The organism is Mycoplana rhizolycopersici (assembly GCF_013378445.1).
Lineage (GTDB): Bacteria > Pseudomonadota > Alphaproteobacteria > Rhizobiales > Rhizobiaceae > Mycoplana > Mycoplana rhizolycopersici.
Genome location: NZ_JABXYK010000004.1, coordinates 1 through 57,190, shown reverse-complemented (window position 1 = coordinate 57,190; position 57,190 = coordinate 1). Strand labels below are relative to the sequence as shown.

The window sequence follows — 57,190 nt, the reverse complement described above, 5'->3', positions numbered from 1 at the left end:
AACAGCAATATCCGGCCGTCTCGCGGAGACGGGAGCTCGGTGATGAGCTCCTCACAGACCAAAGCCGCGATTGCATCCGCATCCCGAAACGCGATCCGCGACCGGCCCGGCTCGCCATGAATGCCGACCCCCAGCTCCATCTCGTCCGGCCCGAGCGAAAAGGTCTGGCGGGCGGTTTCCGGCACCGTTGCCCCCCGGAGCGCGACCCCCATGCTGCGCGTCGCAGCGACCGTCCGTGTACCGAGCGCCTTCAGTTCCTCAAGCGAGTGACCGGCCTCGGCCGCTGCCCCCACCGTCTTCTCGACGATCAGCGTGCCTGCGACGCCGCGCCGTCCCGAACTGCGCGCGGCATCATAGGCCGCGATGTCGTCGTTGACGATGACCGTCTCGATGCGGTGGCCGGCTTCGATCGCCATTTCGGCCGCCATGTCGAAATTCATCACGTCGCCGTCGTAGTTCTTGACGATCAGCAGCACGCCCGCGCCGGTATCGCATTCCGCGATCGCGTCAAGGATCTGGTTCGGCGTCGGCGAGGTGAAGACATGGCCGACACAGGCCGCATCGAGCATGCCGTGCCCTACCAACCCCGCATGCATCGGCTCATGGCCAGCACCGCCTCCGGAAATGACGGCAACCTTCCCGGGTTTCAGCTGGCGACGGCGGACATTGCGGCTGCCGTTGCCGAACGTCAGCACGTCGTCGTGCGCCCGCACGAAACCCTCTAGGCTCTCGACAACGATCCGCTCCGCCCGGTTCATGAACTTCTTCATGCTCCTCCTCCGCCCCGGCACGATCCTAGATCAAGCCCGCCCTCCACCTCAAGCGGTAGCCATACGCCGGCCAGCGCTCGCCTAAAGCAGGCTGCCAAGCCTTGCGATGAACTCCGACACCGCCTCGTCGAATTGCCTGTTCTTCCGTTCGTCCCCCAGATCCGGCACCATCAGCGACAATGTTCGCAGGCCGTCGGTGGCGGCGACCTCGGGCAGCTTGCCGGGGTGCGCCTGCTCGTAGGCGGTCAGAAACCGTTCCTGCTCCGGCGGGCTCATGTGGCAAACCCGGAAGATTGTCGCCAGGTGGCGGGCGGGCAGGGGGGTCGGGTAGCCTGGACTCGTGATCTGCGTGACGAAGCTGCGGTGCTTGCCCAAGGCAGCGGCCAGTCGCTGGCGGGTGCCGGAAGGCCGACTGTCGATGATATCAGCCAGGATCGCCTTGTAGGCGACCGTTGCATCGTCGCTTGTCTCGCGTGCCATCTCAGCCCCCGGCCTCGCTGCCATCCGCGTTGAAGCGCGAAAGCGTCTCGCGCACAAGCGCCATGCGCGCCGGCGGCATCGAAAACGCACGGAAGCCGAACGACAGGAGCTCTGGCAGCAGGCTCGGCTCCGTCGCCAGGTCACCGCACAGCCCGACCGGCTTGCCGGTTGCCAGCGCTGCGGGAACGGTGTGCGAGAGGAACCGCATGGTCGCGGCAATGGAGGTATCGTGCAGGTGCGAAACGGCTGCCTCGCCACGTGCCGCGGCTGTGAGATACTGCGCGAGATCGTTGGTCCCGAATGAGAAGAACGCCGCGTCGGCAAAAGTCTCCGGCATCAGCGCCGCAGCCGGCACTTCCAGCATGATGCCGAGCGGCGGCATACCATGCGCGATGCCCCGCATCGCCAGATCTTCGGCTTCATCGGCGAAAATCTCGATGGTCTGCGCAAGCTCGTCAGGCGACGTCACCATCGGCGCCAGTACCTGCAGATTGCCAATCCGCGCGGCGCGCATCAGGGCGCGCACCTGCACCCGCAAAATGTCGGGCCGGGCCAGCAGCAGCCTGATACCGCGCAGGCCGAGATAGGAGGCCGGGTCCACGGAGGTGCGCGGAAGTGGCTTGTCGCCGCCAAAATCGAAAAGGCGGATCGTTACCGGCGCGCCCTCGGCCCAGGCCAGCACCTCGGAATAGTAGCGTGCCTGCCGGTCTTCGTCGTCGAAATCGCCGGGCGATGTCATCAGATACTCGGTGCGAAAGAGTCCGATGCCGTCGCAGGCCGAGGGCGAAAGCCCGCGCAACTCGGCAGGATGGTCGATGTTCGCCATCACCCGGACAAGCACGCCGTCTGCCGTCCGCGCCGGTTCAGGCGGTGCGTGACCACGAGGCGACGATGCCGCAGCGCCGATGGAGGCCGCGTTCTCGTTGGCGGCAAGTCGCAACGTTCCTTCGTCGCGCTCGACCAGGCCCTCCTCACCGTCGACAAAAAGCCTCGTCCCGTCTTCGATCCCAAACTCGCCGAGCCCGACCACCATCGGCACGCCGCGGCTTCGTGCGAGCATGGCCACGTGACTGGCCGTACTGCCGCCGGAAAGGACGATGGCTCCGCCTGCAGACCAGTCGTGCGCCAGAAACTGGCTGGGCGCGATATCGCGGCCGACGAATACCGAGCCTTTCGGAAAGTCCGCGGGCACCTGACCGAGCAGCATGTCGAGCACCTGGTTGCGAATGTCCAGCATGTCGCTGCTTCTGGCCCGGATGTGTTCGTCCTCGGCTGCCTCGAAGCCGTGGACATATTCGTCCATCGAAGCGACCCAGGCACGTGAAGCGCTCTCGCCCGCGCGGATGCGGGCAAAGCTCGGCCTGACGATAACCGGATCTCGCAGCATCTCGATCTGGAATTCCAGAATGGCGCCGCTCTGCAGGTCTGCGGTCTCCGCAAGCACGCGCAGCCGGTCTATCGTGCCGTTGACGGCATCGGCCAGCCTCTCGACATCGCGGTCGGTCGGAACCTCCCCGTGTCCGTTCGGCGCAACGGCGGCAGCGACATGAGCAGGACCTCGAGCGCGCCCCGGCGAGGCACCACGCCCTGTCAGCCTAAGCGCTTCGGGCATGCGGCTTCTCCTCATCGAAATTGCGCTCGACGAGGGCGCACAGCGCCCGCACCGCCTCGTCTGCGCCGGCACCGTCCGCCTTGATCGAAAGGACAAAGCCCTTGCGGATACGGGCGCCCATGATCTTGACGATGCTCTTGCCATTCAGCCACACGCCGCCGTCGTTGACCTCGACGCCGATCGTGCAGGGAAACGACTTGGCAAGACGCGTGAAGGCGACCGAGGGCCTGGCATGCAGGCCGATATCGTGGGTCACCTCGACCCGCGCGCAGACGGCACGGTCCGTGTGCAACGAACCCTCCTGTTGGCTCACGCGCCGGCCCGTCATGGAGAAAGCTCCTCCGCCGTCGCTACCACGCGGGCGAGAGCCGCTCCGCCGGACGCCTCGGCCGCGGCCATCACCGCGCCTTCCACCAGTGGCGCATTGCAGATCAGCACGCGCCGCGCCCGCGCCGGTTCGAGCATTTCGATTGCCATTTCGCTGTTCGTCTCCGCCCCGCCGAGATCGACGAAGACCGCTACGCCGGCTTCGGACCAGGCCGAAGAGATCGCCTCCACGATATCCCCGACATTGGTGCCGAGACCGCCGTCGGCGTTGCCGCCGCACCAGGCGAGCGGCACGCTGTCGCCGACCATCTGACGCACCATGTCCGCCGTTCCGCGGGCGATCAGGGGCGAGTGAGACACGATGACGATGCCGACATGTGCACCATTGACCTTCATGCGAGTTGGGACTCCCCGATGTAGCGACAGATCGTATCCGTCAAAAGTGCGCAACTGCAGGCACCGGGATCCATGTGTCCGATCGACCTGTCGCCCAGGAAGGAGGCACGCCCGCGCATGGCCTTCATCGCGATCGTATCCCGCGCAGCCATGCCGGCGGCTGCCGCAATCCGCGCCGGCGTCTCCTGCTTTAGTACCTCTGACTGAACCGCGTAAAGAACGTCGAGCAAGGTTTTTTCGCCTGCCTGCGAGCGGCCGCGCCGCGCGACCGCTTCCACAGCCTCCGGCAGCGCATGCGCCAGCCTGTCTTTGGCGCGCCCGCCCTCCATCCTGCGGCCCATCTCGATCAGCAACGTTCCGTAGAGCGGGCCGGCAGCGCCGCCCACCGTCATCACAAGCGTCATTCCGATGCGTTCAAGCGCGCGCGGCAGCGGCATCGCATCCAGTTCGCCCCGCTCCGCATAGACCGCCTCGCAGCCTCTTTTCATATTCGTGCCGTGATCGCCGTCTCCGATCGCCCGATCGAGCGCGCAAAGGTGCTCCGCATTCGCGGCGATCGCCTCGCGGCACGCCTCGATCAGACCGGCAAGTGTCGAACGATCCCCGTCCACCCATCCCTCCGCCCGTCAGACGCCAGCGCCTGCCGCCGCCTCGAAAGCTGCCGCGACGGCTTCTGCTCCGGGATCCGGCACGCCCTCCAGATCACGCGCGGCGAGATAGGCGGAACGGCCCGCCTTAGCCCGCATCATGGATCCGGTCGCAACTGCCCCCTGCCGCGCCGCTGCGGCGGCGGCTGCAAGACCTTCGCCAGCCAGAGCCCGAAGTGCCGGCGCGAGTGCATCGACCATGGTGCGATCGCCCGGCACGGCGCCGCCGTAGAAGGTCATTCGTTCCAGCCCGGCCGAGAGCGCCTTTGCCAAGTCGCCGCCATCGGCCAGCTCCTTTCCCGCAGCCGTGAAGAATATCGACAGCAGCACCCCGCTGGAACCGCCCATGCTGATGCCCAGCGTGTCGCCGATCGCGCCGCAGGTGGCGGCCGGGTCATCGAGCGGCAGTCTCGGCAAGAGCGCGAGCACGCTACGGGCTCCGGTCGCAACCGTCGACCCGGTGTCGCCGTCCCCTGTACGCGCGTCGAGACGGTTGAGATCCGTCTCGAGCGAAACCAGCCTGTTGCAGACCACTTCGATAACCCGGGCGGCGGCGGCGGCATCTCCGGTAACCTCGCTCCGCCCGTGCGAACCTGCCGGAATGGCCGTTTCTGCCTTCGGCGCCGGCAACACGGAGAGCGCATGCCGTCGCACAGGTTTCACCCATGCGCGCGGCGCAACGGGCGAGGTCAAGGCCGCCACGCGGGCGTCATCAAGCGCAATCAGCGACAGCGAGAACCCGTTCATGTTGAGCGCCGTCATCAGCGGAGCCGGACCGATGATGAGATCAACCCGACCGGCCAGCGACGAATCCAGCACGGCTTTGGTGATCAGGCCCATTTCGAGCGGCGGCACAGCACCGAGATTGTTGATCAGAAGCGCGTGGCGCCGGCCAGCCTGCATCATCCCGTCAAGCCGTTGTACCATCGTGGCGACGATCGCCACCGCTTCCTGCAGGGCGATCCGCTCGGCGCCGGGCTCGCCGTGAATGCCGAGACCCAACTCGCCTTCGTTCGGGCCGAGCCGGTCCTCATGCGCCTGCCCGGGAATCGAGCAGGTCGAGAGCGACATGCCGAGTGAGACGATGTCGGCAGCAGCAGCCCGTGTGGCCACGGCTATCGCTTCCAGTTCTTCGCCGGCCTCAGCCATGTGGCCGGCGATCTTGTGGATGAACAAGGTGCCCGCGACGCCGCGGGGCTGCGGCAGGTCGGGAAGGGCGATGTCGTCGGCGACGATCACCATCTCGACCCTAAAACCCTCCGCGCGCGCCTTTTCCGCGGCCAGGCCGAAGTTCAGCCGGTCACCGGTGTAGTTCTTCACCACCAGCAGGCAGCCGGCCGCGCCCGTGACGGCGCGGATTGCCGTCAGCACCGCATCGACGCTCGGCGAGGCGAAGATTTCACCGGAGACCGCAGCCGTCAGCATGCCCTTGCCGACGAAGCCGGCATGCGAAGGCTCATGACCAGCGCCGCCGCCGGAGATGACGGCGACCTTCGATTTGTCCCAGTCGGCGCGAAAGATCACCTTGATCGCCGGATAGGTATCGAGCCGCGCGAGTTGCCCTTCCGGCGTCGACAGCAGCAGGCCGTCGAGCGCCTCGGTGACGATGTCTTCCCTGCGGTTGAAGAAATGCTTCATCCTGACCATCCCGTCCTGTCGTTCGTTGCACCGGCCTGAACGAGGGGCCGTGCTGAAAGTTCACGATCATTCGCAAAGCCACGCCTCGCGGCCTGGACACCTTCACGTGAGCCGCTGCCCGCCGGCATCGAAATAGAGCGGGTTGCGAAGTTTCAGATCAATCCGGTCGCCCCGGCCGATGGCAAGATAGGGATCGGCAAGCGTCACCAGCTTGTGCTGGCCGACCTTGATGTGCAGGTGGTTCTGGTCGCCGAGGTGTTCGATCCAGTCGATCTCGGCATTGCCCTGCCCGGAGCGAACGATTTCCAGATGCTCCGTGCGGGCACCGATCGTCTTCGTGCCAGTCGGCGCGCTGCCACCGGGGAGCAGGCCCTCCGGAATCAGGTTTATATGCGGCTGGCCGAGCCGGGCGGCGACGTGGAGATTGGCCGGGTTGCTGTAGATTTCCCGGGGCGTGCCGATCTGCACCAGCCGGCCCCCGGCCAGGATGCCGATCCGATCTGCCATCGTCATCGCCTCGACCTGGTCGTGGGTGACGTAGAGCAGCGTCGAGCCGATCTCGTTCTGGATGCGCTTCAACTCGAGACGCAATTCGCCGCGCAGCTTGGCATCGAGCGAGGACAGCGGCTCGTCCATCAGATAGATCGCCGGCTTGCGCACCAGCGCCCGGCCGATCGCCACGCGCTGCATCTCGCCGCCGGAAAGCTTGGTGGAGCGGTTTTCCAGCTTGTGGTCGATGCGCACCATCTTCGCCACCTCGCGAACGCGGGCATCGATCTCGGTCTCCGGCAGCCGACGCGCGGGCGAGCGCAGCGGGAAGGCGAGGTTTTCATAGACCGTCAGATGCGGATAGAGCGAATATTGCTGGAAGACGAAGGCGACATCGCGGCTTGCCGGTGCCTCGCTGACTACGTCGCGGCCCGCGATGCTTACGCGGCCGGCATCCGGCTTCTCGAGACCGGCAATCAGGCGCAACGTCGTCGTCTTGCCGGACCCGGTCGGGCCGAGCAGCACGACGAATTCCCCGTCGCGGACGGTCAGATTGACATTGCTGAGGGCCTGGGTTTCGCCGAAGGCCTTGCTGATGTCGGTAAGCGTGACTTCAGCCATGACGGGCCTCCGCATAGAGGGACGAGGGGACGGCCTTGCCCGAGGCGCAATCGAACAGCGACAGCTTCTCGCTGTCGAGCTCAAGCCCGACCGTCTCGCCGATGGCAAAACCCCGGTTCGCCGCAACGCGCGCCTTGACCATGCCCTGCGCCGTCTCGACCGAAACGATCTGGTTGGTGCCGAGATACTCGCTGCCATAGACTGCGCCGCGCAAGGGAGCGCCGTCGCTGAAGCGGACATGCTCGGGGCGGACGCCAAGGGCGAGCTCGCCGGGCTCGCGCGCGGCATGTACCTGCGGTACGCGGATCGCCACCTCGCCGACCGTCACGCTGGTCGCACCGTTCTCCAGGCCCGAGCGGAAGCGCAAGAAATTCATCGGCGGCGAGCCGATGAAATCCGCGACATACATCGAGGCCGGGCGGTTGTAGATCTCTTGCGGCGTGCCGTACTGCTCGATGACGCCGTGGTTCATCACCGCGATCTTGTCGGCCATGGCCATCGCCTCGTGCTGGTCGTGGGTGACATAAACCGTGGTCGCGTGGATGCGGTTGTGCAACTCGCGCAGTTCATGCACCATCACCTCGCGGAACTCGGCATCGAGTGTGCCGAGCGGCTCGTCCATCAGGAAACATTTCGGCCGCCGCACGATGGCGCGGCCGAGCGCCACGCGCTGTCGGTCACCGCCGGCAAGGCCTGAGACCGAGCGGTCGAGGATATGGCTGATCTGCAGGAGCCGAGCGGTCTCCTCGACGCGCTTTCTGATCTCCGCCTTCGGCACGCCTTGCGAGAGCAGAGGGAAGCCGATGTTCCTGCGCACGTTCATATGCGGATAGAGCGCGAAGAGCTGGAAGACGAAGGCGATGTCGCGTGCACTCGCCCGGTTGAACGTTACGTCCTCGCCGTCGAGCAGGATCTTGCCGCTGGTCGGCAACTCAAGGCCTGCGATCATGCGCAGCGTCGTCGTCTTGCCGCAGCCGGACGGGCCGAGCAACGCCAGGAACTCGCCGTCCTGCACGGTGAAGGTGGAATCCTCCACCGCGGCGAAATCGCCGAACTGCTTGCGCAGGTTTTCAACCCTGATCTCCGCCATTGCCTACTCCGGAAACTTCGAGACGACGATGAACATGAGGGTGCCGGCGAGCAGCGTCACCAGCGACCAGGTGTAGAGCACCAGCGCAAACGGCTGGAACAGCATCAGGAAACCGAGCGCGATCAGGCCGGTGGCGATATTTTCCATCGGTCCGCGGCGGAGGAAGAAGGGGCGTTTTCTCTTGGTGGTGATTGTGGATTCGATCGTCATTTGCGCACCGCTCCGAAGGTGATGCCGCGCAAGAGCTGCTTGCGGAGCAGAATGGTGAAGACCAGGATCGGGACGAGGAAAATCGTCGTACCGGCGGCGACCGCGGGCCAGTCCATGCCGCCCTCGCCGATGATGGTCGGGATGAACGGCGGTGCGGTCTGGGCGGAACCGGATGTCAGAAGCACCGCGAAGGCATACTCGTTCCAGGCGAAGATCAGGCAGAAGATGGCGGTGGCCGCGATACCCGTCGTCGCCTGCGGCAGCACCACCTTGCGGAAGGCCTGCAGGCGCGTGTAGCCGTCGATCATCGCCGCCTCCTCGTATTCGCGCGGGATCTCATCGATGAAGCCCTTGAGCAGCCAGACGGCGAGCGAGACGTTGACCGCCGTATAGAGCAGGATCATGCCGAGTGCTGTGTCGGACAGGCCGAGCTCGCGGTACATCAGGTAGATCGGGATCGCGACGGCGATCGGCGGCATCATCCGCGTCGACAGGATGAAGAACAGGAGATCATCGGCGAGCGGCACGCGGAAGCGCGAGAAGCCATAGGCCGCGAGCGTGCCGAGAAAGACGGCGAGGAAGGTCGAGCCGAAGGCGATCACCATGGAATTGGTGAAGCGCGGCCAGTAGTTCGAGGGGCCGGCGATCACCATGTTGCGGCTGCGGGTGATCTCGTCGCAGGTTGATTGAGGCGGACCGAGCGACTGGATGTACTCCGGCGTCTGGCGCGTGCGGGTGGTGAAGAGATTGCAATAGCCCTCAAGCGTCGGCGTGAAGACGAGCTTCGGCGGGTAGCTGATCGAGTCCGGCGGCGACTTGAAGCTGGTCATGAAGATCCAGGCCAGCGGCACCATGGTGACGATCGCATAGAGCACGACGATGATGCCGGCGATGCGCTTTGTCGTTGCACTCGGCTCGACGACGGAATGGGCGGAGGTGGCGTTGCTCATCTCTGCTTCACTCTGTTCAGTGCCTTGACGTAGATATTGGCGAGCCCGAAGACGGCCACGAAGAGGATGATGGCGAAGGCGGATGCACGCCCGGTCCGCCAGCTCTCGAAGGCCTCGCGCTTGAGTGTGATCGAGGCGACTTCCGTGGTCGAGCCGGGTCCGCCACCGGTGAGCAGCATCACCATGTCGAACATCTTGAAGTTCTCGATGCCGCGGAACAGCACCGCCAGCATGATGAAGGGCAGCGCCATGGGGATTGTGATCGACCAGAACTGCCGCCAGGCCGAGGCGCGGTCGACCTCGGCCGCCTCGTAGATGTAGTCGGGAATGGAGCGAAGGCCTGCCAGGCAGATCAGCATCACGTATGGCGTCCACATCCAGGTATCGACGATGATGATCGACCAGGGTGCCAGCGACACCGAGCCGAGCATCTCGAAGGAGGACGGCGGCACGCCGGTGATGAATGAAACGATATAGTTGAACAGCCCGATCTGCGGCTGGTAGAGGAACCGCCAGAAGTTGCCGACCACCGCCGGCGACAGCATCATCGGAATCAGGATGACGGTCGTCCAGAAGGCATGGCCGCGGAACTTGCGGTCGATCAGGTAGGCGAGCGAGAAACCGATCAGCGTCTGCAGCAGGATCGTCCAGAAGACGAAATGCGCCGTCGTCTGCATGGCGATCCAGATGTCGCTATCCGTCAGCACGCGCTGGTAGTTCTGCAGTCCGACATTCTCCAGGACCGCATTCGGCCGATTGGCGCGATAATTGGTGAAGGAAAGGCGGATCGCCCAGATCAGCGGGAAGATGTTGATGGCGAGAAGAAGCGCGATCGTCGGCGTGATGAAGAGCCACGCGATTGCGCGGTCGGAAAGGCCGCCGATGCGCCGGGCGAGCGATGCCGGGGTCGAGGCCGCGGCCCGTTCCGGCTCCTTCTCCAGAATTGTCGTATCGGAATTGATCACGGACTTTACCTTGAAGCTCGGAGGAACGTGCTTGCGGCGGGGCCGCCCGGATTGCGCCGGACGACCCCACCGGGAGGAAATCAGAGTTTCCCTTCGTCCTCGAAGATCTCGGTCCAGTCCTTGACCAGCCCGTCGAGCGCCTCCTTGGCGGTGCCCTGGTCGGCCACGACATAGTCGTGGAACCGCTTCTGCGCCGACTGAAGCAGGATGGCGTAAGCCGGCTCCTGCCAGAAGTCCTGCACCTGGTTCATGGCAACGAGGAAGTCGGCGGCAAAGGGCTGACTGTCCTTGAAGGAGGGGTCGTTCAGCACGTCGTTATGCACCGCATAGCCGCCGAGCTGCCACCACTTCTTCTGCACTTCGGGCTGGGCGAACCATTTGATATAGGCCAGCGCGCCGTCCATGTTGTCGGTGTTGGCCACGACCGAGATGCCCTGGCCGCCGAGCGTCGAGGCTGCGGTCGCCTGCTTCGGGTTGACGAAGAAGCCGATCTTGTCGCCGCCGACGTTCTCGTCCTTGGCAAGGCCGGGGAAGAAGGCGAACCAGTTCATCGCCATCGCCGCCTGTCCGGATTTGAACGCGTCGAGCGTCTCGCCCATGTAGGCGTCGGTATAGCCCGGAGGCGTGCAGCACTTGTAGAGCTCCTTGTAGGCCTCCAGCCCCTTGATCGCACCCTCGGAATTGACGGCACCTTCCATGTCGTACTTACCGGTGGTGTTCTCGTACTTGAAGCCATAGGGATAGAGCGCCTGCGTCGCGCCCATGGTGATGCCTTCCGAGGCCCGCTCGGTGAAGATCGCCGCGCCATAGACCTTCTTGCCGTCGATCTCCTTGCCGTTGAAGAACTTGGCGGTTTCCAGCAGTTCGTCCCAGGTAGTCGGCGGGGCGAGGTCGCGGCCGGTCGCGGCCTTGAATTCAGCCTGGATCTCCGGCTTGCTGAACCAGTCCTTGCGGTAGAACCAGGCGTTCGCATCGCCCATGGCCGGCAGTGCCCAGTAGTTCGGCGTGCCCTTCGGCCAGGTCGAATAGGCATTGACGGCGGCTTCGGCGAAGTCGCTCATCTTGATGCCTTCCTTGTCGAAGAAGTCGTTTAGCTTGACGTAGTAGCCGTTCTCCGCCGAGCCGCCGATCCACTGGCTGTCGCCAATCAGGAGATCGCAGAGCTTGCCGCCGGAATTGAGCTCGTTGAGGATGCGGTCGGCGAAGTTCGGCCACGGCACGAACTCGAACTTCATCTGCGTGCCGGTCTGCGCGGTAAAATCCTTCGACAGTTCCACCAACGCATTGGCCGGGTCCCAGGCGGCCCAGCAGAGCGTCAGTTCGTCAGCCTGCGCCAGGCTCGGCAATGCCGTCGAAAGGCCGAGCGCCATCGTTGCCCCGAGAAGGGGTCTGCACATCGTTTTCATGAAATCCTCCCAGATTCGAAAGGAAGCCCCACGCCGCCCTTCGGAAAACTCCCTGCACCTCCATGCCCGGCACGGCCCTCACTCTGCCATGTTGAGCAATATGTTTAGTGATACGCAAATCACTCAACATGGCAAGAGACAATCGTCGCTGCACCGCAGCGTCAGACGCCGCGATGTCGGGGACCCACTGATCATGTGAGAGGGACGATATTGTTTAGTTAACCCGCTCCGGCCCGGCGGCGGATTTGACTATCCACCGCGCGAAGAGCGCGAAAAGGCTGCGAGATGCTCCACGAGATCCAAGGCGGGGGCTGCCGGTTTCTCCTGCGAGAGAGTGCAGACCGCAAGCCGGCGAACTGCCCAATCGTCCGTGAGCCGGACGATTGCCAGCTTTGGTGTTCCGCGATGGCGGCGCGCGGCCGTCTCGGGGACGATGCCAAGGCCGACGCCTGCCGCCGCCATGCGGCCAATGCCTTCGAAATTGGCCACGCGCAGGCGCATCTGTAGCCTGTATCCCGCTTTGGCGGCCTGCAGTTCGATGTGATCCTGCAGCGCGCCGCTGGCAAGGCCGACGAAATGCCGATCAATGATCCGCGAGAAGGAAAGTGCCTTTTCCGCAGCGCAAGGATCGTCCGGCGCTGCGACCACGACCAGCCGGTCGACGGCGAACGGCCGCAGCGTGAGACCCGACGTATCGACGGCATCGGAGAGGATACCGATCTCCGCAAAGCCCGCCCGCACCGCACGGGCGATCTCGTTGCTTTGCCGCTCCTTCAATTCAACATCGACCCGCGGATGCGCCGCCATCCACGGCGCGAGGCGCGCCGGCAGCAGTTCCGCCACCGCCGCCGTGTTCGCATGCAGCCGGATCGTCGTACGCAGGCTTGCCGCGTGTTCGGCAAGCTCGCCGCGCATCTGCCCCATTTGGCGGTGGATAAGGCGGGCGTGATGGGCAAGCGCCTCACCCGCCCTTGTCGGCAACACGCCACGCCGCCCGCGCTCCAGAAGTGCTACGCCGCCATCGGCCTCCATGTCTCTCAGGCGTTCGCTGGCGGCAGACAGCGAAAGGCCGCAGTCCACTGCCCCACGGGTAATGCTGCCAGCGTCCACCACGGCGAGAAACAGCTTGAGGTCAATCAGGTCGAAGCGCATGAGCGGCAGCATAATGCAAGCCCAGCCTTCGGACTAGCCGAAGGCTAACTGCGGTTCTTCCGCATTGCAGGGCGGCTGGAATGCACTATCCACAATGCATGACCGTCGATCCGCGCTTCCTCCCTGTTGTCGCCTTCATCACGTTCGTGGTCGCCGGGTTCGTGAAGGGCGTCACCGGCATGGGGCTGCCCACCGTGGCGATGGGACTGCTGGGAGCGCTGCTCTCCCCGCTTGCCGCCGCCGGATTGCTGCTGGCTCCCTCTTTGGTCACCAATATCTGGCAACTGGCAACAGGTCCGGGCTTCGGCCCGTTGTTTCGACGTTTCCGGGGAATGTTGGCGGCAATTGTCATCGGCACATCGGCCGGATCCGCGATGCTGGCAAGCGGCGATACGGACGCCACCACAAAGGCGCTGGGCGGCGCACTGGTTGCCTATGCGGGCTATACACTGTTCGTTCGGCCGATCCGGGTGCCGGAAACGTGGGAGAGGCGGCTGTCGCCGGCGGTAGGCCTTGCCACCGGCCTCGTCACGGGTGCAACCGGCGTCTTCGTGATCCCGGCCGTTCCCTATCTCCAGTCGCTCGATCTCGGGAAGGACGATCTCGTCCAGTCGCTCGGCCTCTCGTTCACCGTCTCGACCGTCGCTCTGGCTGCCGCTCTCGTCTGGCGGGACGCTTTCCGCCCCGACAATCTGGCGCTTTCGCTGCTGTCCGTGGTTCCCGCACTCGCCGGCATGTGGCTCGGCCAGCGCATCCGCGACAGGGTCAGCCCGCGCACGTTCCGCCTGTTCTTCCTGCTCGGCCTGGCACTTCTCGGCGCCGAAATGCTGCTGCGGCCGTGAATAGGTGAGCGTCGCCCGCCGCCGCGTGCCGGCGGGCAGAGCTTCCGGTCAGCGTGCCTCAGGCCACCGAACGGATCTCGACGTCGGCGGCTTCGGTCCGCCGGCGATAGGCGATCAGGTCTTCGATCGATACAAGAAGAAGATTGTGCTTTTCGGCAAACACCTTCAGCTGCGGCAGGCGCGCCATGGTGCCGTCGTCGTTGGCGATCTCGCAAATCACCCCGGAAGGCGCAAGTCCCGCCAGGCGGGCGAGATCGACGGCAGCCTCGGTATGGCCGGGCCGGCCTAGCACGCCGCGCGGATTGGCCCGCAGCGGGAAGATGTGGCCCGGTCGCGCGAAATCCTCCGGCTTGGATGCCTCGTCCACCAGCGCGAGGACTGTCGCGGCGCGCTCGGCGGCCGATATGCCGGTCGTGGTGGTCGGAAGGTAGTCGACCGACACCGTGAACGCCGTCTTGTGGGAATCGGTATTGTTGGGAACCATCAACGGGATGTCGAGCGTATCGAGCCGCTCGCCTTCCATCGACACGCAGATGAGGCCGCGTGCGTGGTTCATCATGAAGGCGATCGAGGCGGGGGTAACGGTCTGCGACGCGATGACGATATCGCCTTCGTTCTCCCGGTTCTCGTCGTCCACGACCACAACCATCTCGCCGCGGCTGATCGCTGCGATTGCATCTTCAATATTCGAAAGCGTCATTTCCATAGCCTTTCAAGGGTCCGCCAGCGAACTGGCTGTTTTTCACCGCTCGCAAGCGAGCGAAAATCCCTTGGGCGAACAAGCATGGGCAGCTCTCACACGGAAAGCGCCTGCCGCGTTGCTCTCTTCCATCCGGACTATACCGTCGGCTCCGGCCTCTCACCGGATCTGCTGACCCTCCGGCTGTGGACCGGAAGCGCTCGCGGGCTCCGGGATTTCTCCCGATACCGCCGGTGGGGAATTACACCCCGCCCTGAGAACCCCCTATAGATAGATCCAGACAGCCACCTATTGCAAGAGCGTGCGCGTGCGGGGCACGGCAAAAGCATGCCTGCCGCGGTGAACACAGCGTTCAACCAGCATGTCCGCCGGCGTTTTCAGGACGCCTTGCCGGAGAAGTCGCTGCGAACGATACCGTGCCGCTGGAGTTTGTCGTAGAACGTCTTGCGCGGAATGCCGAGGGCGGCGATGGTCTGCTGTACGTTGCCTTCGAACGAGCGCAGCGTCTCGCGAATGATCTTCGCCTCGTAACTTTCGAGCCGTTCGGGAAGGGTCGCCGGCGGCCCATCGCCGGAGGCCGGCGCATTCGCTGCGGCAGCCGCAGGTTCGAGGCCGAGGACGACACGCTCGGCGAAATGCGAAAGTTCCCTCACATTGCCGGGCCAGGCATGCTCGGCCAGATGCCTCGCCGTCGCCGGCGAAAGCTTTGGCACCGCACGCCCGAAGCGCCGTGCGGCACGCTCGGCGAAATAACTGAAAAGCAGCGGCACGTCCTCCCGCCGCTCCCGCAATGGCGGAATGGTGACGGCGACCACGTTGAGGCGGTAGTAGAGGTCTTCGCGAAAGGTCCGGCGTTGCGATGGATCGCCGAGATCGACCTTCGCGGCAGCGACGACGCGCAGGTCGACCGGCCGGACCTCGTTGGTGCCGAGCGGCGTGACTTCACGCATTTCGAGCACGCGCAGCATCTGCACCTGAGCCGAGAGCGGCATGCTTTCGATCTCGTCCAGGAACAGCGTGCCACCGCTCGAATGCTCGATCCGTCCGACCCGCTTCTTCTGGGCGCCGGTAAAGGCGCCGGGCTCGTGGCCGAAGAGCTCGCTTTCGATGATCTGCTCGGGCAGGGCCCCGCAGTTGAGTGCCACGAAATTGCCGCCCGACCGGCGGCTCCAGTCATGCAGCAGGCGGGCAACGACCTCCTTGCCGCTGCCCGTCTCCCCGGTCACGAGCACGTCGACATCCGTTTCCGCGATCTGCCTCAGGGTCTGGCGAAGGCGCTCCATGGCCGGGGTCTGGCCGATCAGTGGAAGATCGTCGCCGGCGGCATTCGCAGCCTCGCGCAGGCGGCGGTTCTCCATGACCAGCCGCCGCTTCTCCGCCGCGCGGCGGACGCACTGGTTCAGTTGCTCGGCCGGAAAGGGCTTGGCGATGAAGTCGTAGACGCCGTCGCGGATAGCGTTCACGGCCATCGGGATATCGCCATGGCCCGTCACCAGGATTACCGGTATCTCCTCGTCGATCGCGCGAATGCGCTGGTAGAACTCCAGGCCGTCCATGCCGGGCATGCGGATGTCGGAGACCACGACCCCCTCGAAGCCGGCATCGATCGCCGGCAACGCCTTTGCAGCGGAGGGCAGCGGCACAACGTCGAACCCTGAGAGTTGGAGCGTTTGCGCGGTCGCCCGCAGCAGGTCCCGGTCGTCGTCGACGAGCATCACCGGTGTTGAGGCGCTCATTTTCCAGCCTTTCGCAAATGTACGCGGAAGCGGGCTCCATCCGCGCCGCTCTCCACCTCGATGCGCCCGCCATAGTCCGCAACGATATCCTTGGAGATGATCAGGCCGAGGCCAAGACCCTTCTCCTTGGAGGTGTTGAAGGGCTCGAACAGAGCGTCGAGGATTTCCGGCGCAATGCCGGGACCGTTGTCTTCGACAGCGACCACGGCTTCGTCGTCCGTCAGGCGAACGGTGACGCCGACGCGCCCGTCCGGCTGATCCTCCACCGCCTCCAGCGCGTTCTGGAAGAGGTTGATGAAGACCTGCTCGAGCCTGAGCCGGTTTCCCATCACCTCCAGACCAGGCGGCGGCATTTCGATTGCAAGACGCTCCAGGCGTCCGGTGAAGCGGCTGCGCAGAAGCATCACCGCACCGTCGATAACGTCCGCCAGAGCAACGGGCGCGGCCTCCGCGCGGCCTTTGCGCGCCAGCGCCTTGAGGTCGGCGGTTATCGCACCGATCCGCTCCGTCAGACCGGCGATCAGTTCGAGGTTTTCGATCGCCGGCGCGGTCTGCTGCCGCTCAAGGAAAACCTTCGAATTGTCGGCATAGGCGCGGATGGTCGCGACCGGCTGGTTGATCTCATGGGCGACGCCGGCGGCGACCTGCCCGAGGATCGCCAGCCGGTTGGCATGGACGAGATCCTGCTGCACCGTCTGCAACTGGGCCTCGGTCGCCCGGTGACCGGAAATCTCCGCCTGCAGCCGATCGCGTGCGAGACTGAGATCGGCGGTGCGCTCGACCACGCGCCGTTCCAGATCTTCGCGCGCCCGCTGCTCGCGCTCGCGCGCCGCGATCAACCCCTCTCGCCGGCGCAGCCATATCGCGGCCGCAAGCAGCAGACCGCCAAGCCCGAGAACGGCGGCAAGCCGCGCCTCCCTCTCGGCGGCTGCAACTGCGGCATCGATCGGAGCCAGATACTCGAACTGCCACGGCGTGGAAGCCACCGGGGCGACGAGCCGAAGGTAATCCTCCTCCTTGCTCCCCGGAAGCACGGTGCGCACCACGCTGGTTGCGTCTCCGAGCCGCTCGACCTCCGCGAAGGGCAGAGGCACCAATGGTGCCTCGCCGAACTGCAGGCTCCGGCGAATGGCTGCCAGCCGCTCCGGCGGCAGCGGCACTGTCGTCATGAAACGCCAGGATGGAATGCTCGTGATCAGCACCACATTGTTTGCGTCGGTGACGTAGGAGGGGCGCTGCGTGTCGCGCCAGTCGCTTTCCAGCTGGTCGAACTCCATCTTGACGACGACGACGCCGAGTGGCGCCTCGGCCGGGCCGACGCGATGGGAAATGTAGAGCCCGGGGCGCTTGCTGATGTTGCCGAGCGCGAAATGCTCCGCCGTCCCCTCCTTCATAGCCTTGGAAAAGTATTCACGGAAGGAGTAGTCGACGCCGACGAAGCTCGTCGGCTCGCGCCAGTTGCTGGCGGAAATGGCGACGCCCGTCGTGTCGATAACGTAGAGCACCGACGCGCTGGTCCCGACCACCAGATCCTCAAGCTTGCGGTCCAGCGCCTGTCGGCTGGCCGCGTCACCGGAGGCCAGGGTTTCCTGCACGTCACGGTCGAGCGACAGGACGAAGGGCAGCGCGCGCGGGCGTTCGAGCACGGCCCGCAGCAGGGAGATTTTCAGGTTCGCTTCGGCACGTCCCTGCGCCTCCAGCGAGGACAGGGCTGAGGCCCGTCCAAAGATGCCCGCGAAATGGACCGTCGCCAGGAAGAGAACGAGCGCAACCAGCGCAAAGAGCATCCAGGGCCGCCTGACCCACAGGCCCGACCCGCCGGCGAACACGGATGAAGTGGCCTTGGTCATCCTTCATCCCGAGCATAAATCCGCACATTTCTCAAGATATTTTGAGCGACATTCCGCACACTGCCGCGCAAGCCGGCACGCCTTCAAGGCTATAATATTGTTTATATCCAATACCTTACAACAAAATTATGGCATCTGGCACGCCGCTTGCTGACCTCCTGACCAAATCAGAGATCCGCCCCGGGAAGAGCCAATAGTGGTGAGGGCACGAAGGAGGACATCATGAACATTGCATCTGTAACAGAGGCGCCGCGCGCGCCGCTGCCTTTCTACCGGCACCTCTATTTCCAGGTCATCGTCGCGATCATCGCCGGCATGCTCGTGGGCCACTACTACCCGGAATTCGGCGCCGGCCTGAAGCCGCTCGGCGACGCCTTCATCAAGCTGGTGAAGATGATCATCGCGCCGGTGATCTTCCTGACGGTTGCAACCGGCATTGCCGGCATGTCCGATCTGAAGAAGGTCGGCCGAGTCGCCGGCAAGGCGATGATCTACTTCCTGACGTTCTCCACGCTGGCACTCGTGGTCGGCATGGTGGTGGCAAACGTCGTCCAGCCCGGCGCCGGCATGAACATCGATCCGGCGACCCTGGATGCCAATGCGGTATCGACCTACGCCGCCAAGGCGCATGAATCGACGATCACCGGCTTCCTGATGAACGTCATCCCGCAGACGATCGTCGGCGCATTCGCCGATGGCGATATCCTGCAGGTGCTGTTCTTCTCCGTCCTGTTCGGCATCGCGCTCGGCATGGTCGGCGATCACGGCAAGCCGGTCGTCGACTTCCTCCACGCGCTGACCGCGCCGATCTTCCGGCTGGTGGCGATCCTGATGAAGGCTGCACCGATCGGCGCCTTCGGCGCGATGGCCTTCACCATCGGCAAGTACGGGATCGGTTCGGTCGCCAACCTGGCTTTCCTGATCGCGACCTTCTACATCACCTCGCTGCTGTTCGTGTTCGTCGTGCTCGGGGCGGTCGCCCGCTATAACGGCTTCTCCATCGTGGCACTCATCCGCTACATCAAGGAGGAGCTGTTGCTCGTGCTCGGCACCTCCTCGTCGGAAGCTGCCCTGCCAGGGCTGATGCAGAAGATGGAGCGCGCCGGCTGCAAGCGCTCGGTTGTCGGCCTGGTGATCCCCACCGGCTACTCCTTCAACCTCGACGGCACCAACATCTACATGACCCTCGCAGCGCTCTTCATCGCGCAGGCCGTCGGTATCGACCTGTCGATCGGCGACCAGATCCTGCTGCTGCTCGTCGCGATGCTGAGCTCCAAGGGTGCTGCCGGCATCACCGGCGCCGGTTTCATCACGCTCGCTGCGACGCTTTCCGTCGTGCCGTCCGTTCCCGTCGCCGGCATGGCGCTGATCCTCGGTATCGACCGCTTCATGTCGGAATGCCGGGCGCTGACAAACTTCGTGGGCAACGCCGTCGCGACCATCGTCGTGGCCCGCTGGGAAAACGAACTGGACGTGGAAAAGCTCAACGAGGCACTGGCAGGGCACCCGGCCGAAGAGCAAATCCCTGCCCCCGCGCTGCAACCGGCAGAATAATTCCTCCCAAGGAAGACCGGCCGCAAGGCCAGAAAGAAAGCCCGCCTGCACAGGCGGGCTTTTTTGCGAACCGGGCAAGGCATTGGCGTAAGGCGTTGTTTTTGCGCGGCGCCGGCTGAATGCCGCTTCGTTTGTTAAGCTTTATACGTTAACGGTAGTGCGATCATCCGCACCATGCCGCGATCCATGCAACAGCAGATCCAACTACCCGAGATTGCGATCACCGCGGGGGCAGCCCAGGGCCGCGCCTCCTTCGAGGTGTTCGAATACGCCTGCGCCCCGGTATTCGACGCCTGGATGACCGACCAGGCGGAGAACGGGACCTTCGATCTGCAGTTCCACAGCGCTCAGATCGGCCGGATGATCCTCGGCCTCGCCGGCATGACCGGCGCGCACTACCGATACGAGCGGAACGAACGCAAGGTCGCGCAGACAGGGCTCGAACTCGTCCTCGTGCAGATGATCACCGAGGGCTCTGACGTGCGCATCGTCGATGGACGCGAGATCGTTTCGCGGCCGGGCGACATCTTCATCAGCGATCTGACGCGGACAATCGCCACCACCGTCCAACACTGCCGCAATGTCACGATCGCAGTGCCGCGCACGCTGATATCGGACAGCGAGGCCGATCTCGATCGCCTGCACGACAGGGTGCTGCAGGCGGACACCACCGCGGCCCGACTGTTTGCCTCGCACTTGGCCACCACCTGGCGCGAACGCCACAGCATCGCGGCCGGAGAGACGGAAATGGTGGCGCAGGCAACCGCTCAATTGCTGGCGAGCCTCGCGCTGTCGAACGCCGGCCGGGAAGACGTGCAGAGAAGCATTTCGGCCTCCGTCATCGTCCGCGTCTGCCGCTACATCGATGACAACCTCGGCCGCGCCGATCTCGGCCCTGACCTCATCTGCCGCGAGATGGGGCTTTCCCGGGCAGCGCTCTACCGCCTGTTCGAACCGCTGGAGGGAGTAGCGCGCCACATCCGCAATCGCCGCCTCGTCCGGGTCTTTCGCGCCCTGACCTCCCGGCGCGCCGAGGTCCGAACGATTGCCGAGATCGCCTACGCGCACGGCTTCTTCGACATGTCCGCCTTCATCCGCGCCTTCAAGGCGCGCTACGGGATGACGCCCAGCGATGCGCGGACGATGGCCGCGATGTTGCCGCCGGAACCTGCGGCAAACGGCATTGGAGAGGGCGGCAGCCTGCTCCGCCACTGGATCACGGCGATCGGCACGACCTGAAGCGGCAGTGATCCAATTCTCAGCCGGGCACCATCGACTTGGTGACAGTGACCGGGACACCGGGCGTCACCGTCCTGCATGCCGCGACCGTTCCGCCGATCAGCACGGCCACATTGATCGTGCCGGCCTTGGGATTGCAGACCCATTCCGCAACGCCGTCCGGCAGGCAATGGAAGACCTGTTCCCGGCCACCCGCCATGGGCTTTATCTTGAAGCTCGCATTCTCGCGCCAATCCGGGGCGACCTGCGCAATCGTCTCATGGCACTCGGCGATCGAAGCCGCCGGCTTCTCGTAGAGCGTCGGTTCCTGCGCAAGCGCCGGTAGCGAATGGGCAAGCGCGATCGTTGCGGCGACAAGTCGGGTCTTCATTGCATTCCTCTGTGCGGAAGGTGGCCAATCTCTATTCACGCGTGTCGCCCCGTGTCGATCCGCGGGAACGGGGCGACTTGCGATTGAGACGGAATGCCAACGAATTGAGACGCGCGCCAAATCCGCGCGCGTTTACCCGCCAATCGGCCGTGCCTATGGTCCCTTCAATTTGCGGCCCGTGCCGCCAGCCTCGAACTGCGCCGGACCATCGCATGCCCTTCGACAAATCGCTTTCCCTCGCCGCAGCCGCGCTGATCGCCCTGACACTTGCCATCGGCGGATGGGCCATGCAGCTCGACGAGCGCGCCTTGCTCTCCGACGCCCAGACGCGGGAGATCGACGTTACAGCTCTGGTCCTCGCAACAGCGATGGAGCAGTCCGCCACGCTCTCGGCGACGCAGGCCGAGACGGTCGCCCGCGATCCGGAGGTCGCATCGCTGATGAGGGCAGGGGATCGCGCAAGCCTTCTGGCGAAGAGCCGCTCCAGGCTCGAATTTCTCGGCAATCTTGCAGGCGTCGAGGTGCTGCATTTTCACACTGCCGACATGAAGTCCTTCCTGCGCGTCTGGGATCCGGATAATTTCGGACAGGATCTCTCCCGCTTCCGGCCGATGATCGTCGCCGTCAATCACGATCGGCGGCTGCGCAAGGGTCTGGAACTCGGTGTCCGCGGCCTCAGCCTGCGCGCCGTCTCCGCCATCACGGATGGCGAGCAGCTCGTGGGCACCGTCGAGGTCGGCGTCGACCTGAAATCTCTGACCGAGTTGGCAAAGGCTGCGACCGGCGCCGACTTCGCACTGTTTCTGGATGCGTCGGCGGGCGTCTCCGAGGACGGAACGGCGAGCGCCGAGACCGGACTGAAGATGGAGGCCGCCACCGATACCGGGCTCTTCCAGCGCCTGCGTGACGGCGGACAGATACGCCTGTCGCGGGATTCCTATCTCGAAAAGGTCGAGATCGGCGGACAGACGCTTGGCGTGATGGGCAGGCCCCTGCTCGACTTCAGCGGCCGCATGATCGGCACGATCGTCGTCACCCGTGACCTGACCGAGCTGGAAGGCCATCTGGCGCGCTCGCTTGTCACGATTGCCGCAGTTTCCGTTGTCGGATTTCTCGTCGTCTTCTCGACCGTCATGGCCATGCTGCGCGGGCTGCTGCTGCGCCCGTTGCAGAGACTGACAGCGCAGCTTCGTGACGGAAAGGCCGCGGACCAGCCCGAAAGCCTCTCCAGCCTTCCAGAGTTCCGCGAGCTTCAGCAAGCCGTCCGGGATGCCGTAGGAGAAAGACAGCCGGCGTCCGCCGTCAGCTTCCGCGCGGAAAACCGCCGGTGACGTGGGCCATCCGTCCCATGCTGGCCTTTATTTTGCCGGGCGCCTTCCTCATTGCCTTGTGGACCGCGGCCCTTGTGCAGGCTGCCGACCTGCCCCAAGGGGCTGCCCTGCCGATACGCGTCAATCTCGCCGTGCGGATGCTCGATGTCGTCAAGATCTCCGAGACCGCGGGCGAGACGTCCGCGACACTGGAATATACGGCGCGCTGGCACGACCGGACGCAGGGCTTCGATCCGATCGCCACCGGATCAAGCCGCCGGGACTTCACCGGCGACGAGGCCAAGCGCGTGCTCGAAACAATCTGGACGCCGCGCCTGCTGATCGAAAACCTGATCGACGACCCGCGCAAGGAGACGGTTTCGTTGTCTGTCTTCTCGGACGGGGCAGTTGTCCTGATCCGTCACCTGGAAGCAGACTTCCGCATCATCAACGACCTGTCGGCCTTTCCCTTCGATCGCCAGACGCTTGTCTTTCCCTTCGCCTCCGAGGCCTATCCGGCCGACGAAGTGGTCTTCGTCGTCGACGACCGCGACCGCGAACTCTCCACCTTCGCCGCAGCCCTGACCGCTTCGGACTGGACGGCGGCATCGATGCGTTTTGCGATGGAAACGTTCTATGGCTGGAACGCCCGTCCCTTCGTGCGGGCGAGCGCTAAAGTCGTCGTCGAACGCGCCTGGCCGCGTTATTTTCTCAGGATCTTCGTGCCGTTCGTTGCCGTGCTCACGGTGTCGCTGTTCATTCTCTGGGCCTCGCGAACGACCTTTTCCGATACGATCGGCATTACCTATAGCGCGCTGCTGGCGCTGGCCGCGCTCAGTTTCACGTTCGAAGGCAGCTTCCCCGGCAGCATGTCGGTCAATTCGCCGATCGCCTTCATGATCTCGCTCGGCTATTTCTACCTGATCTTCGTGCTGCTGGTCGACCTGCTGATGACCCGCGGAAAACTGCCCGGCGCAAGCTCAAACCCCTGCCTTACTGCGGAAGTCCGGGCGCAAATGCGCTATGCGCTGCCGATCATCTTCACCACCGTCTGCGTCTGCATCATCCTGCGCTCGCTGGCCTGACGACACCTCCCAGCATGCCGCCGCGCGCAGCGAAGTCGCACTCCGATGCGTCTTGGATCGCACAAACAGCGGCAGAATCCGTCGGTTTCGAGCCAGGTATCGCATGAAATTGATAGAACTTTCCTATCGTCCAATTAGGTCAGGCAGCTTGACCTAATTGGACGATGGTCAATACAGGAGGAATGGACACAGGTTTTATCGGCAAGAAGTCATCGGCCGCCGGCGGCTGGGGTGCATTGAAGAGCTGCGGAAAGCGGCTGCTGGAAAGCGGCACGCCGCTGTCCGGCGCGCGCGCCATGCTCAAGGCGAACCAGCCCGACGGGTTCGATTGCCCCGGCTGCGCGTGGGGTGACCCCGAACACGGTTCTTCCTTCGAGTTCTGCGAGAACGGCGTAAAGGCCGTCGCGTGGGAATCGACCGAGAAGCGCGCCACACCGGACTTCTTCGCGGCCACCGCCGTCTCGGCGCTGCGCCAGCTGACGGACTACGAGCTCGAGGCGAACGGTCGCCTGACCCATCCCATGCGCTACGACCCCGCAAGCGACCGCTACCTGCCCGTCGCCTGGGAAGACGCCTTCACCGAGATCGGCGGCATCCTGAAACAGTTGGACAGCCCAGACCGGGCAGAATTCTACACCTCCGGACGGGCGAGCAACGAGGCGGCTTATCTCTATCAGCTGTTCGTGCGCATCTACGGCACCAACAACTTTCCCGATTGCTCCAACATGTGCCACGAGGCGAGCGGGGTTGCGCTGCGCCAGGCCATCGGCGTGGGCAAGGGCACAGTGCTGCTGGAGGATTTCGAAAAGGCGGATGCGATCTTCGTGATCGGCCAGAACCCCGGCACCAACCATCCGCGCATGCTCGGAGACCTGCGCCGGGCGGCCAAGCGCGGCGCCCGCGTCGTGGTCTTCAACCCGATCCGCGAGCGCGGTCTGGAACGCTTCTCCGATCCGCAGGACAAGATCGAGATGCTGCGCGGCGGCTCGACCGACATTGCCAGCCTTTATCTGCAGCCGCAGCTCGGCGGCGACATGGCCGCGGTTCGCGGCATGGCCAAGGCCGTGTTCGCGGCCGAGGACACGGCGGTCGCCGCCGGTCTCCCACCCGTGCTGGACCACGACTTCCTCGCCGAACACTGCACCGGACCGGCCGACTACCGGGCGGCGGTGGAAGCGACGGGCTGGGCCGAGATCGAAGACCAGTCGGGGCTGACCCGGCAGGAGATCGAGCAGGCGGCGGAGGTCTATATGAACGCCGAGCGGGTGATCTGCACCTGGGCGATGGGCGTCACCCAGCACCTGCACTCCGTCGCCACGATCCGCGAGATCACCAACTTCATGCTTATGCGCGGCAATGTCGGCAGGCCCGGCGCCGGCCTTTGCCCCGTGCGCGGCCATTCCAACGTGCAGGGCGACCGCACCGTCGGCATCAACGAGAAGCCGCCTGCGGCGTTTCTCGACGCACTGGAAAAGAAGTTCGGCTTCGCAGTACCCCGCGCCGACGGGCACAATGTGCTTGCCGCCATCGGCGCCATGCTCGACGGATCGGCGCAGGCCTTCATCGGCCTCGGTGGCAATTTCGCCCGCGCCACGCCCGACAGCGCCCTCGTCGAGAAGGCATTGCGACGGCTGAAGCTGACCGTCCACATCGCGACCAAGCCGAACCATTCGCATCTGATGCCGGGCGAGGTCTCCTTCATCCTGCCATGCCTTGGCCGCACCGAAATGGACCTGAACTCGGCGGGAAACTCGCAGCTGATCAGCGTCGAGGATTCCATGAGCATGGTGCATGGCTCCGCCGGCATCAATCGCCCGGCATCGCCGCATCTTCTTTCCGAGGTCGGCATCATCGCCGGCATCGCCGAAGCGACCGTGGGCAAAGCTGTTGTCGACTGGCGCGAGCTGGCGGAAGACTACGACCGCATCCGCGATCTGATCGAGGCGACGATTCCCGGCTTCGAGGCCTATAACGAGCGGCTGCGCAAGCCGCGCGGCTTTCACCTGCGCAACACCGCGGCGCACAGGGAGTGGAATACACCCGGCGGCAAGGCGTCGTTCTCGTCGGTGGCACTCCCGCAGGAAACGGTGCACCAGCGGGCGCGAAGGGGGCAGGGGCGGTTTGCGCTGCAGACCTTCCGCTCGCACGATCAGTACAACACGACCGTCTACGGCCTCGACGATCGCTATCGCGGCGTCTATGGCGAACGACAGGTAATCTTCATCCATCCGGAAGACCTGAAGGCCCTGAACGCCTCGGCGGGTGAGCGCGTCGACGTCTTCAGCGAACATGACGACGGAATCGAGCGGGTGGCCCGCGACTTCCGTTTCGTGCCCTACGACATCCCGCGCGGCAGCATCGCCGGCTACTATCCCGAGCTGAACGTGCTCGTGCCGCTTGGCAGCGCCGGGGAAGAGAGCGACACGCCGACGTCCAAGTCGATCATGGTCTCCTTCCGCAAACGTCAGGCCGCGTGAGCGACCATCCCCTCGATACGGAGGCCTTTCTCGCTCTCGTCGAACAGAAGCGGGGGCAGGATACGCAGCGGACGCCGATACAGGCGGCGATCCTTACCGCGTTGGAACTGGGGATTGCCAACGACAGCCGCACATTCTCCCGCCTTCTCGGCATCTCCCATGCGCTCGTCCTGCGTGAGCTAACCGCGCTGACCGAGCGCGGCGACACCTTGCGCATCGCTACGCGGGACGAGCGAACGCTGCGAACCCGCTACGAGCCGATCGGCGAACCCGATGCCGGCACAGCGTGCAGCGACATTTGAGGGCAAAACCCGTGACAGCGCCCGCCCCGGTGTGGGATAGAGCCGTCTGAAAGTCCGCCGGTCGTCTGGCATCCGGCGCACGAACAGATCGAGGAGCCGCCCGTGTCCGTCCGCCACTACACAATTCCGGGAATGTTCGTTCGCGACCACCTTGTCACGGTCCCACTCGACTGGTCGGACCCGGAAGGGCCGACGATCGAAGTCTTTGCCCGCGAGGTCTGCGACCCGACGAAGGCAGGCGAGACGTTGCCGTTGCTTCTGTTCCTGCAGGGCGGGCCGGGCGGCAAGTCTCCACGGCCTGCCGGCGGTGGGCCGGCTTGGCTCTCGTACGCCCTCAAGACCCATCGCGTTGTGCTCATCGACCAGCGCGGCACGGGCCGCAGCACGCGCGTCGAAAGTGCGACCATGGCCGGCTTTGAACGCGGCGAAGATGCGGCCGACTATCTCTGCCATTTCCGGGCCGACAGCATCGTCGCGGACTGCGAATACCTGCGAAAGACGGTATTCGACGGCGTGAAATGGGAAACGCTCGGCCAGAGCTACGGTGGCTTCCTCACGCTAACCTACCTTTCCAATGCGCCGGAGGGACTTGCAGCCTGTTATGTCACCGGCGGGCTTTCGGGCTTGCAGGCAACGGCAGACGAGATCTATCGCCGCACCTATCCACGCGTGGCCGAGAAGAATTCGCGCTACTACCGCCGCTATCCGCATGACCGGGAGCGGATCGGCCGCATTGCCGACTTCCTCGCGGCAAACGATGTCCGCCTGCCGGATGGCGACCGGCTGACGGTACGCCGGCTGCAAACGATCGGTATCGACCTCGGCATGGGGCCCGGATTCGAAAACATTCACTGGCTGATCGACGAAGCCTTCTCAGGCGCGGCGCAAGACCGGCTCTCCGATCATTTCCTCGCCTCGGTGATGGCGCTCACCGCCTATGACGCCAACCCGCTCTTCGCCGTCCTGCAGGAAAGCATCTACGGCCAGGGCGACGGCGCAACTGGCTGGGCGGCCGAGCGCATCCGCGCCGAACATCCCGCTTTCGCAGACACCCACCGGCCCCTTAATCTGACCGGCGAGATGATGTATCCGTGGATGTTCTCCGAAATCCGATCGCTGCGGCCGTTCCAGGCCGCAGCCGAGGCCCTTGCGGCCCGCCCGCAATTTGGCCGCCTCTACGATCCCGAACGGCTGGCTGCCAATGAGGTGCCCGTCGCCGCTGCCGTCTACTTCGACGACATGTATGTCGACGCGGGCCTGTCGCTGGAGACGGCGCGGCATGTCGGCAATGTCGAGACCTGGGTGACGAACGAATACGAGCACGACGGCGTACGCCAGACAGATGCCGTCTTCACCCGGCTGGTCGAGATGGTGAAGGAACGCGGCGGAACGCGCCGATAGGCGTCGCGGCACGAACGGACGGGCCAACCCGCCCGGATGCTCGTGGCCCGACTGTCGCAATGTTGCGACAGTTGTCGCCGATGCCCGGCCGTTGATCGACGGGCAGTTGTTGCGTCGGAATTCCGATTGCGCCACAATCCGCCCCGGTTCAGGGAGGAGCCAATGCCGGGACACTCTGCACATGTAGAGCACGTCTATACGTCTGCGCTTCAGGGATCGGCTGCCGCGAGTTCGCCGATCGTCGCCTCATGGCAGCGTTGCATGACGGTGCATCGTCTGGCACCGGAGGAAGACCGCACGCCCCTGCGCCTCTCATCCCGCGAATTCGAACTGGCCCAGCAAGAATCCGGGCCGCTGGTTGCGGTTGCCGTCGATGAACTCGACCGGCTGTTCGCCTTGCTCGGAAAGGCCGGCTACTGCGTTCTTCTGACCGACCGCAGCGGCGTGGCGCTCGAGCGTCGCGGCGCACGCGGCGATGACAAGGACTTCCAGAGCCTCGGCCTGTGGACCGGATCGATCTGGACCGAGGCCAGCGTCGGGACGAACGGTATTGGTACCGCGCTCGCCGACGATCGCTCGGTTACGGTGTTCCGCGACCAGCATTTTCTCTCCTCCAATATCGGGCTGTGCTGCGCGACGGCGACGATCCGCGACCATCGCGGACAGCTCGCCGCGGCACTCGACATTTCCACTTGCCGCGACGATGTCGACGAGATGACGCTGTCGATCCTGTCGCAGGCGGTCCGTGATGCGGCAATGCGCATCGAGGTGAACCTTTTCCGCAGCGCGTTCTCCGGCGCGCGCTTCATCATGCTGCCGACCGGAGCCAATGCGGCCGCTGCCCTTCTTGCCGTCGATCGGCATGACCTTGTGGTCGGCGCAACGCGCGCCGCGCGCTTGGCGCTCAAGCTTGACGACCGTCGGATTGCCGCCGGCGTGGCTGCCGCCGATGCCCTCCAGGAAGGAAGTGCTGCGGCCGGCGAAGAGTTGGCCGAAGCGGAGAAGGCGGCACTCATGCGCGCCCTTTCGCGGACAAACGGCAACATCTCCCGCGCCGCGCAAGCTCTGGGGATGAGCCGCGCCACCCTGCATCGCAAGCTGAAGAAGCTCGAACTGCATTGAGCCGCGCTGCGAGCGCTAACCTGTCACGACCCGGTCGCTCGTTCCAAATCTGACGCTCCCGGCAACCGCCGCCACGCCGTTCGCGCAGCGGTGCCTGCATCCACGCCTTGCCCGCAAAAGCGTTTCGCCCACGACCGGCCTCCGCCCTCCATTGCCATGCCGAACTGTTTCAAACCTGCGACAGGATGGCCAGCGCACATGATCTGCCCCGCTGTTCCGGCGGCGGAAACACAAGCAGACTTCCCTCATCCGCTGCAGGCGGGACATGATCAAGGGAGGATCACATGCTGCATCAGAAGATCGTCGAATCGCCGTTCAAGCTCACCTACGGCAACTTCATCGGCGGGCAATGGCGCGAGCCGATCGGTGGCAGGTATTTCGAAAACATCACCCCGGTGACCGGCGGCAAGCTTTGCGACGTCGCGCGCTCCGACGAGAGCGACATCAATGCCGCACTCGACGCGGCCCATGCGGCAAAGGACAAATGGGCCCGGACGTCCACGACCGAGCGTTCCAACATCCTGATGAAGATCGCCCAGGTCATGGAAGACAATCTGGAGCTGCTCGCGCGCGCCGAGACCTGGGACAACGGCAAGCCGATCCGCGAGACGATGGCGGCGGACATTCCGCTGGCGATCGACCATTTCCGCTACTTCGCTTCCTGCATCCGCGCCCAGGAGGGCTCGATCGGCGAGATCGACCACGACACCGTCGCCTATCATTTCCACGAACCGCTCGGCGTCGTCGGCCAGATCATCCCGTGGAACTTCCCGATCCTGATGGCGGCATGGAAGCTGGCGCCAGCGCTGGCTGCCGGCAATTGCGTGGTGCTCAAACCGGCCGAACAGACGCCGGCCTCGATCCTCGTCTGGGCCGAGCTCGTCGGGGACCTGCTGCCACCGGGTGTTCTCAACATCGTCAACGGCTTCGGCCTGGAAGCGGGCAAGCCGCTGGCGACAAGCCCGCGCATCGCCAAGATCGCGTTTACCGGCGAGACCACCACCGGCCGGCTGATCATGCAGTACGCCAGCCAGAACCTCATTCCGGTGACGCTCGAACTCGGCGGCAAGTCGCCCAACATCTTCTTTGCCGACGTCATGGCCGAAGATGACGCCTTCCTCGACAAGGCGCTGGAAGGCTTTGCGATGTTCGCGCTCAACCAGGGCGAAGTCTGCACCTGCCCAAGCCGCGCGCTGGTGCAGGAATCGGTCTACGAGCGCTTCATGGAGAAGGCCGTCAAGCGCGTCGAGGCGATCAAGCAGGGCAATCCGCTCGATCCGGCGACGATGATCGGCGCCCAGGCCTCCGGCGAACAGCTCGAAAAGATCCTCGCCTATCTTGATATCGGCCGGCAGGAAGGCGCCCAAGTGCTGGCCGGCGGAGCCCGCAACGATCTCGGTGGCGAGCTGGCCGGCGGTTACTACGTCAAGCCGACCATCTTCAAGGGCCACAACAAGATGCGCGTCTTCCAGGAGGAGATCTTCGGCCCAGTCGTCTCCGTCACCACCTTCAAGGACGAGAAGGAGGCGCTCGAAATCGCCAACGACACGCTCTATGGCCTCGGTGCCGGCGTATGGACCCGCGACGGCAACCGCGCCTACCGCTTCGGCCGCGAAATCCAGGCCGGGCGCGTCTGGACCAACTGCTACCATGCCTATCCGGCACACGCGGCATTCGGCGGCTACAAGCAGTCCGGCATCGGTCGCGAAACGCACAAGATGATGCTCGACCACTACCAGCAGACCAAGAACATGCTGGTCAGCTACAGCCCGAACGCGCTGGGCTTCTTCTGATCCTCCCGGGCACGCGTCGATCCGCCGGCGCGCCCGCCTTCCCCGGAGGCAGCCCTTGGCCTCCGGGGACTTTTTTGGGAAGGTCAACATGGAACAGCTTGAGAACGGCGAGCCCCGTGTGCTCGCCACAGAAGAGGCGCTCGCCTTCATCGAGGAAATACGCAAGGACCACCCCGACATCCTGTTTCATCAGTCCGGCGGTTGTTGCGACGGATCCTCGCCGATGTGCTACCCGGCGAACGAATACCTGATCGGCGGCGGCGACGTGAAGCTCGGCGAGATCGGCGGCGTGCCGGTCTACATCAGCGCCAGCCAGTTCGAGGCCTGGAAGCACACGCAGCTGATCATCGACGTCGTACCCGGGCGCGGCGGCATGTTCTCCCTCGACAATGGGCGGGAGCGCCGCTTCCTGACCCGGTCGCGCCTGTTCGCCGGCGGCGAGGCCTGCGCCATTCCGGCCCGGCAGTAATCGGGCGAAACGGTGCGACGCTTTACATCGCCCCTTGATCGGTTAACTATTCGCGGCGGAGGAACGGAGGAGGGGACGCGCGCGAGTGCGGCCTTGGAGCTACATGTTCTCGCATTCCGAGCACATCCGTGAGATCGAGCGTGTCAGCCGCGGGCTACCCACCGGGCGCGACGACGTCGTCGTCCAGTCATGGCGGCGCTGTCTCGACCAGCACCGCCTCGACCCAACCTATGCCTGCGAGGCTTTCATCCTGCCCGACGCGCGCCTGCGCGAGCATCGGCAGCAATCCGAGGATCTCATAAGGATCGCCCGGTCGGGGCTGGAACATCTCTTCAGCCAGGTCGCGGGGCAGAACTACGTGTTGCTGCTTTCCGATCGCCAGGGCGTAACCGTCGAGTTCCTCGGCGACCCACTGTTCGACAACAATCTGCGCAAGGCCGGTCTTTATCTCGGCTCAGAGTGGTCGGAGAGCCGGGCGGGAACCTGCGCCGTCGGCGCCTGCATCGAAACCGGCGAAGCGCTGACGATCCATCAGACCGATCATTTCGACAACACCCATACCCCGCTCTCGTGTACCGCCGCGCCGATCTACGACACGACCGGCGAGCTGACTGCCGTGCTCGACATTTCCCTTCTCAGCTCGCCGATCCTCAAGGCCAGCCAGAACCTGGCCCGTCACCTCGTCGGCGCCACCGTGCGGCGGATCGAGCTTGCCAACCTGATGGCCCAAACCCGCCACGAATGGGTACTGCGCTTCTCCCGCTCGCCCGATTTTCTGGACGTCGACCCGGAAGCGGCAATCTCCATCGACGGAAGCGGGCGGATCATCGGCATGACGCATGGCGGCGCTCAGATCCTCGCCCGTTCGGTCGGTGCGGAGTGGCGCAAACCTGCAAGCCTGATCGGCCAGCCCGTGTCGAAATTCCTCAACCTGGAGGTGGACGGCCTGCCCGACCTGACACGCAGGAGGCCGACGCAGGATCGTCTGGTCTTCGCCCGCGACGGCAATGCGCTGTTCGCGCATGCGATCGAGCCGCAACTGCAGCGGCGCGTCTCGGCTTGGACGCGCAGCGAAATCCCCCAGCCGATCCGCCGCCTCGGCGGAGACGCGCCCGAGATAACGGCTCTGCAGGCCAAGGTGGCAAAGCTCTCCCGCACGTCGCTGCCCATTCTGATCCAGGGCGAGACCGGCTCGGGCAAGGAGCATCTCGCGCGCGCCATCCATGAAGGCAGCGGATTAAAGGGCAGTTTCGTCGCGATCAACTGCGCCGCAATTCCCGAACAACTGATCGAGAGCGAGCTGTTTGGCTACATGCCGGGCGCCTTCACCGGTGCATCGCCGAAGGGCCGGAAAGGGCTGGTCGAACAGGCGGCCGGCGGGACGCTTTTTCTCGACGAGATCGGCGACATGCCGCTCGGACTGCAAAGCCGTCTGCTGCGCGTGCTCGCGGAGAAGGAAGTGCTTCCGGTCGGCGGGCATGAGCCACGCCCTGTCGATATCCGGGTCGTATCCGCTTCGCACCGGCCGCTGCTGGAGCTCGTGGCGGAGGGCCGCTTCCGGCAGGACCTGTTCTATCGCCTCAATGCCGCCACGCTGGTTTTGCCGCCGCTGCGCGACCGCCCTGATTTCGACTGGCTGCTCGACCGCGTTCTCGAGCGGTATGCGCGTGATGGCAAGTCACCGACGCTTGCCCCGCTAGCGCTCGATCTCCTGAAACGCCACGACTGGCCCGGCAATATTCGCGAACTCGACAATGTGCTGGCAGTGGCCGTCGCCATCTGCGACGGCGATCTCATCGAGCCCGCCGATCTTCCCGACGGGCTTTGCCATCCAACTGGCAACCGTGCGCTCAAACCTGCACCGGGCGGAAAGGACGAGGGACCGGAAACGGGCCAAGCACAGGGCCATGAACTCCGCCTCCTGCTTTCGGCCTGCAACTGGAACGTCTCCGAGGCAGCCCGCCGCCTTGGCGTCGATCGCTCGACCGTGCATCGCCAGATCAGACGCTTCGGGATCGTATCGCAACACTGATGCCACACCCGTGGCGCCACAGCTGTGGCGCCGATCGTGCCCAGCGCAACGCTCATCCTCTCACTCTGCATTGAAAATATTGAACTTTTCTCTCGTTTCGCGCTGGCACGCCGCTTGCGCCTGCCTGATGGGAGCCCGTGGCAAGAGGAGTTGCATCCGGTTCCCGCAAGACGAAGCAAGCAAGATGGAGGAGATCACATGCTTGACGACAGCCCCAGCACGAAGGTCGACAACGCGCTCGCCAAACTGGGCCAAGCCTTGGAGAAGCGCGATATCGACGCTGCTGTCAACCTGTTCCAGGCCGACTGCTACTGGCGCGACCTCGTCACCTTTACCTGGAACCTCAAGACCCTGGAGGGCCAGCAGCAGATCCGGGACATGCTCTCGAAGCAATTGTCCGAGATCAGGCCGCGTCATTTTCATCAGGATACGGCCGAACTTGCCAGCGACGGCGACGGCATCACGCAGGGATGGTTCAACTTCGAGACCGATACCGGCCGCGGCTACGGCCATGTCCGCCTGAAGAACGGTCTCATCTGGACCCTGCTGACCACCCTGACCGAACTGAAGGGCCACGAGGAACCGAAGGGCGTTCGCCGGCCGCTGGGCGCCGAGCACGGGCATGGCAATTCGCGCAAGACATGGGCGGAAAAACGCGAGCAGGAGACATCCGAACTCGGCTACAGCACCCAACCCTATGTCGTGATCATCGGCGGCGGGCAGGGCGGTATCGCGCTTGCAGCCCGGCTGCGCCAGCTCGGCGTGCCGGCGATCATCATCGAGAAGAACGAACGCCCCGGAGACAGCTGGCGCAGGCGCTATAAATCGCTCTGCCTGCACGACCCGGTCTGGTACGACCACCTGCCCTACATTCCGTTCCCGGAAAACTGGCCGGTCTTCGCACCGAAGGACAAGATCGGCGACTGGCTGGAAATGTATACCAAGGTCATGGAGCTGAACTACTGGAGCTCGACCACCTGCAAGTCCGCTTCCTACGACGAGGGGAAGAACGAATGGACCGTCATCGTCGAACGTGACGGCGAGGAAGTCGTACTGCGGCCGAAGCAGCTCGTGCTGGCGACCGGCATGTCAGGAAAGCCCAACGTGCCGAAGATCGCCGGGCAGGAAATCTTCAAGGGTGAGCAGCAGCATTCCTCGCAGCATCCCGGCCCCGACGCCTACAAAGGCAAGAAGGTCGTGGTCATCGGCTCGAACAATTCAGCCCACGACATCTGCGCCGCCCTCTGGGAGGCAGGAGCCGACGTCACCATGGTCCAGCGCTCATCGACGCACATCGTGCGCTCCGACACGTTGATGGATATCGGCCTGGGCGATCTCTATTCCGAGCGGGCGGTTGCGGCGGGAATGACCACGCGCAAGGCGGACCTGATCTTCGCCTCTCTACCCTACAAGATCATGCACGAGTTCCAGATCCCGCTCTATGAGAAGATGCGCGAACGGGACGCCAAGTTCTATGACGATCTCGAAAAGGCGGGCTTCATGCTCGACTGGGGCGCTGACGGTTCTGGCCTGTTCATGAAGTATCTGCGCCGAGGCTCGGGCTACTACATAGACGTCGGCGCCTGCGACCTCGTCATCGACGGATCGATCAAGCTGAAGTCCGGCTCCGACGTCGATCGCCTGACGGAGGATGCAGTCCTGCTCAAGGACGGCACGAAGCTGCCGGCCGATCTCGTCATCTATGCCACCGGCTACGGCTCGATGAACGGATGGGCGGCCGATCTGATCTCCCGGGAGGTCGCCGACAAGGTCGGCAAGTGCTGGGGGCTCGGCTCGGATACGCCCAAGGATCCCGGCCCCTGGGAAGGCGAGCAGCGCAACATGTGGAAGCCCACGCAGCAGCAGGCGCTGTGGTTCCACGGCGGCAACCTGCACCAGTCCCGCCACTATTCGCAATATCTGGCCCTGCAGCTGAAGGCCCGTCAGGAAGGCATCCCAACCCCGGTCTATGGCCTGCAGGAGCGCCATCATCTCTCCTGACTGACCGCAAGAACCGCGGCCGGGGCGCGCGCCCCGGCCGGATTGTCCTTGCGGTTTACCCGAGCTTCAGCTGGCTGTCAGCTTCGCATGCTCCATTCAGGCAACCGGAAACAAGCGACAACAAACGCACCCCCGACCGGTTTCACGCGGCAGGTTCGACGAACCTGCCGCTCTCCACTAAGGGGGAGGGGCCGCCAGCCATGCGACGGATGCTTTCCCTTTTCCCAATGCGTCAGGCAGCATCGAGAGCGAGGGGTGTGTAACCCTCGGCCGCTATAGCCTCTGCGATGGCACTGCGATCCGCAGCACCGGAAACGGTCACGCGATGGCTAGCAAGATCAACGGAAACGTTGGCCCCGGGAGCGGCCGCTTCGACTGCGGACGTAATGGCGCGCACGCAATGGCCGCAGGTCATGTCTTCGACGGCGAAGGAAAAGGTCTTGTCGTTCGGCATGTGTCTCTGTTCCGGTTTCAACGCCTGCACCCTGAAGCGTTGCCACGTGGGAAGGTCAAGCGCCTTGCGCACGTCAAGCCGAATCGGCACAAACAAAGCTTGCCAGCTGACCGTGAATGATCTGCTTGAAGTCGACCAGCATGTTCTCCGCCTCGGCGGCGGGTAGCGTGATCGCAAGCCGCACCATGCCGCTGGCCAAATGGAAGAAGAGAAAGACCAGGCGGCCGAAGCGCTCACGCTCGCCTTCGGCGACGAGATGTGCCGCGCTTCGACAGAAGAGCTCCCCCTGCTGCCGCGTCTCGGCAATATCCATGTTCTGCAGTTCCTTGTCGGCCTGGATCGCGTTCAGCAGGTCCTGAATGGCGGGGTCTCCGGCCACACGCAGGTAGTAGCCGTCGAGAATGGTATCCGCAGCATCGCTCACGCCGGCAAGGTCGGAAACGTCGGCGAGGCTGGCGGTAATCCCCATGCGGGTCTCGGCGCTGTATTGCTCGTAGAGCATGGCGATGATCGCCGATTTGTTGGGAAAGTACTGGTAGACGGAAGCGATCGGACCGCCGGTCAGAAGTGCTATCTCGCGCATCGTCATGCCGTCGATGCCCCGCTCGCCGATCAGCTGCTTGGCCACGCGCAGAATTTCTTCGACGCGTTCCCGGCTGCGCTCCTGCTTCGGCTTGCGACGCAGGCGTTGTTCGAGATCACCGGCATCTGCCGACATACCCATGCCCACTCCTTTGCCCTTTGGCAATCGCGGCCATCGCACATCGGTTCGCCAAACATGTGACGCGCGAACAGCCATATTCTCTCACTAAATCAGCACCAACTTAAGGAAGTCTTCACCGTGGCTCCCAATCCTTGACAACCGGCAAGAAGAGCTGCGTTCGGTTTGAGCAACCATCCCATTTTCCGATTGACATCGACTGGTGCAGGCCTCACGCTCAAGCATTATCCGATACATTATCACATTAAACGTCGGGCGGTAAGGTAGGGAGGCCATCCGCATGGCGGCACGCCAGGAAAAGGTCCAGCAGGGCGGAGCCTGGATCGTCGGCAATCCCGGCGCAGCCGAGGTCGCAGCCGCCCTGTTCGTCGGCTCAGTCGGACTTCTCATCCTGGGGCTGCAACCGGTTCTTCTCGGGGCGCTATATTCCGAAGGACGGATGACCTTCGACGAGCTGGCTCTCGCCGCAACGCTGGAGATGATCGCGATAGCGGCCGGGTCTGCGGTCATGGCGCTGGCGTTTGCACCGCAAGGTCTGCGCCGCAAGGCCGCCTGCCTGCTGCTCGTACTTGCGGCCCTCAGCCACCTTACCGCCATAGCCGGATCCCCCGCCATGATCATCGGCGTTCGAACGCTCGCCGGCCTTGCCGAAGGCGGGCTTGTCGCGATCGCCACAGAGCTGATTGCGCGTTCTGCCCGGCCCGAGCGTATGGGCGGGATCTTCCTGACGATCCAGACCACGGCCCAATGCCTGCTTTCGATGCTCCTTACGCTCCTCGTCGTGCCGGCTTACGGATCAGCGGGCGGGTTCCAAACCCTAGCGGTTGTCGGCATCGTCGCGCTTGCCGCCGTTCCGCTTCTGCCTCGGCGCTACGAGGGAATTCCGACGGCCGGAAGGGCCGATGCGGGAATAGGCGGCCCCATGGCGCTGCTCGCGCTTGCGATCATATTCACCTTTTACCTGTTCATCGGCGCGATCTGGGCGTTCCTGGAACCTCTCGGGCTCGCGTCCGGCGTTTCCAGCCAAACCGTCGGCCTGATCACGGCCGCAGCGCTGGCGGCGCAGGTCGGCGGCGCGTTTGCCGCGACCCTCGTCGAACGGCGGCTCGACTATCGTGCGGCGATCACGCTGTCGACCACCGGCGGGCTCATTGCTGCAGGCCTCTTCGCCGCGCTGCCGGGCCTGGCGCTCTTCTGGCTGGCCGCACTCGTTACGGGCTTCGTCTGGCTCTTCGTCGTTCCCTACCAGATCCGCCTGACGATCGTTGCCGATCCAAGCCGGCGAACGGCGTTGCTGGTTCCGGCCGCCCAGCTTCTCGGCGCCGCGCTCGGCCCCGCGGGTGCATCGCTTCTGATATCCGGCGACGATGTGCGCGCCGTGCCGTTTTTTGGCATGACCTGCCTGGCCATGACACTGCTCCTGCTCGCGGTCTTCTGTCTGAAGGTCGGACACAGCGGCATTTCCCGATCCGCACTCGAAAACGGCAAGGACACCGCTGTATGAACCAGACTGCCACCGTTCCCTGGACGAACTGGTCGGGAAGCGTCGTCGCTCGCAAAGCCAGGGTGTCGCGGCCGCGCGGACTTGCGGAACTTGCAGACCTCATCCGCACCGCGCAGGGGCCGATCCGTGTCGTCGGAGCCGGTCATTCCTTCACACCCCTGATCGAAACAGACGGCACGATCCTCGATCTCGACCGTTTCCAGGGCCTCGTGTCGCATGATGCGATCACGCTGCGGGCCACCGTAGGAGCGGCGACGCGCCTTGGCGATCTGACCAAACACCTGCACGCAGCAGGGCAGGGGCTCACCAACATGGGCGATATCGACAAGCAGTCGATCGGCGGCGCGCTCGGGACAGCGACGCATGGTTCAGGCCTTTCGCTTGGCGCCTACCACACCCAGCTCTGCGCGATGGAGATCGTCGACGGCCGCGGCGACGTCCGGCGGCTGACGATCGACAACGACCGGGAGACGATCGAGGCAACCGGCGTCACGCTCGGTGCGTTCGGAGCGCTGACCGAAGTGACGCTGCAAAACATCGCCAGCTATCGCCTGCGCCGTCGCCGTTGGGTCGTGCCGATCGGCGACATCCTTGCGAGCTTCGACACCTTCATGTCCGCCCATCGCTCGGCCGAGTTCTATTTCATTCCGTTTTCCGGCCACGCGCTGCTGATCACCAGCGACATCTCCACGGCGGGCATCTCCCCCCGCCCGTCCGAAGAGGACGAAGAAGGCCTTGCGACGCTCAAGCACCTTCGCACCTGGCTCGGCTGGCTGCCGCCGCTGCGGCGCGCACTGATCGGTGCGGCCCTCGCGCGCGTTCCCGAGGAGGACTATGTGCAGGACTGGCTGAACGTCTATACCAGCGACCGGCGCCGCAAATTCAACGAGATGGAATACCACCTTCCGTATGAGGAAGGGCCGAAGGCGCTCGCCGAGATCATCACGCTCACGGAAAAGCGCTTCCCCGAAGTGTATTTCCCGATGGAGGTGCGCTCCGTTGCGCCCGACGAGTTCTGGCTCAGTCCCTTCTACCGGCGCAAGACCTGCTCCATCGCCATCCACCACGACGCGGCGGAGGATCCCACGGCCTTCATGGCGGCGGCCGAAGCGATCTTCCGGCGCTACGGCGGTCGCCCCCACTGGGGCAAGATGCACAACCTCGCCGCCTCGGATTTCGCATCGATCTATCCTCGCTGGAAGGATGCAATGGCGGTCCGTAGAAGCTTCGACCCGGACAACCGTTTCGTCTCCCCCTATCTCGCCCGGCTCTTCGGTGTTGCATGAAGGACGTGGCCTATTTCGGCATGATATCCGCCGCGCTCGAGGAAGCCGGCATCCATCGGCCGGCGCTCGTGGTCGATCTTGAATGCCTGAACGACAACCTGGCCCTCGTAGAAAAGACGATAACGAACGGTCCGGCTCTTCGCATCGTCGACAAATCGCTGCCGTCGCTGCCACTTCTCTCCCATGTGATGCAGAGGCTCGGCACCAACCGGATCATGACGTTCCACCTGCCGATCACGGCGGCTGTCCTGGAGGCGTTCGCCGACGCACACGTCCTGTTTGGCAAGCCGATGCCTGCCGCAGCGGTTGCGTCCGCCTTCGCAAAAGCGGACGGGTCGCGGCAACAGGCCTTTTGCGATCGCGTCACCTGGTTGCTCGATACGCCCGAGCGCCTTGCCCAGTACGCATCCCTGGCTCGCTCGCTCGGCCGACCGCTGCGCATCGCCTTCGAAATCAACATCGGCATGCAGCGCGGCGGCTTCGATACGCCAGATGCCCTGGCGCACGCCCTCACCCTTCTTGCCGGAGGGGAGGGGCTTCTTCGATGCGAGGGGCTGATGGGTTACGAGGCCCATGCGCCGGCGATCCCTGCTCTTTTCGGGGGACCTGAGGTTGCCCTGGCTTCCGCTCGGAAGCGCTATATGGGTTTCGTCGCGTGCCTCTCGCCCGAACAGCGCAAGATCCTCAATTCCGGTGGAAGCCAGACAGCCCTTGCCTATGCCGGGGACAGTCTGATCAACGACGTCTCGATCGGATCGGCCCTGCTGAAACCCGTCGACTTCGACAATCCTGCCCTTGCCGGACTGAAGCCAGCCCTCTTTCTCGCCACCCCGGTCCTGAAGGTTCAGGATACGCGCCTGCCGGGCCCGTCCTTCATGACAGCGGTCATGCAGGTGCTCGGGCAGTTTCCCCGCAGGGGCTGTTTTATCTACGGCGGTCGCTTCATGGCTGAACCGGTCTTTCCGCAAGGACTCAGGCGCAATTCGCTCTGGGGCGATTCCTCCAACCAGCAATTGCTCGCCATGCCCGCCGGCTGTCCGCTTGCACCAGACGATTTCGTCTTCTTCCGTCCCACCCAGTCCGAAGCCGTCTTGCAACACTTCGGTCCGCTGCAGGTCCTCGAATGCGGGAAGATCGTGCGCGAATGGCCCGTACTGCAGAGCGGATAGTCTGTCCGCGCCCTCCGTCACATCGATCACTCCAGCGCCTTGATCATCGGCATGATCGAGAATTGCCCAGCCTCCGCCCGGCGCGTCAGTTCCCGCAGATAGCCGCCCGGTGAGCGGATCTGGTCCGACCGTTGGAGGATTGCAGCAATCACCACCGCAGCTGAACTTTCGCCCAGCGCAGCGCGGGCCTTCTCATAGGCGTCCGGCGAAATGCCAAGCATCGAGCGGACCAGCGCCGCCGTCCGGGTCAAATCCGCCCAGGTGGAGATATCATCCTTCGCATAGGCCTTGATTTCAGGGCATGCCGCCAGAACCCTTTTCAGGCTGATCGTTATCCCCTTGCGCTCCGGTGCAGCTTTTTCCGCCTGCGGCTCCACATGTTTTGTGTCATGGCCGTTTATTTCAAATGTGGGGTCTGTATTTGAATTCTGAATATGCCGCTCGTATTGAACGTCATTGGCGCTCATTTCTTCATTTGTAAGCGAATTTAGGAATTCCTCCTCCACCCGCCGGCGTAGCACCAACAGCGCGCTTTTGCGCTCGATCAGAGTCTCTGCGGCGGTCGCTCGTCCCAGCCTTCCGGAGAGAGTTGCGAGTTCCAATTGATGCTCCGCCCAAGCCCCCTTGCGCCCCTCCGTCATGGCGGCTTCGATGATCTTGGCGACGTCGCGCAGATGGATGGTCACTTCCGCGCGCAGCGTTTGGAGCCTCCTGGCTTCGGCACGCGCCTGCTCCGCCCTTTCGTGGATCTCCGTCGCCATCAACGCCAGCGGCGCCAGATCGAAACCGAACGCCTCGTCTATGACGCCGCGCTCGTCTCTTCGGCAATAGCGCTTGCCGTTGGGGCTATCGCGACGCAGCAGCATGCCCGCCTGCTGCAACAGCGCCAGATGGCGACGGAGTGTGGCCGGCGCCATGCCGCGGGAGCGCACCGAAAGTTCCGCGTTCGAGGGGAAGACGACGATCGGCGCGCGGCCGTCGAGCATCTTGTCGGGATGGAAGGTCAGAAGCGCCTCCAGAACGGCGATCGTACGGTCGGAAAGACCAAACGCGCTGCGCGCCTCGGTCAGCGCCCGCAAAAGCTGCCATTTCTCGGCCGTACCGGTCTCGTTGCCCCCGGTATCCGAGGCAAGCTTTGCCTGGGTATCGGAAACCCGCTTCTGCATCGCAAAAATATGCGCAGACATCCGTCCGCCGCCAAATGGCGTCGTTGCCAGTCTCTCCGTCATGATCGTCCCTCTCCAAGGAGGCAAGAGGCCGGACCTGACGTCGCACCAAAGCATCCGCGTGTTCGGTGGAACCGCAGACAGTATCAATCCCTTGAAATGTCTAAGCTTTTTTGCTCATTCTTTCAGGAGATCAGGCAATATGATCCACAACCCGCAAACGGGTAAAACCGTGCAGGCGCTTGACTTTGGCTGTCGGAAGTGATTCTCTCTCATTGCTACATAGAAGAGGGCTTCCGGAATGGCGACGTTTTGGAGGCCTTTTTTCTTGCTTCGATACCTTCCGTTTCGGTTTCAGTATATCCGCCGGTGCGTTGACCGGGCGGGTAGGCTTGCGAGCGCCTCATGTCCGTCAGGAATGAGGCTGTGCATTGCTTGAACGGGCGCCCGAGCGATCAGGCTCCGGATCAGCGCACCATCACTGCCGTCCCCAGGCCTGCAACATCAGGGCCTCGATCTCGGCATTGACGGCGTTCATGCTTTCCATCGCCCGGTCATAGGTGGCACGGGTAAAGTTTTCCCGGCCCACTTCGTACAGCGTCTCCTTGGTCAGGCCGGCATCGGAGATCGCGGTGGATTTCACCATCGGTGCCGTCAGCACCCTGTCGCCGAAGAGCGAGCGCATCAGGCCGACGATCTGTGCCTGCGGACCATCGTTGGGCTCGAAGCGGGTGACAAGATAGCGCAGGAAATCGAAGTTCAGACGTCCGCCCGCCTCGCGCACGACCGCGAGCAGGTCAGAGGTCATGAACAGGAACTGGCTCATCGAAGCGACGTCGAGCATCTGCGGGTGCACCGTCACGATGACCGACGTCGATGCGCATAGGGCAGAAAGCGTCAGATAGCCGAGCTGCGGCGGGCAGTCGAGCACCACCACGTCGTAGTCCTGCTCGACGGTGCGCAGTGCTGCGTGTACGCGTGCGAAGAACAGCGGCTGCCCCGGAGCATTCGCCTGGCGGTTTGCCAACGCCCGTGGCGTGACATGCTCGAACTCCTGCAATTCGAGATTGCCCGGCACCAGGTCGAGACCGTCGAAATAGGTCTTGCGGATGATGTCTTTCAGCGGACGCGCTTCATCATCGTATCGAATGGCGCCGTAGAGCGTATCGTTGCCGTCGAGATCAAGCTCGGGCTGGTAGCCGAAGAGCGCCGACAGAGAGGCCTGCGGGTCGAGGTCGATGGCCAGTACCCGGTAGCCGGCCAGAGCGAGATACTGCGCCAGATGGGCGGCAGACGTCGTCTTGCCCGAACCGCCCTTGAAGTTGGTGGTCGCAATCACCTGCAGATGCTCACCGCGACCGGCGTCGCGCCACTTGCGGTAACCACGGGCCTTTGCGGCATTGCCCTTGGCGATGGCCTGGTCGGCCAGATGCGCCCGCAGAGCATTGATATCGGACAGGGAGTAGAAACGACGCCCGCCGGGGCCGGTTTCCGGCTGCGGTCCCTCGCCGGCGAGCGACAGCTGGCGAAGGTATCCATCCGACACGCCGATGAGCCTTGCAGCCTCCCCGGAGGTAAAGCTTCGCAGCACCTTCTTGGCGGTGGGAGGAAAGAACCGCTCGCGCATCGCCTGCAACTGCGCCGACAGAATGCGCGCATCCGTCGCGATCGCCTCGTCGGCGGCCGGTTCCGCATTCCCGCTCAAATTCGGCGCCATCGCCATTCTCGCCCTTCCAATCCACGAAATGCCGCCTCCGCGCCGAAATCCCCGGAATACGAAGGCAGCAGGACGAAACACGCGCGGGTGTTGCCTCGCTTCGCGCTAACGTCACATCTCCAATCTAACAGTGAAGCCGCAAGGTAACGGCAAAAACCGGATAGATCGCATCTTTCCGTTAGGGACGGTGCGGCGATTCCCGATTCCCGTCAAGGCGTTTTTGGTTAACGAGCGCTAGAGAACGGCTCGGAAGCAAAAGCTTTTCCGATACTTATGCCAACGTCGGCAGCGTACGGGCGTCAGACGGAGAGCCGGGCGAGCAGCAACATGAAGGCCTCACGTGCCTTTGCGCCGCCGAGCCGGGCGGTGCATTCGGCCTCGAAGGTCGCCTCGGCTGCGCAAATCTCCTTGACGAAGGCATCACCCGCGGCCGTCAGGTACAGCGCATTGGAGCGCTTGTCCTGTGCGGAGGCGCGCCGCTCCATCAGGTGCCTGGCTTCCAGTGAATTGATCAGCGGCACGAAATTGGCACGTTGCATTCCCAACGCGTCAGCGATCTGGGTCTGCTTGCGCCCAGGGTTCGATGCGATGAGCAACAGCACGCCATATTCGCCGGGCGTGATGCCGAAATCCGAGAAACGCGACTGAAAACGTCGACCGAGCAGTGTCTGAGAACGCCTGATCTGGAACAGCACGCTGCGATCGATCAATGAAATATCGAGACCACTCCTGTCATCGATCACCACAGTCGCACTCATCTGGCGTCTCCCTCGCCGTTGCCTAGGCGAGGCTCCACCCAAATGCCCCTTTTGGCAATATGCATACTGGGAGTAGCAGGCATACGCTTGGGGATAATACGATTAACTTCACATGTTCAGCGGTGTAGCGCACTCATGCCGCACCGGTGAAGCCCTGCAGCCGGTCGCGCAGCAACCGGATCGTCGTCGCATTTGCGTTTGCGAAGGCGAAGCGTAGATACCCCTCCTGACCCGGACCGAAATAGCTTCCCGGCAGGCAGAGAACGCCCGCTTCCCTTGCCAGCCGTTCGGACACTTCCGCCGAGGAGCGTTCGGCAAAGGGATGCCGGATGAAGGCGAAATAGGCCCCGAGCGCGCCGACCGTCCAGCCGTTCAGGCCATCCATCGTCTCCCGCAGCGCCTGCGCGCGCCGGGCGATTTCCTGCCGGTTCTCCTCGCGCCAGTCGCCAAGCAGTGGCAAGGCATCGGCGACGGCGATCTGGGCTGCGCGCGGCGGGCAGATCTGAATGTTGTCCATGATCTTGGCCACCTGCTCGACGACCGCCGGCCCGGCGGTGATCGCACCAAGACGGTGGCCCGGTATGCAGAACGACTTCGAGAAGCTGTAGAGGCCGATCAACGTCGCTTCCCAGCCGGGCTTCTGGAACAGCGCATGCGGACGCATCCCGGCTTGCGGCAGGAAGTCGCGATAGGTCTCGTCGAGGATCAGCCAGATCCCTTGCGAACGGCAGAGTTCGAACACGGACGACAACAGCTCCGGCGGATAGACTGCACCGGTCGGATTGTTGGGAGAGACCAGCGCGAGCGCGCGCACGTCGGGCGTGATCGCAGCCTCCAATGCTGCAATATCTGGCAGGAACCCATCGCCCGGATCGCAAGGTGCCAGCCGCACCTTCACGCCGAGCATGGCAAGTGTGGTCTCTTGGTTGAAGTAGTAGGGATCCGTCATCAGCACGGTGTCGCCGGCGCCGGCGACCGCCATCGCGGCACAGACGAACGCCTGGTTGCACCCCGAGGTGATATGAATGTTCTCAGCGGCAAGCGGAGCGCCATAGACCGACGCGACATGCGCGCCATAGGTCTGTCGCAAGCGATCCTCGCCCTCGATGGGACCATACCCCGTCCATGAAGCCGAGGCGGCGTATTCGCCAAGCAGGCGCAGCATCTGCGGATGCGCAGGATAGCCCGGCACCGCCTGCGACAGATCGATGAGGGGACCGCTGCGGCCGTCATAGGATCGACCCCAGGCAAATACGGTTGGGATCGGCGGCGCTGCGAGCGTTTCCACGGCGGGATTGAATTTCGGCATGACGGTTCTTCCGGAGCGTGCGCTTCAGGCGCGGGCTTTGCGTTTCTGGGTTGTGACGGTGCGGCCGCGCGGGGCGGAAACAGGTTGAAAATTGTCGTCGGCGCGCGGTGCGCGACCGCGCAGCAGCATGCGCGCCGAAGTCTGGGGCTCGGGCAGGCTGTCATCCTCCAGCGTGGCAAAGAGCCAGTCGATGAAGACCCTGACGATCGGTGCGGCGCGCACCTCCTGCCGGCAGGCGACGTAGAACGCATCGTTTGCGGGCACCGACAGATCGAAGGGCACCACGAGTTCGCCACGCGTGATCAGGCTCGCCGCCGTGATGCTATCGCCAAGCGCGATCCCTTGCCCGTGCAATGCTGCCTCTGTCGAAAGCCGCGCGTCACTCATGTAGAGCTGCCGGCTTCGGGTCAGATCCGCGGCGTCGGCTGCGGCAAACCAGGTATTCCATTCGCGCCCGTCCTGATCGCCATGCAGCAAGGTATGATCGGAGAGATCACGGACGGACCGGAGCGGCCGGCTGTTGAGCAGGGTCGGGCTTGCAACGGGAAAGAGCCGCAGGTTGCTCCAGAGCCGTGTCCAGCAATCGGGCCAGTTGCCGTCGCCATAGAGGATAGAGACGTCGACGTCGCGCGAATATAGCTGCGCCTGATCATTGGAGGCCACGAGGCTGAGCTTCACTTCCGGATATTGGTCGATGAAACGGTCGAGCCGGGGGATGATCCAGAACGAAAGCAGGGCTGGCACGCAGGTGATGGTCAGGGATCCGCTTGTCGCCGGCCGTTTCATCAAGGCGGTGGCAGCCGCAATCCCGCCGAACGCCTCGCTCACCGCGGGCAGAAGCAGCGCGCCCTGCGAGGTCAGTTTCAGCCGCTTGCCGCTGCGGTCGAACAGGACCGCGTCCAGCGAAACCTCGAGCGTGCGGATCTGATGGCTGATTGCGCCATGGGTGACGTTGAGCTCGCGCGCCGCCGCTGACACCGAACCACGCCGCGCAGCGGCCTCGAAGGCACGCAGGGGATTGAGGGGTGGCAGGCGGTTCGACATCACGTCCTGTTGTGTTCAAATGTGAATTTTTCTCACGTAAAATGCTACAACATCGTCAATTGCTTTTCCAATCGATTTGTTACGTAATGACGAAAACAAGGGCAAAAGCCCGGGGGAACGAAGAAACGGCAAAACAGCCCAGCCCCCGTGCGCCCCACGAACTAACGAGAGCGAGGCAAGACATGGCGTTCGACGAGGGCAAGCTTCAGGCACTGCGGGAGAAATTCGGGGACGGTCACGGCGGTGACATCTTCGATCCGGCCTTCCGCAAGGTCGCCGACAAGATCTTCTCCAAGAGCGGCACGCGGCTTGCGCCTTTTGCAGGCGTACCGACTTTCCTGAGTGCGCCCTATCTCCCGGTTGATGCAGAAAAGCCGGATTTCGGCGATCTGCAGGTCGCGATCACCGGCGTCCCGATGGATCTCGGCGTCACCAACCGACCGGGCTCCCGCTTCGGCCCGCGCGCCATGCGCACCATCGAGCGCATCGGCCCCTACAACCATGTGCTTGATTGTGCTCCGGTGCAGGACCTGCGCGTGGCCGACATCGGTGACGTGCCTTTCCGCAGCCGCTACCGCCTGGAGATGAGCCACGAGGACATCGAAAAGCGCTTCAACCAGATCGTCGATGCCGGCGTCATTCCGCTCGCCGTCGGCGGCGACCATTCGATCACCCATCCGATCATGAAGGCAGTCGGCAAGAAGCAGCCGGTCGGCATGATCCACATCGACGCGCATTGCGATACCAGCGGCTCCTTCGATGGCACCAAGTTCCACCACGGCGGGCCATTCCGCAACGCCGTCCTCGACGGCGTGCTCGATCCGACCCGCACCATCCAGATCGGCATTCGCGGCTCCTCCGAGTATCTGTGGGAGTTCTCCTACGAATCCGGCATGACGGTGATCCATGCGGAAGAGGTCTCCGGCATGGGCATTCCGGCGATCATCGAAAAGGCGAAGGCGATCGTCGGCGACGGACCGACCTACCTCTCCTTCGATATCGACAGTCTCGATCCGAGCTTCGCACCGGGAACCGGAACACCGGAAATCGGCGGCCTGACCTCGCGCGAGGTTCTGGAACTGATCCGCGGGCTGAAGGGCATCAACCTAGTCGGCGGCGACGTCGTCGAGGTGGCGCCGCAGTACGACGCCACGACCAACACCGCCCATGCCGGCGCACAGGTTCTGTTCGAAATCCTCAGCCTGATGGTTTTCAGCCCTTCCGTCGCGGCAAAGGCCTGACATAGAATATAAAATGGGAACGTGCCGGACGAGTTAATACCGTCCGGCAAAAAAACGGAGAAAAGACATGCGTGACATCCTCAACGCAAAAATGAGCCGCCGCGGCGTGCTCGGCGCCGGTGCCGCCGGCGTATCGCTGCTGGCGATGCCCTCGATCCTGCGGGCACAGGAAAAGTCGCTGAAGATCGGCGTCTACGGCGGCTACTTCAAGGATTCGTTCGACAAGAACATCTTCCCCGAATTCACGAAGGCCACGGGCATTGCCGTGGAATCGGTCGCAGAGCCGACCGGCGAAGCATGGCTCGTCCAGCTCGAGCAGGCCGCACGCGCAGGCCAGGCGCCCGCCGACGTCTCGATGATGTCGCAGGTCGCCATGCTGAAGGGTCAGGCGACCGAACTCTGGGCACCGCTCGACACGGGCAAGATCAAGAACGCCTCAAATCTGCTCGACCGGTTCGTCAACAAGTATCCGGACGGCCGCGTCGCCGGCATCGGCGCCGTCGCATGGTACATCACGCTCGTCACCAACACCGACGTCTACAAGGAAGCACCCGACAGCTGGGCCGCGTTCTGGGATCCGGCCAACGCCGACAAGCTCGGCCTGCTGGCGCTCGTCTCCAACTCCTTCCTGCTTGAGGTGACGGCGAAGACGTTCATGGGCGGCACGAACGCTCTGGATACAGAAGAAGGCATCCTCAAGACCTTCGAAAAGCTTGCCGAAGTGAAGCCGAACGTGGCGCTGTGGTATCGTGACGAAGCCCAGTTCGAACAGGCGCTGAAGTCCGGCGAGATCCCGATGGGCCAGTACTATCACGACGTCACCGGCCTTGCCGCCGCAGACGGACATCCGGTCCGCTCCACCTTCCCGAAGGAAGGCGGCATCCAGGATTCGGGCTGCTGGGCCTTGTCGCGCGCCTCGAACAAGGTCGAGGAGGCGCATGTCTTCATCGACTACATGAGCCAGCCGGCGATCCAGGCCATCCTGTCGCGCAAGGTCGGCACCGCGCCTACGGTCAAGCGCGAACTGCTCGACCTGACAGACGCCGAATTCGCCGCCGTCTCGTCCGACATCGAGCCGATCGTTCCGCGCTACGACCTCTATCAGACCAAGTCCGACTGGCTGAACCAGAAGTGGACCGAACTGATCGTCGGCTGAACGCGCGATCTCACTTCCGGCTTGCGACTGTCTCCCCGCCAGGCGCGGGGGTATCTCAGGCGCGGGACGTATCTAAAGCGGCAGGCTCCGCACATTCCCTCTCCCCGCCAGCCGGGGAGAGGGCTAGGGTGAGGGGCAGTTTTACAACCTGAATGCTCGCGAACCCGCAGAGCGGAGAAAAAATGTCCGGACTGGCACTACAGAACATCACCAAGGAATTCGGCACCTTCACCGCGGTGAAGAACGTCAGTCTCACCGTTCCGCACGGTACCTTCGTCTGCCTGCTCGGCCCTTCCGGATGCGGCAAGACGACGTTGATGCGCATGATCGCCGGCCTGGACCTTCCGACCGGCGGAGCGATCAAGCTCGATGACGCCGACATTACCCGGGTGCCGACCCACAAGCGCGACCTCGGCATGGTTTTCCAGTCGCTAGCGCTCTTTCCGCACCTCACCGTCGGCGAAAACATCGCCTATTCGCTTCGCATCCGCGGCGTGGGCAAGGAAGACCAAAAGAAGCGGGTGGACGAGCTTCTTTCGATGATCCACCTGAGCGGCTATGCCGACCGGCCCGTGGCCAAGCTTTCCGGTGGCCAACGCCAGCGCGTGGCCATCGCGCGTGCGCTAGCCATTTCGCCGAAGCTTTTCCTGCTCGACGAGCCGCTTTCGGCCCTTGACGCAAAGCTGCGCGAGGCGATGCAGGTGGAGTTGCGCCAGCTCCAGCAGCGCCTCGGCATCACCACCATCGTCGTTACCCACGACCAGCGCGAGGCCATGACCATGGCCGACACCGTCGTCGTGATGAACAGCGGCGAGATCCGCCAGGCGGCAGCACCGGTTGAAATCTACCGCCGACCCGCCGACACCTTTGTCGCCGACTTCATCGGCATGACCAACCTCATCGATTTCACCGCCGACAGCACAGGCCGCGCCCACGCGCTGGGCTCCCCGATCGAGGGGCTTGCGGTTCCCGGCGGCCTTTCCAGGGGCGTGCTTTCGGTCCGCCCGGAAGACGTTCACCTGACCGCTCCCGGCCATGGTGCGATGGCGGGCCGCGTCACGTTCGTCCGCGACCTGGGCGGCACGATCGAGACCTTCGTCGAGGCTGGCGGAAAGCAGATCGTCGCCGTTTCCATGCCGCACGCCCGGCCGGATGTGACGGTCGGCCAGGACGTCGGCATCAAGCTTTCTCCGGACACCTGCGTGGTGCTGAAATCATGAGACGCGAGGCGCCGCAGAAGCTTTCCGACTACGGCCCGCTGCTGTTTCCGGCGGGCATGCTGATCGTGTTCTTCGTCATCCCCTTTGCGACGATGATCGCAGTATCCTTCTTCAAGCGCGATCCGGCCGGTTTCTATTCGACAGCCTTCGTCTTCGACAACTATGCCCGCTTCCTCAGCCTCTTCTTCGGCAAGGTCCTGGGGTTCTCGCTGTTTCTGGCGATCGCGGTCGCGATATGCTGCATCCTGCTGGCCGTACCCTTCACATATCTTCTCTCGCGGGCAAGCCGCAGAACCCAGGTCGTCTGGCTCGTCGGCCTGCTTTCGGTGCTGTCGCTTTCCGAGGTCATCATCGGCTTTGCCTGGTCGACGCTGTTTTCGCGTACAGCCGGCATCACCAATCTACTGGTCGCCATCGGGCTGATGAGCCAGCCGGTAGCGCTCAATCCGAGCTTAGGAGCCGTGCTGACGGCGATGGTCTACCAGGCTCTGCCCTATACCGTGCTCGTGCTCTATCCGGCGCTCGTCCGCCTCGATCCGACCCTGACGGAAGCGGCGCGCACGCTCGGCGCCTCCCCGATCAAGTCGTTCTTCACCGTTGTCGTGCCTGCGCTCCGCAACACCATCATGGCGACGCTGATCATGGTGTTCATCTTCGCGCTCGGCTCCTATCTTCTGCCGCAAATTCTGGGCAGGCCGCAGCATTGGACATTGTCTGTCCTCATCACCGACCAGGCGATCTATCAGTCGAACATGCCGTTCGCCGCGGCGATGGCCGTTTTCCTCGTCCTCGTCACCCTCGCTCTCGTCGGCCTGACGCTCCTTGCCGGGCGCAAGGGAGAGGCAGCATGAACGTGTTTCTCAAGCGCCTGTATCTCGGTCTCGTCGGCCTGTTCCTGCTGCTTCCGCTCATCGTCGTCGCCGGCGTCTCTGTCAACGAGAAGCAGACACTTGCCTTTCCGCCGCAGGGATTTTCACTTTCCTGGTACGGCGAGATCTTCGCCAATCCCGAATGGCGCTCTGCTCTTCTGGCCTCGGTCACGCTGGCCGCGGTTTCTGCGGCACTCGCGCTTGCCATCGCGCTGCCGCTCTCCTGGTTTCTCTGGCGGCGGCACGCGCCCTGGGCCAACGTTTTCCAACTCCTGGGAATTGCCCCCTTCACCCTGCCGCCGGTCATCACCGCGCTCGGTCTCCTCACTTTCTGGGCAACGACCGGCTTCTACGGTCAGCCGTGGACCGCCGCCATCAGCCACGCGATCTTCTTCGTCACGCTGCCGCTCGTGACACTGTCGCTCGGGTTTTCCTCGATCGACCGCTCCCTGGTGGAGGCGGCGGCAACGATGGGCGCCGACGACAGGACGATCTTCCGCACGGTCGTGCTGCCGCTGATCCTGCCCTATCTCGTTTCCGGCTACGCCTTTGCGTTCGTGCTGTCGCTCAACGAATATATCGTCGCCTACATGACCGTCGGCTTCACCATGGAGACGCTGCCGATCAAGATCTTCAATGCTCTGCGCTACGGCTACACGCCGACGATGGCATCGGTAACGATCCTGTTCGTCGCGATCGCCGCATTGATCTTCGGTCTCGTGGCGCGCTTCGGCGATCTGCCGAAACTGCTTGGCGCCATGTCGAACAACGAAAAATGAAGCGGCATACCGTCAAGGAAATGCCTGGAGGAGGCGGACGATGAAAATCGCAGCTTTGCAGATGCAAGCGGTGCCCGGCGACGTGGAAGCGAACCTCGCACGGATCGCGAACGCAGCCAAGGTGGCCGCGGCGGAAGGCGCCAAGCTGCTCATTGCGCCAGAACTTGCGGTGAACGGCTATGGCGCCGCCGACGCCTTCGCGCACCACGCTTCTCCCGCCGAGGGGGAAGTGGTGGACCGGCTGGCCGCAATCGCGCGCGAGAACGGCCTTGCACTGGTGGCAGGCTTTGCCGAAAGGGACGGCGGTACCGTCTACAACAGCGCCGTTTTCACCGACGGGATCGGTACCAACGCCGTCTACCGCAAGGCCTGCCTCTACGGCGACTACGAACGGCAATGGTTTCGGGCGGAAGCCCCGGCCACGGTTCAGGTCAAGCTGGGCGGTCTCAACCTTGGGCTGCTGATCTGCTATGATGTGGAGTTTCCCGAAAACGTCCGCCGGCTGGCGCTGGCTGGCGTCGATCTCGTGGTCGTTCCGACCGCGCTGCCGCGAGGGGCATCCGGCACGTTCATCGCCGAGCACATGATCCAGGTCCGTGCCTTCGAAAACCAGGTCTTCGTCGCCTATGTCGATCATTGCGGCGACGACGGGCTGTTCGCCTATGCGGGCCTGTCGCGTATCGCGGCACCGGACGGGACAGTCCTTGCCGCAGCGCCTGCCGAAGGCGAAGCCCTGATCTTCGCCGAAATCGATACCGGCGGCTACGCCGCCTCCATGGCCGAAAACACCTACCTGCGGGACGTCGCCCTGGTCCGGTGAAGAAGCACAACCTCGGGCACTTCCTTTTCTCGAAGGAACGTTCAAGCGGCCGAACGAATTGGCAAGAATCCTGTCTTTTTTCTGCCCAAGTTCGATTTTGGTGGGGGAAAAATTAAGCCGGCATTAACTGCAAGGACGCAATGTCGCTGCAACCAGTCGTGGTCGCTCCGGCCACCACGAACCAAGCCGGCCCCCTCCGCATGACGCGGTCCCATCGCGGGCCTTTCCAACAATTATAGGCACTGAACCACCAGGGCGCCATAACACTCGCGCCTGCGATGGTCGATGTTTCTCCCGTGCGGTTTCGAAGACCGTCGCGACAGCGGAGCCGTGCGCTTGACGACGTGCGGACCGACGCGCGCGCCCGTCGCCGAGCGGCCGTCGCCAACCCTGCGGTCATAGCCGCGGTCAAGATCTCGGTTCCGTCGAAGGCGGGGCTTGAACGCGTTCAAGGTATGAAGACATGAGCGATCCGCAGACTATTCCAGCCCACGGCACCGTCCTTCCGCAAAGCCTCTCCATTCGCAATGCCGCCGCCGTCCGCGATCTCCTGCATGCGGCATTCGAAAGCACCGATCCCGTGCTGCTCAACGTGCCGGATGATGCGGATATTGATCTCAGCTTCCTGCAGCTTGTCGAAGCATCGCGGCGCCATGCGGAGCTCAACGGCCGCTCGTTCGGCCTGCAGAATCCCGCCACGGGCAATCTTCTCTCTACCCTGGAGCGCGCCGGCTTCATTGCCGACATGACCCCGCGCGACCGGGAATTCTGGCTTCATCGGAAGGAACAACAATGAGCGCCCACATTCTCACCGTCGATGATTCGGCGAGCATTCGCCTGACCACGAAGATCGCCCTGACCGGTGCGGGTTATCAGGTGACCGAAGCGGTGGACGGTCTCGATGGCCTGAACAAGGCCAAGGCCGGCACCTTTGACATGATTGTGACCGATCTCAACATGCCGAACATGAACGGCCTTGCGATGATCGAGGCTCTGCGCAGTTCGCCGGCGCACACGGGCATACCGATCATCTTCCTAACGACGGAGTCGGACGCGGAGATGAAGAGCCGGGCCAAGGCCGCCGGCGCTACGGGCTGGATCACCAAGCCATTCGATCCCGAACAGCTCGTCAAGATCGCAAAGAAGGTTCTCGGCAAATGACGACACTGGACCCGATCCAGGTATTCAGGACTGAAGCCGCCGAGCTTTTCGAACAGATAGAAGGCGGCCTTCTGGATCTGCTGCACGATCTGTCCAATCAGGACCAGATAGACGCCGTCTTCCGCGGCCTCCACACGCTCAAGGGCTCCGGCGCCATGTTTGGCTTCGAGGCCCTTGCCGCATTTACCCACCACTGCGAAACCGCCTTCGATCGCGTACGCAAGGGCGAAGTGCCGGCCAGTGCCGAGCTCGTTGCCTGCGTTCTTGCCGCCCAGGACCACATGAAAGCGCTGGTGGACAGGCCCAACGGCGACCATGCAGAAGAAGGCGACCGCCTCCTCGCCGAACTCCAAGCCGCCGTGGGCGGGCAGGGAGGTATCGGCACGGTGGTGACGCCGCCGCTCGCAGCAAGCGCTCCTGCCAAGGCAGAGAATGCGGCGACGACCTGGAAGCTCTCGTTCCGCCTACCGTCCAATGCGATGGCCAACGGCACCAACCCGCTCGGCCTTCTCGACGAGCTGCGCGAACTCGGTACCTGCGAAATCAAGGCCGACGTTTCCAAGGTGCCCGGTCTCAACCAGATCGAACCGGCAGACCTGTATGTATCCTGGCAGGTGACGCTGACAACGGAACAGCCGCGCTCGGCGATCGACGACGTCTTCATCTTCGTCATGGACGAGATGGAACTCCAGATCGAACAGCAATCATCTCCGACGCCCGCCGCAGGCATCAAGGCCACGGACACGCCTACCGCACCCGCGGCTGAAAAGACCGTCACGGAGCCGCCGGCGAAGGCTGAAGCATCACCAGCGGCAGTCGCCGAGACGAAAAACGGCAAGGCCGCCGAAAACGTCCGCGTTCCGGCCGAACGCCTCGACGAACTGATGGACCGGGTCGGCGAACTCGTCATCGCGCAGTCGCGGCTGTCCCAGCTTGCCGGCTCCAGCGTCGACATCCAGCTGCGCGCGGTTTCGGAGGATGTGGAGCGCCTATCGGGCGAACTGCGCGACACGATGATGGTGCTGCGCATGGTTCCCGTTACCCAGCTGTTCTCCCGCTTCCGCCGCCTCGTGCATGATCTCGCCCGCGAGACCGGCAAGATGATCGAGCTGGAATTTGAAGGAGAGACGACCGAAGTCGACAAGACGGTCATCGAGCGCCTCGCCGATCCGCTCGTGCATCTGGTGCGCAACTCCATCGACCACGGGCTGGAACTCCCGGACGAACGCATCGCCGCCGGCAAGGATCGCGCCGGCCGCGTCCTTCTGTCCGCGCGACAGGCAGGCGGCGAGGTCATCATCACCATCAAGGACGACGGTCGGGGCATCAACCGCGAACGCGTCCGGGCGAAAGCAGAAGCTTCCGGGCTTGTTCAACCCGGCCAGCAACTGATGGACCAGGAACTGTTGCAGCTCATCTTCCAGCCAGGCTTCTCCACCGCCGCCCAGGTGACGAACCTTTCCGGGCGCGGCGTCGGCATGGATGTGGTCAAGAAGACCGTAGAGGCGTTGCGCGGGGTCATCGACATCCGCAGCGAACCGGGCAGGGGCTCCGAGATCTCGCTGCGCATTCCGCTGACGCTGGCGATCATCGACGGCCTGCTCGTCCGCGTCGGGTCAGGCAACTATGTGATCCCGCTGTCGGCAGTCGAGGAATGCCTGGAGCTCTCGCTCGAAGAGGATCTGCGTTCCCGCGGACGGAGCTTCATCTCGCTGCGCGACAGCCTGGTGCCGTATCTGCGCCTTCGCGATCTCTTTCGGACCGGCACGGCGCCCGATCGCTATCAGAAGGTCGTCGTCATCTCGACGGGCGACGAGCGGGTCGGGCTCGTGGTCGACCAGATCATCGGCGACCATCAGACCGTGATCAAATCCATGTCCAAGCTCCATCATGACGTCGTGACCTTCTCGGGCGCGACCATCCTGGGCGACGGAAGCGTCGCACTCATTCTGGACGTCATGCACCTCATCAACGTCGGGCAACAGCAGGAGGCGCAATTGCGGGCCGCAGGATGACGATTGCAGCAAGCAAGCACGAATTCGACAGGTTGTGGAACGGCGCCGAGGAACTGGCCGTTCTGACGTTCAACCTCAATGGTGAAACTTTCGCGATCGAAGCGATCGTGGTGCAGGAAATCCTCGACCTGCTCCCGGAAACGAGCGTGCCCGGATCGCAGGCCTTCGTCGGCAGCGTCATCAACTTCCGCGGAAAGGTCATCCCTCTCGCCGATATCCGGCTTGCCTTCGGCATGGAGGCAACCAAGCCGACCATCGACAGCCGCATCGTCGTCATCGAGCTCGATCTTGGCGGCGAACCGACGCTCATCGGCATTCGTACCGACCGTGTCTATGAGGTGACCACACTCTCGCGTTCGGCAAGCGAACCGCCTCCGAGCGTCGGCATGCGCTGGCGCGCCGACTACATCGATTGCCTCGTCAAGCGCGACGGCGAATTCATCATTCTCCCGAACCTGAATGCCATTTTCAATTCGCGAGGGGAGCGTGGCGGCTCCGCAGCGGCTAATAGCGAAGGTAGATGAAAACATGAAGTTCACGATTAAGCTTAAACTGATACTGGCCTTCGCATTTCTGATCGTGCTGCTTGTGGGAACAGCCGCATACAGCATCCGCAGCCTGTCGCAGCTCAACGATTCCATGGAGGCGATGGTCACCGGTCCGGTCACGCGCCTTGAACTGGTACAGAACATCAACACCGCCCAGCTGCAAAGCATACGCCAGCAGAAGAACCTGATCGGAGCCTCGTCGCAGTCCGAGATCCAGTCCGCGGAGACGAAGGGCGACGAAGCTCGCGCGGACCTGAAGACGGCGCTGGAAGCTGCGCTGAGCATTGCATCGGAAGAAGGTCGGCCGCACTGGCTCAACATTCAGCAATTGGCAGACAAGGCCAACGTCGTCGACGACCGCATTCGTTCATTGATGCAGTCCGGTTCCGTCGATCAGGCGCAGCGGTTGTCGGTGATCGACGCGCGCGAGGCCGCAAATGACCTCGACGAGGCAGTCGAGGCGCTGGTCGCGCTGTCCAAGCAGCAGCTTGCGGCTGCCAACGACGCGGCACAACTTGGCTATGAATCGACGCGCAACATCACGATCGGCGTCGCAGCCGGTGCGGCGATTGTCGCCTTCCTTGCGGCCCTGTGGATCTCCATCACCATCAGCCGCGGCCTGCTTCGCGCAACCTCGGCCGTACGGACCGTTGCGGAAGGGGACCTGACCACCGTCGCCGAGATCCGGACGAAGGATGAAATCGGCGAACTGCTGGGCCATGTCAACGCGATGATCGAGCGCCTGCGCGGCGTCGTCGGTGATGCGCTCGCCGCCTCCGACAACGTCTCCTCCGGCAGCCAGGAGCTATCTTCGTCCTCCGAACAGCTGTCGCAGGGCGCGACCGAGCAGGCATCGTCCGCCGAAGAGGCCTCCGCCTCGATGGAAGAAATGGCCGCCAACATCAAGCAGAACGCCGACAACGCCGCCCAGACGGAAAAGATCGCCCGCCAGTCGGCCAAGGACGCCGAAGCCAGCGGCGACGCGGTCGGCCGTGCGGTCGGCGCCATGCGCACCATCGCCGAGAAGATCTCGATCGTTCAGGAAATCGCCCGCCAGACCGACCTTTTGGCCCTGAACGCAGCCGTGGAAGCCGCCCGTGCCGGCGAACATGGCAAGGGCTTCGCAGTCGTCGCCTCGGAAGTGCGCAAGCTCGCCGAACGCTCGCAGGCCGCTGCTGCCGAAATCAGCGCGCTCTCCGGCGAAACGGTGCAGGTTG

52 protein-coding genes and 1 riboswitch (1 of these 53 cut by a window edge) are annotated in these 57,190 nt (G+C 63.9%); of the genes, 27 read left to right on the top strand and 25 right to left on the bottom strand.

The window, feature by feature from the left end; genetic code table 11:
* The 14 genes from dhaK to HV823_RS07570 form a co-directional block, all read right to left on the bottom strand.
* On the bottom strand, positions 1–770 hold the 5' portion of the coding sequence (gene dhaK, locus HV823_RS07635) for a dihydroxyacetone kinase subunit DhaK (protein WP_176949131.1). 229 nt of this gene lie to the left of the window's left edge; only the first 770 of its 999 coding nucleotides appear in the window; it begins with the start codon at positions 768–770; its stop codon lies beyond the left edge, outside the window.
* Between the two features lie 81 nt (positions 771–851).
* The gene (locus HV823_RS07630) at positions 852–1,250 is read right to left on the bottom strand and encodes a hypothetical protein (RefSeq protein ID WP_176949130.1); all 399 of its coding nucleotides are present in this window, start codon (positions 1,248–1,250) and stop codon (positions 852–854) included.
* 1 nt (position 1,251) lies between these two features.
* On the bottom strand, positions 1,252–2,862 hold the full coding sequence (locus HV823_RS07625; protein ID WP_176949129.1) for a putative PEP-binding protein: 1,611 nt from the start codon (positions 2,860–2,862) through the stop codon (positions 1,252–1,254).
* On the bottom strand, positions 2,846–3,190 hold the full coding sequence (locus HV823_RS07620; protein ID WP_176949128.1) for an HPr family phosphocarrier protein: 345 nt from the start codon (positions 3,188–3,190) through the stop codon (positions 2,846–2,848). The genes HV823_RS07625 and HV823_RS07620 overlap by 17 nt, the downstream gene beginning before the upstream one ends.
* A complete protein-coding gene (dhaM, locus tag HV823_RS07615; protein WP_176949127.1) occupies positions 3,187–3,585 on the bottom strand; it encodes a dihydroxyacetone kinase phosphoryl donor subunit DhaM in 399 nt (132 codons plus the stop codon). Before dhaM ends, HV823_RS07620 begins: the two co-directional genes overlap by 4 nt.
* Positions 3,582–4,196, bottom strand: a complete 615-nt coding sequence (gene dhaL, locus HV823_RS07610) for a dihydroxyacetone kinase subunit DhaL (protein WP_176949126.1) — start codon at positions 4,194–4,196, stop codon at positions 3,582–3,584. Before dhaL ends, dhaM begins: the two co-directional genes overlap by 4 nt.
* Before the next feature lie 15 nt (positions 4,197–4,211).
* A complete protein-coding gene (locus tag HV823_RS07605) occupies positions 4,212–5,870 on the bottom strand; it encodes a dihydroxyacetone kinase subunit DhaK (protein ID WP_176949125.1) in 1,659 nt (552 codons plus the stop codon).
* A gap of 102 nt (positions 5,871–5,972) precedes the next feature.
* Positions 5,973–6,980 (bottom strand): ABC transporter ATP-binding protein, encoded by a 1,008-nt coding sequence (locus tag HV823_RS07600; RefSeq protein ID WP_246300966.1) that lies wholly within the window; start codon positions 6,978–6,980, stop codon positions 5,973–5,975.
* Positions 6,973–8,070 carry an ABC transporter ATP-binding protein gene (locus HV823_RS07595; protein WP_176949123.1) on the bottom strand — a complete coding sequence of 366 codons (1,098 nt, stop codon included), beginning with the start codon at positions 8,068–8,070 and terminating at the stop codon, positions 6,973–6,975. The genes HV823_RS07600 and HV823_RS07595 overlap by 8 nt, the downstream gene beginning before the upstream one ends.
* Positions 8,071–8,073: 3 nt before the next feature.
* Entirely contained in the window at positions 8,074–8,280 is a 207-nt protein-coding gene (locus HV823_RS07590; protein ID WP_176949122.1) for a hypothetical protein, read from the bottom strand.
* Positions 8,277–9,230, bottom strand: a complete 954-nt coding sequence (locus HV823_RS07585) for a carbohydrate ABC transporter permease (protein WP_176949121.1) — start codon at positions 9,228–9,230, stop codon at positions 8,277–8,279. Before HV823_RS07585 ends, HV823_RS07590 begins: the two co-directional genes overlap by 4 nt.
* Positions 9,227–10,174 carry a carbohydrate ABC transporter permease gene (locus HV823_RS07580; protein ID WP_425487646.1) on the bottom strand — a complete coding sequence of 316 codons (948 nt, stop codon included), beginning with the start codon at positions 10,172–10,174 and terminating at the stop codon, positions 9,227–9,229. Before HV823_RS07580 ends, HV823_RS07585 begins: the two co-directional genes overlap by 4 nt.
* A 101-nt stretch (positions 10,175–10,275) precedes the next feature.
* The gene (locus HV823_RS07575) at positions 10,276–11,601 is read right to left on the bottom strand and encodes an ABC transporter substrate-binding protein (protein ID WP_176949119.1); all 1,326 of its coding nucleotides are present in this window, start codon (positions 11,599–11,601) and stop codon (positions 10,276–10,278) included.
* Positions 11,602–11,850: 249 nt separating this feature from the next.
* Positions 11,851–12,753: a LysR family transcriptional regulator gene (locus HV823_RS07570; RefSeq protein WP_176949423.1), complete on the bottom strand. Its 903-nt coding sequence runs from the start codon at positions 12,751–12,753 to the stop codon at positions 11,851–11,853.
* An 80-nt stretch (positions 12,754–12,833) separates the two neighbouring features.
* On the opposite strand from HV823_RS07570, the gene HV823_RS07565 reads away from it, so the two are divergent.
* Positions 12,834–13,595 carry a sulfite exporter TauE/SafE family protein gene (locus tag HV823_RS07565; RefSeq protein WP_246300964.1) on the top strand — a complete coding sequence of 254 codons (762 nt, stop codon included), beginning with the start codon at positions 12,834–12,836 and terminating at the stop codon, positions 13,593–13,595.
* 58 nt (positions 13,596–13,653) lie between these two features.
* Here the strand turns inward: HV823_RS07565 and ribB are convergent, their stop codons facing one another.
* From ribB to HV823_RS07550, 3 genes are all read right to left on the bottom strand, one after another.
* Positions 13,654–14,295, bottom strand: a complete 642-nt coding sequence (gene ribB / locus HV823_RS07560) for a 3,4-dihydroxy-2-butanone-4-phosphate synthase (protein ID WP_176949118.1) — start codon at positions 14,293–14,295, stop codon at positions 13,654–13,656.
* Positions 14,296–14,411: 116 nt separating this feature from the next.
* Positions 14,412–14,560: riboswitch (FMN riboswitch) on the bottom strand.
* A gap of 112 nt (positions 14,561–14,672) precedes the next feature.
* On the bottom strand, positions 14,673–16,031 hold the full coding sequence (locus HV823_RS07555; RefSeq protein ID WP_176949117.1) for a sigma-54-dependent transcriptional regulator: 1,359 nt from the start codon (positions 16,029–16,031) through the stop codon (positions 14,673–14,675).
* Complete coding sequence (locus HV823_RS07550) at positions 16,028–17,881, bottom strand: sensor histidine kinase (RefSeq protein WP_176949116.1); 1,854 nt, start codon at positions 17,879–17,881, stop codon at positions 16,028–16,030. The genes HV823_RS07555 and HV823_RS07550 overlap by 4 nt, the downstream gene beginning before the upstream one ends.
* Positions 17,882–18,103: 222 nt before the next feature.
* Between HV823_RS07550 and HV823_RS07545 the strand changes: the two genes are divergently transcribed.
* Together HV823_RS07545 and HV823_RS07540 are read left to right on the top strand one after the other, a co-directional pair.
* Entirely contained in the window at positions 18,104–19,435 is a 1,332-nt protein-coding gene (locus tag HV823_RS07545; protein WP_176949115.1) for a dicarboxylate/amino acid:cation symporter, read from the top strand.
* Between the two features lie 186 nt (positions 19,436–19,621).
* Positions 19,622–20,674, top strand: coding sequence for an AraC-like ligand-binding domain-containing protein (locus HV823_RS07540; RefSeq protein ID WP_176949114.1), 1,053 nt, complete (start codon positions 19,622–19,624; stop codon positions 20,672–20,674).
* Between the two features lie 19 nt (positions 20,675–20,693).
* On the opposite strand, the gene HV823_RS07535 is transcribed toward HV823_RS07540, so the two are convergent.
* Positions 20,694–21,044: a hypothetical protein gene (locus tag HV823_RS07535; protein ID WP_176949113.1), complete on the bottom strand. Its 351-nt coding sequence runs from the start codon at positions 21,042–21,044 to the stop codon at positions 20,694–20,696.
* Between the two features lie 212 nt (positions 21,045–21,256).
* On the opposite strand from HV823_RS07535, the gene HV823_RS07530 reads away from it, so the two are divergent.
* The 10 genes from HV823_RS07530 (at position 21,257) to HV823_RS07485 (ending at position 35,036) form a co-directional block, all read left to right on the top strand.
* The gene (locus HV823_RS07530; RefSeq protein ID WP_176949112.1) at positions 21,257–22,375 is read left to right on the top strand and encodes a cache domain-containing protein; all 1,119 of its coding nucleotides are present in this window, start codon (positions 21,257–21,259) and stop codon (positions 22,373–22,375) included.
* Positions 22,372–23,439 carry a ligand-gated ion channel gene (locus HV823_RS07525; protein WP_176949111.1) on the top strand — a complete coding sequence of 356 codons (1,068 nt, stop codon included), beginning with the start codon at positions 22,372–22,374 and terminating at the stop codon, positions 23,437–23,439. Before HV823_RS07530 ends, HV823_RS07525 begins: the two co-directional genes overlap by 4 nt.
* Positions 23,440–23,621: 182 nt before the next feature.
* Positions 23,622–25,916, top strand: a complete 2,295-nt coding sequence (locus HV823_RS07520; RefSeq protein WP_176949110.1) for an FdhF/YdeP family oxidoreductase — start codon at positions 23,622–23,624, stop codon at positions 25,914–25,916.
* On the top strand, positions 25,913–26,218 hold the full coding sequence (locus tag HV823_RS07515) for a hypothetical protein (protein ID WP_176949109.1): 306 nt from the start codon (positions 25,913–25,915) through the stop codon (positions 26,216–26,218). The genes HV823_RS07520 and HV823_RS07515 overlap by 4 nt, the downstream gene beginning before the upstream one ends.
* Before the next feature lie 132 nt (positions 26,219–26,350).
* Positions 26,351–27,619: an alpha/beta fold hydrolase gene (locus tag HV823_RS07510; RefSeq protein WP_176949421.1), complete on the top strand. Its 1,269-nt coding sequence runs from the start codon at positions 26,351–26,353 to the stop codon at positions 27,617–27,619.
* A gap of 162 nt (positions 27,620–27,781) precedes the next feature.
* A complete protein-coding gene (locus HV823_RS07505) occupies positions 27,782–28,741 on the top strand; it encodes a helix-turn-helix domain-containing protein (protein WP_176949108.1) in 960 nt (319 codons plus the stop codon).
* Positions 28,742–29,025: 284 nt separating this feature from the next.
* Positions 29,026–30,534 (top strand): aldehyde dehydrogenase, encoded by a 1,509-nt coding sequence (gene adh / locus HV823_RS07500; protein WP_176949107.1) that lies wholly within the window; start codon positions 29,026–29,028, stop codon positions 30,532–30,534.
* 88 nt (positions 30,535–30,622) lie between these two features.
* On the top strand, positions 30,623–31,003 hold the full coding sequence (locus HV823_RS07495) for a DUF779 domain-containing protein (protein ID WP_176949106.1): 381 nt from the start codon (positions 30,623–30,625) through the stop codon (positions 31,001–31,003).
* Between the two features lie 103 nt (positions 31,004–31,106).
* Positions 31,107–33,035, top strand: coding sequence for a sigma-54-dependent Fis family transcriptional regulator (locus HV823_RS07490; RefSeq protein WP_176949105.1), 1,929 nt, complete (start codon positions 31,107–31,109; stop codon positions 33,033–33,035).
* 198 nt (positions 33,036–33,233) lie between these two features.
* Positions 33,234–35,036, top strand: a complete 1,803-nt coding sequence (locus tag HV823_RS07485) for an NAD(P)/FAD-dependent oxidoreductase (RefSeq protein WP_176949104.1) — start codon at positions 33,234–33,236, stop codon at positions 35,034–35,036.
* Between the two features lie 232 nt (positions 35,037–35,268).
* Here the strand turns inward: HV823_RS07485 and HV823_RS07480 are convergent, their stop codons facing one another.
* Together HV823_RS07480 and HV823_RS07475 are read right to left on the bottom strand one after the other, a co-directional pair.
* A complete protein-coding gene (locus HV823_RS07480) occupies positions 35,269–35,490 on the bottom strand; it encodes a heavy-metal-associated domain-containing protein (protein ID WP_176949103.1) in 222 nt (73 codons plus the stop codon).
* A gap of 73 nt (positions 35,491–35,563) precedes the next feature.
* Complete coding sequence (locus HV823_RS07475; protein WP_246300963.1) at positions 35,564–36,214, bottom strand: TetR/AcrR family transcriptional regulator; 651 nt, start codon at positions 36,212–36,214, stop codon at positions 35,564–35,566.
* A 277-nt stretch (positions 36,215–36,491) separates the two neighbouring features.
* On the opposite strand from HV823_RS07475, the gene HV823_RS07470 reads away from it, so the two are divergent.
* Genes HV823_RS07470 through HV823_RS07460 form a run of 3 tightly spaced genes read left to right on the top strand, consistent with a single transcriptional unit; the run spans position 36,492 to position 40,170 of the window.
* Positions 36,492–37,715: an MFS transporter gene (locus HV823_RS07470; RefSeq protein WP_176949102.1), complete on the top strand. Its 1,224-nt coding sequence runs from the start codon at positions 36,492–36,494 to the stop codon at positions 37,713–37,715.
* The gene (locus tag HV823_RS07465) at positions 37,712–39,001 is read left to right on the top strand and encodes a D-arabinono-1,4-lactone oxidase (protein WP_176949101.1); all 1,290 of its coding nucleotides are present in this window, start codon (positions 37,712–37,714) and stop codon (positions 38,999–39,001) included. The genes HV823_RS07470 and HV823_RS07465 overlap by 4 nt, the downstream gene beginning before the upstream one ends.
* Positions 38,998–40,170 (top strand): alanine racemase, encoded by a 1,173-nt coding sequence (locus HV823_RS07460; RefSeq protein WP_176949100.1) that lies wholly within the window; start codon positions 38,998–39,000, stop codon positions 40,168–40,170. The genes HV823_RS07465 and HV823_RS07460 overlap by 4 nt, the downstream gene beginning before the upstream one ends.
* Positions 40,171–40,196: 26 nt before the next feature.
* Here HV823_RS07460 and repC read toward each other — a convergent pair whose 3' ends face one another.
* The 5 genes from repC to gcvA form a co-directional block, all read right to left on the bottom strand.
* Positions 40,197–41,399, bottom strand: a complete 1,203-nt coding sequence (repC, locus tag HV823_RS07455) for a plasmid replication protein RepC (protein WP_176949099.1) — start codon at positions 41,397–41,399, stop codon at positions 40,197–40,199.
* A 415-nt stretch (positions 41,400–41,814) separates the two neighbouring features.
* Positions 41,815–43,041 carry a plasmid partitioning protein RepA gene (repA, locus tag HV823_RS07450; protein ID WP_246300962.1) on the bottom strand — a complete coding sequence of 409 codons (1,227 nt, stop codon included), beginning with the start codon at positions 43,039–43,041 and terminating at the stop codon, positions 41,815–41,817.
* 311 nt (positions 43,042–43,352) lie between these two features.
* Positions 43,353–43,799, bottom strand: coding sequence for a MarR family winged helix-turn-helix transcriptional regulator (locus HV823_RS07445; protein WP_343051800.1), 447 nt, complete (start codon positions 43,797–43,799; stop codon positions 43,353–43,355).
* Between the two features lie 145 nt (positions 43,800–43,944).
* On the bottom strand, positions 43,945–45,120 hold the full coding sequence (locus tag HV823_RS07440) for an aminotransferase (protein WP_176949096.1): 1,176 nt from the start codon (positions 45,118–45,120) through the stop codon (positions 43,945–43,947).
* Positions 45,121–45,144: 24 nt separating this feature from the next.
* Positions 45,145–46,164, bottom strand: a complete 1,020-nt coding sequence (gene gcvA / locus HV823_RS07435) for a transcriptional regulator GcvA (RefSeq protein ID WP_176949095.1) — start codon at positions 46,162–46,164, stop codon at positions 45,145–45,147.
* 182 nt (positions 46,165–46,346) lie between these two features.
* Between gcvA and speB the strand changes: the two genes are divergently transcribed.
* The 11 genes from speB to HV823_RS07380 form a co-directional block, all read left to right on the top strand.
* Entirely contained in the window at positions 46,347–47,405 is a 1,059-nt protein-coding gene (gene speB / locus HV823_RS07430) for an agmatinase (RefSeq protein ID WP_176949094.1), read from the top strand.
* 67 nt (positions 47,406–47,472) lie between these two features.
* The gene (locus tag HV823_RS07425; RefSeq protein WP_176949093.1) at positions 47,473–48,561 is read left to right on the top strand and encodes an ABC transporter substrate-binding protein; all 1,089 of its coding nucleotides are present in this window, start codon (positions 47,473–47,475) and stop codon (positions 48,559–48,561) included.
* A gap of 182 nt (positions 48,562–48,743) precedes the next feature.
* Positions 48,744–49,781: an ABC transporter ATP-binding protein gene (locus tag HV823_RS07420; RefSeq protein WP_176949092.1), complete on the top strand. Its 1,038-nt coding sequence runs from the start codon at positions 48,744–48,746 to the stop codon at positions 49,779–49,781.
* On the top strand, positions 49,778–50,632 hold the full coding sequence (locus HV823_RS07415) for an ABC transporter permease (protein WP_176949091.1): 855 nt from the start codon (positions 49,778–49,780) through the stop codon (positions 50,630–50,632). Before HV823_RS07420 ends, HV823_RS07415 begins: the two co-directional genes overlap by 4 nt.
* Positions 50,629–51,429, top strand: a complete 801-nt coding sequence (locus tag HV823_RS07410) for an ABC transporter permease (protein WP_176949090.1) — start codon at positions 50,629–50,631, stop codon at positions 51,427–51,429. The genes HV823_RS07415 and HV823_RS07410 overlap by 4 nt, the downstream gene beginning before the upstream one ends.
* Before the next feature lie 40 nt (positions 51,430–51,469).
* Positions 51,470–52,249, top strand: coding sequence for a nitrilase-related carbon-nitrogen hydrolase (locus tag HV823_RS07405; protein WP_176949089.1), 780 nt, complete (start codon positions 51,470–51,472; stop codon positions 52,247–52,249).
* A 463-nt stretch (positions 52,250–52,712) separates the two neighbouring features.
* Positions 52,713–53,045, top strand: coding sequence for an STAS domain-containing protein (locus HV823_RS07400; protein WP_176949088.1), 333 nt, complete (start codon positions 52,713–52,715; stop codon positions 53,043–53,045).
* Positions 53,042–53,410, top strand: coding sequence for a response regulator (locus HV823_RS07395; protein WP_097136622.1), 369 nt, complete (start codon positions 53,042–53,044; stop codon positions 53,408–53,410). The genes HV823_RS07400 and HV823_RS07395 overlap by 4 nt, the downstream gene beginning before the upstream one ends.
* Positions 53,407–55,425 carry a chemotaxis protein CheA gene (locus HV823_RS07390; RefSeq protein WP_176949087.1) on the top strand — a complete coding sequence of 673 codons (2,019 nt, stop codon included), beginning with the start codon at positions 53,407–53,409 and terminating at the stop codon, positions 55,423–55,425. The genes HV823_RS07395 and HV823_RS07390 overlap by 4 nt, the downstream gene beginning before the upstream one ends.
* Positions 55,422–55,949 carry a chemotaxis protein CheW gene (locus tag HV823_RS07385; protein WP_176949086.1) on the top strand — a complete coding sequence of 176 codons (528 nt, stop codon included), beginning with the start codon at positions 55,422–55,424 and terminating at the stop codon, positions 55,947–55,949. Before HV823_RS07390 ends, HV823_RS07385 begins: the two co-directional genes overlap by 4 nt.
* A 4-nt stretch (positions 55,950–55,953) precedes the next feature.
* Positions 55,954–57,190 (top strand): methyl-accepting chemotaxis protein (locus HV823_RS07380; protein WP_176949085.1); only part of this gene is annotated, 1,237 nt, incomplete at its 3' end.

Bases quoted from the DNA above. Each gene is read 5' to 3' on its own strand.
- HV823_RS07630 (WP_176949130.1), bottom strand. From the start codon at position 1,250: ATGGCACGCGAGACAAGCGACGATGCAACGGTCGCCTACAAGGCGATC.
- HV823_RS07625 (WP_176949129.1), bottom strand. From the start codon at position 2,862: ATGCCCGAAGCGCTTAGGCTGACAGGGCGTGGTGCCTCGCCGGGGCGC.
- HV823_RS07620 (WP_176949128.1), bottom strand. From the start codon at position 3,190: ATGACGGGCCGGCGCGTGAGCCAACAGGAGGGTTCGTTGCACACGGAC.
- dhaM (WP_176949127.1), bottom strand. From the start codon at position 3,585: ATGAAGGTCAATGGTGCACATGTCGGCATCGTCATCGTGTCTCACTCG.
- HV823_RS07605 (WP_176949125.1), bottom strand. From the start codon at position 5,870: ATGAAGCATTTCTTCAACCGCAGGGAAGACATCGTCACCGAGGCGCTC.
- HV823_RS07600 (WP_246300966.1), bottom strand. From the start codon at position 6,980: ATGGCTGAAGTCACGCTTACCGACATCAGCAAGGCCTTCGGCGAAACC.
- HV823_RS07595 (WP_176949123.1), bottom strand. From the start codon at position 8,070: ATGGCGGAGATCAGGGTTGAAAACCTGCGCAAGCAGTTCGGCGATTTC.
- HV823_RS07590 (WP_176949122.1), bottom strand. From the start codon at position 8,280: ATGACGATCGAATCCACAATCACCACCAAGAGAAAACGCCCCTTCTTC.
- HV823_RS07585 (WP_176949121.1), bottom strand. From the start codon at position 9,230: ATGAGCAACGCCACCTCCGCCCATTCCGTCGTCGAGCCGAGTGCAACG.
- HV823_RS07575 (WP_176949119.1), bottom strand. From the start codon at position 11,601: ATGAAAACGATGTGCAGACCCCTTCTCGGGGCAACGATGGCGCTCGGC.
- HV823_RS07570 (WP_176949423.1), bottom strand. From the start codon at position 12,753: ATGCGCTTCGACCTGATTGACCTCAAGCTGTTTCTCGCCGTGGTGGAC.
- HV823_RS07565 (WP_246300964.1), top strand. From the start codon at position 12,834: ATGCACTATCCACAATGCATGACCGTCGATCCGCGCTTCCTCCCTGTT.
- ribB (WP_176949118.1), bottom strand. From the start codon at position 14,295: ATGACGCTTTCGAATATTGAAGATGCAATCGCAGCGATCAGCCGCGGC.
- HV823_RS07555 (WP_176949117.1), bottom strand. From the start codon at position 16,031: ATGAGCGCCTCAACACCGGTGATGCTCGTCGACGACGACCGGGACCTG.
- HV823_RS07550 (WP_176949116.1), bottom strand. From the start codon at position 17,881: ATGACCAAGGCCACTTCATCCGTGTTCGCCGGCGGGTCGGGCCTGTGG.
- HV823_RS07545 (WP_176949115.1), top strand. From the start codon at position 18,104: ATGAACATTGCATCTGTAACAGAGGCGCCGCGCGCGCCGCTGCCTTTC.
- HV823_RS07540 (WP_176949114.1), top strand. From the start codon at position 19,622: ATGCAACAGCAGATCCAACTACCCGAGATTGCGATCACCGCGGGGGCA.
- HV823_RS07535 (WP_176949113.1), bottom strand. From the start codon at position 21,044: ATGAAGACCCGACTTGTCGCCGCAACGATCGCGCTTGCCCATTCGCTA.
- HV823_RS07530 (WP_176949112.1), top strand. From the start codon at position 21,257: ATGCCCTTCGACAAATCGCTTTCCCTCGCCGCAGCCGCGCTGATCGCC.
- HV823_RS07520 (WP_176949110.1), top strand. From the start codon at position 23,622: ATGGACACAGGTTTTATCGGCAAGAAGTCATCGGCCGCCGGCGGCTGG.
- HV823_RS07510 (WP_176949421.1), top strand. From the start codon at position 26,351: ATGTTCGTTCGCGACCACCTTGTCACGGTCCCACTCGACTGGTCGGAC.
- HV823_RS07505 (WP_176949108.1), top strand. From the start codon at position 27,782: ATGCCGGGACACTCTGCACATGTAGAGCACGTCTATACGTCTGCGCTT.
- adh (WP_176949107.1), top strand. From the start codon at position 29,026: ATGCTGCATCAGAAGATCGTCGAATCGCCGTTCAAGCTCACCTACGGC.
- HV823_RS07495 (WP_176949106.1), top strand. From the start codon at position 30,623: ATGGAACAGCTTGAGAACGGCGAGCCCCGTGTGCTCGCCACAGAAGAG.
- HV823_RS07490 (WP_176949105.1), top strand. From the start codon at position 31,107: ATGTTCTCGCATTCCGAGCACATCCGTGAGATCGAGCGTGTCAGCCGC.
- HV823_RS07485 (WP_176949104.1), top strand. From the start codon at position 33,234: ATGCTTGACGACAGCCCCAGCACGAAGGTCGACAACGCGCTCGCCAAA.
- HV823_RS07480 (WP_176949103.1), bottom strand. From the start codon at position 35,490: ATGCCGAACGACAAGACCTTTTCCTTCGCCGTCGAAGACATGACCTGC.
- HV823_RS07475 (WP_246300963.1), bottom strand. From the start codon at position 36,214: ATGGGTATGTCGGCAGATGCCGGTGATCTCGAACAACGCCTGCGTCGC.
- HV823_RS07470 (WP_176949102.1), top strand. From the start codon at position 36,492: ATGGCGGCACGCCAGGAAAAGGTCCAGCAGGGCGGAGCCTGGATCGTC.
- HV823_RS07465 (WP_176949101.1), top strand. From the start codon at position 37,712: ATGAACCAGACTGCCACCGTTCCCTGGACGAACTGGTCGGGAAGCGTC.
- HV823_RS07460 (WP_176949100.1), top strand. From the start codon at position 38,998: ATGAAGGACGTGGCCTATTTCGGCATGATATCCGCCGCGCTCGAGGAA.
- repC (WP_176949099.1), bottom strand. From the start codon at position 41,399: ATGACGGAGAGACTGGCAACGACGCCATTTGGCGGCGGACGGATGTCT.
- HV823_RS07440 (WP_176949096.1), bottom strand. From the start codon at position 45,120: ATGCCGAAATTCAATCCCGCCGTGGAAACGCTCGCAGCGCCGCCGATC.
- gcvA (WP_176949095.1), bottom strand. From the start codon at position 46,164: ATGTCGAACCGCCTGCCACCCCTCAATCCCCTGCGTGCCTTCGAGGCC.
- speB (WP_176949094.1), top strand. From the start codon at position 46,347: ATGGCGTTCGACGAGGGCAAGCTTCAGGCACTGCGGGAGAAATTCGGG.
- HV823_RS07425 (WP_176949093.1), top strand. From the start codon at position 47,473: ATGCGTGACATCCTCAACGCAAAAATGAGCCGCCGCGGCGTGCTCGGC.
- HV823_RS07420 (WP_176949092.1), top strand. From the start codon at position 48,744: ATGTCCGGACTGGCACTACAGAACATCACCAAGGAATTCGGCACCTTC.
- HV823_RS07415 (WP_176949091.1), top strand. From the start codon at position 49,778: ATGAGACGCGAGGCGCCGCAGAAGCTTTCCGACTACGGCCCGCTGCTG.
- HV823_RS07410 (WP_176949090.1), top strand. From the start codon at position 50,629: ATGAACGTGTTTCTCAAGCGCCTGTATCTCGGTCTCGTCGGCCTGTTC.
- HV823_RS07405 (WP_176949089.1), top strand. From the start codon at position 51,470: ATGAAAATCGCAGCTTTGCAGATGCAAGCGGTGCCCGGCGACGTGGAA.
- HV823_RS07400 (WP_176949088.1), top strand. From the start codon at position 52,713: ATGAGCGATCCGCAGACTATTCCAGCCCACGGCACCGTCCTTCCGCAA.
- HV823_RS07395 (WP_097136622.1), top strand. From the start codon at position 53,042: ATGAGCGCCCACATTCTCACCGTCGATGATTCGGCGAGCATTCGCCTG.
- HV823_RS07390 (WP_176949087.1), top strand. From the start codon at position 53,407: ATGACGACACTGGACCCGATCCAGGTATTCAGGACTGAAGCCGCCGAG.
- HV823_RS07385 (WP_176949086.1), top strand. From the start codon at position 55,422: ATGACGATTGCAGCAAGCAAGCACGAATTCGACAGGTTGTGGAACGGC.